This is a genomic window from Chitinophaga ginsengisoli (assembly GCF_003014595.1).
In the GTDB taxonomy this organism is placed as follows: Bacteria; Bacteroidota; Bacteroidia; order Chitinophagales; family Chitinophagaceae; genus Chitinophaga; species Chitinophaga ginsengisoli.
Window position 1 is genome coordinate 57672 of record NZ_PYGK01000022.1, and the last position, 43951, is coordinate 101622.

Below are 43951 nucleotides of genomic sequence, written 5' to 3' on the forward strand. Positions count from 1 at the left end.
GCCAATACAAACAATTCCGTTTTTGATTTAAAGACGCTGCAGCAATACTTTAATGGCCCTTCTTATCCCCTGCAACTGGATATAGCCTTTCCGGTGTTTGGATGGTATGCCTGGTTCAGAGGGAATGAATTTAAAGGCATTGTTCATGATGAGCCCTCACTTATGGATGACACCATTACATTTACCCGACTGGATACTCATCGTTACCGGGTAATGACAGATACTGTGCAGGGCAACTATTATTACCGATCGGGCGACATATTACGCAGGGAATATCCCGACTCCAATATGCTCAGTAAGGCTATTGAACTTGTAAAGGAAAAAGTGCCCAACTACCATCGCATTGCATTCTATCACTGGAATCAGTCTTCAATAGAGACATATGAAAAAGTTATTCAAAAGACTTTTGCTACTCGTTAACACGTTATTGTTATTAGTCTTTCCATATATGAACACCCGGAGCTGCGGTCCGGAACTTTCTCCTGCAGATATGCGCTTTGCATTATTTCAGCCAGACCTCTCAGGACGTAATAATCTGGCGCCTTTGTATTATCGCATGCCAGAAAACGGGTACTTTATTTCTGATCCACAAAAAACAGATTACTTCCGCAACTGCCGGGAATGGCAAAAAATGACAGGGAAGGCTGTCACATTGAAGGACATCTACACGATACAGTATGATGTATTTCCGGATGATTTTCTGTATGCCTATCGTCATGCTGATTGGAAACAACTGGAAGATAATTCATTTGTGCAGTGGTTACGGAAGCCGGCGCATAAAAAGGAGCTGGACTATATGGCCTTTGCCAAACAGGTAGAGTTCAGCCAGCTTGGCAACCCTGATCCCTGGCGGATTGGCTCCCTTCCCGAAAACACGGCCCCACTCATCAATACGGCAGTTCGTAATTGCGATAGCATCAAATCTCTCTTTCTGCAGCAACGCTATGCCTTCCAGCTTGTAAAGCTGTATTTCTATAACAGGAAAAATGATACCACTGCCATTCGCCGTTTGATCAGTTGTTATGATACTTATCTGAAAAACAATTCAAGTATAGTATCAGATTGGGCCCTGTACTATTATGGGTTTATACAGCGAGATCCCAACCTGTACCTGAAATATATGCTGGAAAGCTTTGACAGGTGTGAGGAGAAAAAAGGGCCTGTGTTTGGCGATGTGACCCGGCGGCAGCTGGATGAATTTTCAGCTGCAACATCAGATAGACATACTGTGGCACTTGTTCATGTATTAAAGGCATTGAAACAACCCGGCAGATCATTGCCAACATTACAGCAATTGTACAGTATTGAACCCAACTGCTCATACCTGCCTTTGCTGATATGCAGGGAGGTCAATAAACTGGAAGACTGGATATCCACTCCTGAAATACTCGGCTTCAATTCATCTGTAAGAGAAAATCTCTTTTTTGCATCAAGGAACTACGAAACCAATTCGGATGATCATAAGCCCGATACTGGCTATGCATACTATGCAGCCAAAAATATGGCAAGCGACCGGCAATATCTACGCGCTTTCACAGGCTTCCTTACCGGTATGCTGGAAAAGAAAAGTATTAACGAAGATATGATCCGCTTAGCGGTTGCACATCTTTATAACATGGATGGACGTTATGCTGATGCCACCTATCAACTTGGTAAATTAAGTCCTTTAAAAGACACGCTGTATCAAAGACAAGCCATTGTTGAGAAACTGGTCGCTGCTTTTTATAATCAGGATATTACTGATGTCCGTGTAAAACAATACCTGTCCAAGCAGTTCCAGGCGCTTGAACAATTGGGCTATGAACTGAGAGGCGACCAGGCTAATATAGAGAACTGGAGAAGTGAAAACAAAGATATGCGTGCAGCATTATTGCTGATGCTCAGCCAACGTTATAAGCAGGCAGGAGATATCGTAACAGCAGGACTATTATTTCAGAAGGCCAATCTGCCCATAAACGAATATACCGGTGGATATTATGAGGAAGAGAGCCCCGCTGTAAGTTATCCCAGGATCGCTTATTTTGATAAATACGGGTCGCCGGATGATGTGGAGAAGCTGATACGATTCAAACATCAATCCCGGAAAACACCATTCGAAAAAATGATTGTACCGGCAGTATGGGCACCGGATGATTTCTATCGCGATGTAAAAGGAACATTACTTATTCGTCAGCAACGTTTCAAGGAAGCAGCTATGGAGATGGAAAAAATAGCTGACGATTTCTGGGAAAAGAACTGGGAGTATAAAGGTTACCTGACACGCATGTATATTGGAAGTCCGGGCATACTTGTGCCAGGTGAAGACCGCCGGAGACATTATCCTATAACAAGCAAAAAGGCAATACTGAGAGATATCCTGGCATTACAGGATAGCCTGTCACAGGCCAGCACAATGGATGCAAAAGCGCGCTTCCATTATCTGCTGGGGAATGCCTATTTCAATATATCCTATTATGGCAGGGAATGGATGATGAGCGCTTACGGACAGTCATACAGAGAAGAATCAGCAGAGACATTTGATAATTACAGTTGGGCGTGGTTTTCTTTTTACCCAAATGAAAACATTTATAAAAGTGATTATTACCAATGCTCACATGCATTCGACATGTATCAAAAAGCATTACGGTTAAGCGCCGGCAACAAAGAATTACACGCGAAGATATTGCTGATGCTTAATGTCTGTGATAAATCCAGGTATACATTCTTCACTGAGAAAGCAAAATATCGTAAAGGTATTGATGACTACTGGCGGAATACGGCGCCCTACAGCTTCCCTTATCTGAAACTATTAAAAGAGAAAGATGCAGATACAAAAGTATATACGGATAGCTATACTGAATGCCCGGATGTAGCAGCATTTAAAGGGCATTAGCGGCATTGCCTGCGGGAAATATTCAAATATTTATACACACCACTCAACTAAATGATTACCAAATAGTAACAAAAGGTTTTGCAGTTTATTTCATTACCGTTCTTCCGAATCTTTTTTGCAATTCAGAAAATTGTTATAACCTTTGTATGGTAATTCAATTTACAATGGACACTGATTCCTATATGCGTGCTAATAAGCACTTTTTACACTTCACCATTCTTAACACTTCTCCCCCCGGAATTTAGTTTTACGAGCGACGGAAAGTTTTTAACAGGGCTTTAGTCTGCACACGTTTTTACTACAGCTACAACTGTAAAAGCAACGCTATGCAGATTGTACGGCTTTGTACAATCTATTCGCGTATGCATATATATGCGGCCACAACATCCTATTATCTATATCATACAAATACAGCACAATTATGCAAACTCCTGAAGTAATCAGATGGCTGATGATTATCGGCCTGCCCGTACTATGCCTTATTCTCTACAAGTTCATCCTTCGTGTCTTCTTTGGTCTGGTTATCGTACCGGAAGATAAGATCGGTCTTGTAACAAAGAAATTCGTTCTTGTCGGTAAACAATCACTACCGGAAGGCCGTATCATTGCCACCAATGGCGAAGCGGGTTTCCAGGCGCAAACCCTGGCTCCCGGTGTTTACTTCGGGAAATGGTTCTGGCAGTATGAAGTGACCTTCCAGTCATTTACAATTATCCCTACCGGTAAGATCGGTCTTGTACTGGCAAAAGACGGTACAGAACTGCAATCGGGTGCCATTATGGCCCGCCGCGTGGATTGTGATGCATACCAGAATGCGGAATCATTCCTTAACAACGGCGGACAAAAAGGGCGGCAGACCGCTATCATGACACCAGGTTCTTATCGTATCAACACCTTCCTGTTTGAAGTAGAGATCACTGATATGACCACTGTACCTGATAATGCGGTAGGTATCGTTACCACACTGGAAGGCCAGGCTATCGAAACGGGCCAGATCGCGGGTAAGATCATCACAAACCACAACAACTTCCAGGATGCAGACGCATTCCTCGCTAACGGCGGGTATAAAGGGCTGCAGGAACAGGTGATCCTCTCCGGTTCTTACTTCCTGAACCCATGGTTTGCCAAAGTGGAAATGCGGCAGATGACGGAAATTCCGATCAGCCATGTGGGCGTTGTAATCTCTTATGTAGGTAGCGACGGTGAAGACCTCAGCGGTGTAGAGTTCAAACATGGTAACATCGTTGCCAAAAACCACAAGGGTGTATGGGCCGACCCACTGGGACCGGGTAAATATCCTATCAACCCTTACATCATGAAAGTGGAATATGTACCTACGACCAACCTGGTGCTGAACTGGGCCTCCGCACGGAGCGAAGCGCACCAGCTGGACAAGAACCTGTCTACCATTACCGTACGTAGTAAGGATGGTTTTACCTTCAACCTGGACGTAGCGCAGATCATTCATATTCCATCTACCGAGGCGCCTAAAGTAATTGCCCGTTTCGGTAATATGAGCAACCTGGTTACACAGGTACTGGAACCTACCATCGGTAACTACTTCCGTAACTCCGCGCAGGACGCAGAAGTGATCGACTTCCTGAAGAGCCGTAAGGAAAGACAGGAATCTGCCAAAGAGCATATCGGTAGAGTACTGGAACAATACAACGTATTCGGTGTGGATACCCTGATCGGTGATATCGTACCTCCTGAAAGCCTGATGAAGACACTGACAGACCGTAAGCTGGCGGAAGAACAGAAGGTAACCTACGATACACAGATGCGTGCACAGGAAACCAGGCAGGCACTCGAAAAAGAAACAGCGATCGCTGAAATCCAGAAAGAGATCGTTAAGGCCGACCAGGGTGTACTGATCGCAGAAAGGATCGCTGATGCTGCCGTTAAAAAGGCTACCGGTGATGCCAACAGCGTACGTCTGCAGGCCAATGCGGAAGCCGACAGAATGAAACTGCTGGCAAGTGGTGAGGCCGAAAAAGTACGTGTACTGGCGAAAGCAGAAGCGGAAAGAACAGAGCTGATCGCAAAAGCTGATGCTGAAAAGATCTCCCTGACAGGTAACGCGGAAGCAGAAAAGATCCTCGCTATCGGTAAATCCAGCGCCGAGTCTTATAAACTGGCAGTAGAGGCAATGGGTGGCAACAACTTTACCCAGTTGAAAGTAATGGAAGCCATCGGTGAGCAGCATATCAAGATCATGCCTGACATCCTCATCGGGGGCGGAGACAGCACCAACGGCTCTATCAGCGGCTTACTGGGACTGAAGCTCCTGGAGCAACTGGGCAACAAAGAGGAGGGATCCAAAGAAGAGAATAAATAACACTTTCATCCATTTTACATACAAAGAAAGGGCTGTCCGCTGTAAGTGGACGGCCCTTTTTCTTATGTCTGTTTAGACAGATAGTATCAGTCTGTCTTCAGCACGTAGCTTGTATTTCTTCCTCCGGAAGATGTTTTTTCCAACATGCCTTTATCAACGAGATCCTGAATATCACGCAAGGCGGTATCCTGTGAGCACTTGGTGATCTTTGCCCATTTTGAGGAAGTAAGGTTGCCTTCAAAGCCGTCAAATAATTTATTTATCATCAGACGCTGACGTTCATTCAATGCAACAGCAATATGCTTGTCCCAATACCGGCCCTTTTTCAATACTGCCGATAGTATCTCTTCTGTAGCAATGAGGGTTCGTTCCAGACAGTCAATAAACCATTCCAGCCATCTTGTAATGTCAAGACTTCCCTTCTGCGTCCTTTCCACTATTTTATAATACGCATTTCTTTCTCTTTTGATCTGCGCAGACATACTGTAAAAGCGGAGACTTGTCTGGTCTGCACGGGCCAGCTGCATATCTGCAACAGCACGGGCAATACGCCCGTTGCCATCCGCAAAGGGATGGATCGTCAAAAACCACAGGTGTGCAACAGCTGCTTTCAGCACAGGATCAATATTGATATTCTCATTAAACCAATCCAGAAAAGTCTGTATTTCTTTGGCTATTGTATCGGCATGGGGCGCCTGAAAATGTATCTGTTCCTTTCCTGCAGCACCGGAAACCACCTGCATAGGACCTTTGGAGTCATCACGCCAGCCTGCTACTGTAATTTTATACATACCACTTCTTCCGGTCGGAAACATGGCAGCATGCCAGTCAAATAAACGCTCTTCCGTGAGTGGCAGATCATACCGCAACGTAGCATCCAGCATCATCTCTACTACGCCCTCTATATGCCTGTCGGACGGAATAAGTCCGGGAATGTCCATTCCCAGCTTACGAGCAACCGAGGAACGTACCTGTTCGGGATTCAGAAGTTCCCCTTCTATTTCATTTGTCTTTACAATATCCAACGTCAGGATAGCCAGCATAGCCTCTTCCTGCAAAGGGAACCCTAATGCCTCCATATGTCCCATAATCCGTCCCTGCCTGTGGCGTACGGCACCCAATTTCACAGCAAGCACTTCCTGCTCCCAGTGAAAATGTGGCCAGTCCTTATGTTCATATATGTAGGTGATCATTCTCCGCAAATTATGCGGTGAATATACGCCTAATTCAACTGAAGACAGCTTTATTCTCCGCATAATCTGCGGAGAATAAGCCATATAATCTCCGCAAAACCCATCCAGCTAAAATTCTTTATGAAATTCCTCCCACTACTTGTTATTTTTACTGATACAGCTATTAAACAAATGATTGTCAATTAACTTAACATAATAGAATCTTATCAACAGGTCCAATGAGAACGAAAAACATCGCTATTCCCCGGAGTTATCTTATGGTTTTCACCATGATACTCGGGTTAGGCTCACCAGCCCTGGGGCAGGTCAAAAAAGGAAATACCAGCACGGTCCTCTACAAAAACGCTTCAGCACCGGTTGACGCCCGGGTAAAAGACCTGCTGAAACGCATGACGCTGGAGGAAAAAGTAGGGCAATTGTGTACCCTGCTGGGATGGGATATGTACGATAAGAAAGGTGATTCCGTGGGTGTCAGCGAAGCATTTAAGACAGTGATCTCCAAACGTTATATCGGTAGCTTCTGGGCTACTTTAAGGGCCGATCCCTGGACAAAGAAAACATTGGTAACCGGTTTAACGCCGAAATTGTCAGCAAAGGCAACCAATGCCCTCCAGAAATATATGATGGAAAATACCCGCCTGGGTATCCCGCTTTTGCTGGCAGAAGAATGTCCGCATGGACACATGGCTATTGGAACTACTGTCTTTTCTACATCCATCGGTCAGGCCAGCACCTGGGACCCGGCCCTGATCCAGGAGATGGCGGCTACTATCGCGAAAGAAGCCCGTTTACAGGGTGCACATATTGGTTACGGCCCTGTATTGGACCTCGTGCGTGAGCCCCGCTGGTCCAGGCTGGAAGAAACCTATGGAGAAGATCCTTACCTGATCAGCCAGATGGGTATCTCGATGGTAAAAGGTTTCCAGGGTAATAATATCAATTCCGGCAGCAATGTGATCTCAACATTGAAACATTTCACAGCATATGGTTCTCCTGAAGGCGGCCATAACGGAGGTATCGCATTGACCGGTCTGAGAGACCTGTATTCATCTTACCTGCCTCCCTTCCAGGCAGCTATCAAGGCGGGTGCCTTGTCTATTATGGCGTCTTACAATTCTATTGATGGGGTACCATGCAGCTCCAACAGCTTCCTGCTGAAAGATGTACTGGTGAAACAATGGGGCTTCAGAGGCTTCACGGTGTCTGACCTGGGTGGTATTCCCGGTGTACGCTCCAACCACCACGTGGCCGCTACTATGGAAGAAGCAGCAACACTGTCTATCAATGCCGGCCTGGATGCAGACCTGGGAGGTGAAGCCTACGGCGACGCTTTAATGAAAGCAGTGAATGAGAAGAAAGTAACCATGGCTACCCTCGATACCGCTGTGGCACATGTACTCAGACTGAAATTCGCCATGGGATTATTCGAGCATCCTTACGTTGATGCAGATGTAGCAGAAAAATCAGTGGGTACAGCTGAAAATAAAGCATTGGCCAAACGCGTAGCAGCTGAATCCATCGTACTGATGAAGAATGAAAACGGATTATTGCCCTTAAATAAGGCCATTAAGCACCTGGCTGTGATCGGACCTAATGCTGATAACATTTACAACCAGCTGGGCGATTATACCGCTCCGCAGTCCCAGGAAAAGATAGTGACCGTACTGGAAGGTATTAAAGCTAAAGTATCTCCTGATACAAAGGTAACCTATGTAAAAGGCTGTGCTATCCGCGATACCGCTCATTCCAGCATCAATGAAGCTGTTGCCGCCGCCCAGCAGGCGGATGCGGTAGTGATAGTATTGGGTGGTTCCAGCGCACGCGATTTCGAAACTTCTTACCAGAGCACAGGCGCTGCAGAGGTGAAGTCAGCAGAAGTGGCCGTAAGTGATATGGAAAGCGGAGAAGGATATGACAGGGTAAGCCTTGACCTGATGGGTTTACAATCCCGTTTGCTGGAACGTATCATGGCTACCGGCAAACCAGTCGTGCTGGTACTGATTGAAGGCCGTCCGCTGAATATCAACTGGGCTGCCCAACACGTACCTGCTATTGTGAATGCATGGTATCCTGGCCAGGAAGGTGGCAATGCTGTTGCTGATGTACTCTTTGGCGACTACAATCCTGCCGGCCGTTTACCTGTTTCCATTCCTAAGTCTGTAGGGCAATTGCCAGTGTATTATAACTACAAAAGTGCATCAAGGCATGACTATGTGGAAATGGATGCAAAACCTTTGTACAGCTTCGGCCATGGCTTAAGCTATTCTACTTTCGACTATCAGGACCTGAAAGCGAATGTACAGGCAACAGGCAATAACCTGAAAGTGTCTGTTACCTTCACCCTGAAGAATACCAGCAAGGTAGCAGGCGATGAAGTAGCGCAGTTGTACATCCGTGATGATGCCAGCTCTGTTGTTACCGCAGTAAAACAACTGAAGAAATTCAAACGTATACATCTGGCGGCAGGCGAACAACAGGCTGTTACTTTTGAACTCTTACCTGAAGATCTGAAATTGCTGAATGTCGATATGAAATGGGTAGTAGAACCAGGTACCTTTAGCGTAATGGTGGGTGCTTCCTCTGAAGATATCCGTTTAAAAGGCAGCTTCGAAGTAAAGCAACAGGTATTGTGTAAATATTGATCTGTCGTAAATAACAATAATAAAAATAGCCATCGCATTTGTACGCGATGGCTATTTTTATACTATGAATATTGCTAGGTTATACTAAGATTCATCGGCAGCAATTGCTTCTCTGGAATACCGATTATAAATGTCGCACCGTTATCGATCTCGCTTGTTGCTGTAATAAATCCATTGTGTTGCTCCATGATCTTCTTGCAGATAGACAATCCGATACCTGTACCTTCTATTTCATGATAACTGTGCAGTCTCTTGAACACAACGAAAATATCTTCCACGTACTGGCTTTCGAAACCAATACCATTATCTGTCACAAAGATCTTGTAATACCTACCATTGTCTCTTTCACTCATATACTGATGATCCGGCGCAGTCACCATCTCCGCATAAATATGCACTTCCGGCGGCACTTCCTTTTTCCGGAATTTCAATGCATTACTGATAAGATTATAGAATACCTGTCGCATTAACGTAGGGATCACCTGTAAGGAAGGCAAGGTCTCGATCTGAATCCGGGCATTCGTTTGCTGTATTTTGATCTCCAGCTCTGTCAGCGCTTCTTTCACAAGCTCATTCAGATCACACTGCATAAAGTCGCCTCCCTGTATGGAATGACGGGAAAACCGTAACAGATCGCTCACCAGCTGCTGCATACGGATAGTTGCATTTGTGATCTTCTGTACATATCTATCTACTTCCCCTTCACCACTTTTCTTTTGCAGGATCATATCGCTGAAGACCCTGATCTTACGTAAAGGTTCCTGCAGGTCATGAGACGCTATGTAGGCAAACCTGTCCAGCTCTTCGTTCACTGCCTTCAGGTGTATGTTATTCTGCAACAGCTGCTGGTTCAGTTCGCGTACCCTGATTTCAGAAGCCTCCCTCTCCACTATTTCCCGTTGCAGGGAAGCATTTGCCAGCAGTAGTTTCTGCTCCTGTGCTATGAGAGACTGCGTTTTACGGTATAGCTCTACGAACAGTCCCACCTTTATACGCAACAGCTCAGGATTAATAGGTTTATAGATAAAATCTACCGCACCTACCCTATATCCCTTAAAAATGGCCTCTTCTTCATGGCTGTGTGCTGTAATAAAGATGATCGGAATCTCTTTCAGTTTATCCCGTTGATAAATAAGTGCAGCCGTTTCAAAACCGTTCATTTCAGGCATCTGCACATCCATTAGTATCAATGAGAAATCGAATTCCTTCAACAGGATCTTCAGTGCAGCCCTTCCCGAGCTGGCTTTTATGATCGTATAGCTTTCCCTTTCCAGGATGGATTCTATAGACAATAAATTATCCGGCCGGTCATCAACAACCAATATTTTAATTAAGCCTTGGTCCTGCAAAATTGTTCGATTTTCAAATGAATACTTTAAATCTATCGGTATAGCCATACACGCATCAGCGACAGCAATTGATCGATTTTTAATGGTTTGGTAATATAATCAGATGCCCCCGCTTCCAGGCATTTCTCCCTATCGCCTTTCATGGCTTTTGCCGTTACAGCAATAATGGGCAATGCACTGTTTTTATGCTCCCTTCTGATCTTTTGCATCGTTTCATAGCCATCCATTTCAGGCATCATAATATCCATCAACACAATATCAATATCACTGTTCTCACTAAGAATGTTCATTGCCTCCTTACCACTTTCCGCCGTAATCGTATTAATATGGAATCTTTCAAATGCAGTGGTCAATGCAAAGAGATTACGTACATCATCATCTACTACCAGTACATTCTTATGGATCAGTACATCTTTCTGGGAACGGAGATCTTCGATCAGTTTTCTCTTTTCCGGTAACAGGGACTGGTGATTAATGTGCAGCTGCATCACCGTTTCTTCCAGTAACAGGTCAAGGGAATTAACGCCTTTCAGCAGTATTTTATTTGCATACTGTTTTAGTTTTGATTTTTCACTAGTGGAAAAATCCTTCGCCGAATATACGATCACCGGAGTTGAATTATGCCGGTTCACAGTATTCATGTTAGCCACGAACTCCGCCCCGTCAATATCCGGCAGCATATAATCTGCAATGATACAATCATATACTGTATTATTCACCCGTTCGATCGCAGCTTTTCCATTTTCTACAAATTCCATTTCTATCAGATCGCCATTATCCAGTATCCTGGCTATCTGTGACGCATCCGGCTCATTATCTTCAACGACCAACACTTTTTTCGTTTTCCGGCTGTCGTGTTCCATGATGTTCGCAAACAATACATTTAATGATTCTGCTTTCAGTGGCTTCAGGCTAAAGCTTCTGGCGCCACGGTGCATCGCCAGTAAACGGTTTTCTTCTCCGGAAATCAGGTGAATAGGAATGTGCCGTAGATTAATATCATTCTTAAAGAGATCCAATACTCTCCATCCGCTTGCATCCGGCAGTTTTACATCCAGTGTCACGGCAATCGGATTATATTTATTTGTCAGGTCGAACACATCTCCGAAACTGGTGGCGACCACTACCTTGAGCCCCATCTCATGTGCTTTCTCCAGCATGATCTTGGCGAAGCGTACATCATCTTCCACGATCAGCACTACTTTATCCGTATCGATAATGTGTGTCCGGTCATCCCCTATTTCATTGATGATCTCATTCAGTCCTTCCAGGTCCTTTGTTTCAGGCAGTTTCACGCCTGGTATAGATTGTATGAGAGTAGTCTCATATCCCTCCGGTAACTGGTATTGTCCTACTGTCAGGCTGCTTTGTTTTTCCCTTCTGATAGTAGCAGGATTATATTGCAGCGGCAGGAACAGTGTAAAAGTACTACCCCGGCCCACTTCACTCACCAGTTCAATGGAACCACCCAGCAGGTCTGCCAGACCGCGGCTGATGGACAGTCCAAGACCGGTACCGCCATATTTACGGCTGGTAGAACCTTCCGCTTGCTGGAAGGCTTCGAAGATGATATTCTGCTTATCTTTCGAAATACCTATTCCCGTATCCCTGATCTCGAAGGCCACCACTTTGTCCGCACTTTCCAGGCTTTCATTGATCATACGCCAGCTACGTTTCGCTTCATAGATACGGAGTCTCACTTCTCCTTTTTCTGTGAATTTAAACGCATTGGAAAGCAGGTTTTTCAGGATCTGGTTCAGACGCTGTACATCCGTTTCCAGGGATGCCGGTAACTGGTCATCCATATCAATACGGAAGCGTAGACTCTTACTTTCTGATACGTGTTTAAAGGTAGTCTCCACAAAAGACACCACCTCGCTGAAACGTACCTTGATAAAGTCTGTGGAAATATAACCGGATTCGATCTTCGACAGGTCGAGGATATCATTGATCAGCTGAATGAGGTCATCACCACAACTATGAATCGTTTTAGCGTAACGCACCTGTTTTTCATTCAGATTACCATCATGGTTCTCGTACAGCTGTTGCGCAAGGATCAGCAGGGAGTTCAACGGCGTACGTAACTCGTGCGACATATTAGCCAGGAACTCTGATTTATACTTGGAAGTAAGCTGCAACTGTTCTGCTTTTTCTTCCAGTGATTTCCTTGCTTCTTCCACCTCCTTGTTCTTCTCTTCTACTTCCTCTTTCTGTTTCACCAGCAGGTGGGCTTTGTCCTGCAGCTCTTCGTTCGTACGCCTTAATTCATCTGCCAGTGACTGGGATTGTTCCAGCAGGTCTTCCGTTCTGGAGTTCGCTTCGATCGTATTCAATACGATACCGATACTTTCCGTCAGCTGACTGAGGAAGTCCAGGTGTGTCTGGCTGAACATATCGAAGGAGGCTAGTTCTATCACCGCCTTGATCTGTGTTTCAAACAGTACAGGCAGCACGATCAGGTTCACCGGTGTAGCTTCTCCCAGGCCGGAGCTGATCTTGATATAATTGGAAGGTACGTTGGTCAGCAGAATACGTTCTTTCTCCACGGCACATTGTCCTACAAGACCCTGGCCGAGTGCAAATTCACGGGAGATGCCTACCTCACTACCATAAGCGTATGCTGCAAATAATTTCAGTTTTGGATTTTCCAGGTTCTCTTCCTGTTCCAGGATGTAGAACATCCCTTTCTGTGCGTTCACCACCTGCGCCAGCTCCGAAAGGATACGGCGGGTTACCGTGTTCAGGTCTTTCTGCCCCTGCAGCATCTGTGTGAACTTGGCCAGGTTGGATTTCAGCCAGTCCTGTTCCTGGTTACGCAGGGTTGTCTGTTTCAGGTTGGCGATCATCTGGTTAATGGTATCCTTCAGTTCTTCCACCTCACCTTTCGCTTCCACACGGATCATCTGGGTAAGATCACCTTTCGTTACCGCCGATGCCACCGCAGAGATAGCACGTACCTGGGTAGTGAGGTTTTCTGCCAGCTGGTTCACGTTTTCAGTCAGGTTCTTCCAGATACCGGAAGCGCCAGGCACACTTGCCTGACCACCCAGTCGTCCTTCCACACCCACCTCACGGGCCACCGTTGTTACCTGGTCAGCAAACAACGCCAGCGTATCGATCATTTCATTGATAGTCTCTGTCAACTGGGCCACCTCACCACGGGATACAATAGACAACTTCTGTTTCAGGTTACCGGTAGCCACGGCAGTTACCACTTTAGCGATACCACGCACCTGGTTGGTCAGGTTGGATGCCATCATGTTCACAGAGTCTGTCAGGTCCTTCCAGGTACCTCCCACACCCTGTACTTCTGCCTGACCACCCAGCTTACCCTCCGTACCCACCTCACGGGCCACACGGGTCACCTCGAAGGCGAAGGAGTTCAGCTGGTCCACCATGGTATTGATGGTATTTTTCAGATCGAGGATTTCACCTTTTACGTCTATCGTTACTTTCTTGGACAGGTCACCGGAGGCCACCGCTTTCGTTACCTCAGCAATGTTACGCACCTGCGAAGTCAGGTTACCGGTCATCTGGTTTACGGAGTCCGTCAGGTCTTTCCAGGTACCAGCAACACCCGGTACGAATGCCTGACCACCCAGTTTACCATCGGTACCCACCTCACGGGCTACACGCGTTACCTCGGAGGCGAATGCACGCAGCTGGTCCACCATCGTATTCAGCGTTTCTTTCAGCTGCAGGATCTCTCCACGTACGTCCACCGTAATCTTACGGGACATATCCCCATTTGCCACCGCAATGGCCACATCGGCAATGTTACGTACCTGGGCCGTCAGGTTACCCGCCATCTGGTTTACAGAGTCGGTCAGGTCTTTCCAGGTACCTCCTACGCCCGGCACGAATGCCTGACCACCCAGTTTACCGTCGGTACCTACCTCACGCGCCACACGCGTTACCTCAGAGGCGAATGCGCGCAGCTGTTCCACCATGGTATTGATGGTATTCTTCAGTTCAAGGATCTCTCCTTTAACGTCTACTTCAATTTTACGGGACAAGTCACCGTTTGCCACTGCTGTAGTTACCTCAGCGATGTTACGTACCTGCGATGTCAGGTTGGACGCCATGATATTCACGGAGTCCGTCAAGTCTTTCCACAAACCTTCCACACCAGGTACATCTGCCTGTCCGCCGAGCTTACCTTCAGAACCCACCTCACGTGCCACACGGAACACCTCCGAACCGAATGAGTTTAGCTGGTCCACCATCGTGTTGATCGTATTCTTCAGCTCCAGGATCTCTCCCTTTACGTCCACGGTGATCTTACGTGACAGGTCACCTTTCGCTACTGCTGTCGTCACCTCAGCGATGTTACGCACCTGTGCCGTCAGGTTAGATCCCATCTGGTTTACAGATTCTGTCAGGTCTTTCCAGGTACCACCCACACCCTGCACTTTCGCCTGACCACCTAGCTTACCTTCTGTACCTACCTCCAGGGCCACACGGGTCACCTCAGAGGCGAAGGAGTTCAGCTGGTCCACCATCGTGTTGATCGTCTTTTTCAGCTCCAGGATCTCTCCCTCTACGTTCACCGTGATCTTTTTGGACAGGTCACCATTTGCCACCGCCGTCGTTACCTCAGCGATGTTACGCACCTGGGCCGTCAGGTTGGACCCCATCTGATTCACAGAATCCGTCAGGTCTTTCCAGGTACCACCCACACCCTGCACTTTCGCCTGACCACCCAGCTTACCTTCCGTACCTACCTCCAGGGCCACACGGGTCACCTCAGAAGCGAAGGAGTTCAGCTGATCCACCATCGTATTGATCGTATTTTTCAGTTCGAGGATTTCTCCCTTCACATCCACGGTGATCTTACGCGACAGGTCACCTTTCGCCACCGCCGTTGTTACGTCTGCGATGTTACGCACCTGTGCTGTCAGGTTGCCCGCCATCTGGTTTACGGAGTCTGTCAGGTCTTTCCACACACCACCAACGCCTTTTACTGTTGCCTGGCCTCCCAGTTTACCTTCCGACCCCACCTCACGCGCCACACGCGTTACCTCAACAGAGAAGGAGTTCAGCTGGTCCACCATCGTGTTCATGGTGTTTTTCAGCTCCAGGATCTCCCCGCGCACATCCACGGTGATCTTACGCGACAGGTCACCTCTCGCTACCGCCGTTGTTACTTCTGCGATGTTACGCACCTGACCTGTCAGGTTGGACGCCATCTGGTTCACGGAGTCTGTCAGGTCCTTCCAGGTACCTGCTACCCCTTTTACCTCTGCCTGGCCACCAAGCTTACCATCCGTACCCACCTCACGCGCCACACGCGTTACCTCAGATGAGAAGGAATTCAACTGGTCCACCATGGTGTTGATCGTATCTTTCAGTTCAAGGATCTCTCCCTGTACGTCTACTGTAATTTTCTTGGAGAGGTCACCCTTCGCCACCGCTGTAGTCACATCAGCGATATTACGCACCTGTGCCGTTAGGTTACCCGCCATCTGGTTTACAGAGTCGGTCAGGTCTTTCCACACCCCTGCCACATCTTTTACTTTTGCCTGTCCGCCCAGCTTACCTTCGGAACCTACCTCACGGGCCACACGCGTTACCTCGCGGGAGAAGAGGTTCAGCTGTTTCACCATCCCGTTCACTTCAGTGGCAATACGTGCAAATTCACCCTGCAGTATGTGGTCCTCTATCTGTAACGGCATTTCCTGCGAAAGATTTCCTTTCGCCACAGAGCTGATCACATGTGCTATTTCGATAGTAGGATGTACGAGATCCGAGATCAATGTATTAATGGAGAGTACCGCGGTATCCCAGGATCCTTTCGCCGTACGGGGCATCACCACCCGGTGGTTCAGACGTCCCATTTTCCCAATGGTGTTCCGGGCCAGGGTCAATTCTTCTACCAACGTTTCGTTCAGGGAAATGATCTCATTGACGGTATCACAGATCTTACCACTTAACCCAATGCTGTCTGCCGGCATCCTGGCTGAGAAATTGCCACTTCTGACCTCCGACAAAATTTGTAACAGCTGGCGCAAATCTAATTCATCAGCCACTGGTGCCTGAACCTGTTTCGTTTGTTTTTTGCTCTTTGTTGTGGAAGTTTGTGGACTTTTTTCCACAACCTTTTCGGACAAGGCCGCATTATCGGGACTTTTTCTCCGCGTGTTCATGATACAAGGTGTTAGCTGATGCTATGTATACAAATCAATTTTTCTCTAAGTTGTGTTTACAGTTCTAAGGGAACTTAGTTCTATACCATATAGATGCTATGTAATATGTGGTTTGAAGTAAGTACTTTTGTTTCCATAAAAACAACTTAACAAATGCAACTTTTAGGCCATTCGAAGAGGCTGATCCTGTTGGCAGAAGATGATATTGATGACCAGGAGCTGCTAGAAAATGCGATTGAAGAAATAGACCCCAGCTGGCAACTGGTATGCATTCCCAACGGCAGAAAATTTGTCAAATACCTGGACAGTATCGGAGAAGAGGAATTACCAGCGCTCATGATCCTGGATTATAACATTCCGGAACTGACGGGTGTAGAAGTTGTCAAAGAACTAAACGATCAGGGACGTTTCAGCGATATTCCGAAAATTATCTGGAGCACTTCTACTTCACCTATATTCAAAGCTAAAAGCATCGAACTGGGGGTTAAGGACTATATTACCAAACCCAGCGACCTGGCCTCTTTCCGGACAACTGCAGCCTATATGCTTTCTTTTGTCAAACAATGAACGGCGGATAAAATGTAGATTGCACCAACGATGGTGAATCTTTCCTTTTACAAAGAACAATATCAATCCCTGGATGCCGACACAAGGATCATCGTTGACGTACTATCCGTCTATCTTTATCCATTGGAGCGGTATACGTTTATTGACGCGGTGAACCGCGTCAGGGAAATGCCACAGGACAGGATTATCGACATACTGGAACTGCTGAAAGAAAAAGGCCTGGGGAGTTACAACCTGGCCGGTAACTATTCACTGATACCAGAACTGGGCTTTCTCCTGTTTCCAGATAATATCCGCCAGCCGCAGTACCTCCGCCTGCTCGATCACGCCAAACCATACTCTTTTTATAGTACCAGTGCACGCCTGCAGGAACTGCAGCAGCTGCTGACAGCTTTCTTTACAGGAGAAAAATCCTTATTGCTGCCCCCGGTAAGAAAGATCTCTTTTGAGCTGCAGGAATATTTTCCCTACCTGTGCTATCTGCTATACTATTCTGAGTATAAAGATTTACTCCGTTTGTTTGATACAGATAGTATCATAAAAATATACACGGCAGCTGTAAGACAGCATTTGCTGGCGATGGCCCCCCTGGATGCATTACATGCGTTCGGCCTACAGACGGCCGCATTTATCAGAGTGGAAGCGTCTGCGCTTGCCCATGCTGAAGTGGCATTACAGGAAGGTTATATCAAGGAAGACATTCAAGGCACCGATGCACTCTACGCAGGTGCCGTAATACAGCTATATGAAGGCCTGCCGGACAAAGCCCTGGTATTATTTGAACAGGGCATCAAACAACAGCGGCTGCAGGATAAAAAGAACAGTATCCCCGTGTCTCCGCTTTTTGCCTTTTTGTATGCCTATACCTTAACGGTATTACCGGAGGAAAAAACATACACTGTCATCAATAAAATCCTGACGGCTTATGACAAAAAGCTGTTCCAGGATATCACACCAGCTATCAGTCTGTTACAGTTCCACAACGGCAGGAAAGAACGGGCAGAACATATGTTACAGATCCTGCTGGAAACAACTTCCCGGCAACAGGATAAACATCTACTCAGTTATCTTTCACTGGTATGCCTGCAGGCTTTCTATCCTAAAAGCAAGCTGCTGAAAACATATGCTCCTTTCATTAAGGAGGTGCTTTACAAGGGCATACATCATCATTACCGCCTGCTGACGTATGAACTGCTATATCTTTTCCGGGAGCAGGCGTACCTGGGCACAGAAAAAACCTTCCGTGATCTGGCTGTTTTCCTGGGTAAACAGCCCATCTTCTCCCGTATGCAAGCCGTACCTGAATGGGAACGGCTATTGAATACGCTGATCCTGTCCGACGTCAATAAACCGCTAAAAGAAAAGACACCGGCCCTTACCCGCCTGGTCTATCTGATAGACCTAAGCAGATCAGAGATAGTGCCGGTTATACAAACGCACCAGGGAGATGCCGGCTGGAGCCGTGGCAGACCTACAGACCTGAAAAAGCTCAAGGAAGGACAGCTGGAAAACATGACAGACCATGATATGCGGATAGCAGGTACCATCCTGAAAGAAAGCTATCATACCTATGGTACAGAGTCTTATATTTTTGGAGAAAGGGTCTGGCAGGAAATAACCGGACATCCCTATCTTTTTTTACTGGAAGATCCCACCGTTCCTGTAGAAGTGATCAAGGCGCAGCCGGAACTGATCGTAAATGGAACTGGCAAAGGATATATATTCAGCACCAACATCAGCGATTATACACGCGAAATAGTACTGATAAAAGAGACACCTACCCGTGTAAGAGTGATCAGACTGACGCAGCAGCAACGGTCTGTCTTCCAGACATTAAAACAGATCGGTACCGTACCTGCAGAGGGTAAGGAGAAGTTGTTACAGGCCCTGCGGAATATCGGTGCACATATTACCGTTCATTCCAATTTAGACGACACCGCCACTTTAAATATAAAGCAACGCGCCGCTGATGCACGTATACGGGTACAATTGCAACCCACCGGGGATGCGCTTAAAGCCTCCTTCTTCGTAAAGCCATTTGCAGTTGATCCTCCTTATTGTAAACCGGGTGAGGGCGCCCGTCATCTCATTGGGGTTACCAATGGGGAAAGATGTCAGGCCATCAGGGACCTGGAGGCAGAGAAAAGCAATCTGGCAAAATTGATGATCCTGATACAGGAATCTGTCGCACAGGAAGTCGTGGATGATACCATTTTCTTTGATGATCCGCTGGACTGCCTGCAGCTGCTCGAAGTAATATACCGGCACCCTGAACTGGCGGTAGCGGAATGGCCGGAAGGACAGAAACTGAAAGTCAGGGGAGTGGCGCATCAGACACAATTACGTGTAACGATCCGTAAAGTGGATGGAAAATGGTTTACCTGCAACGGAGAACTCAAAATAGATGAAGACACTGTCTTGTCTTTAAAGGAGCTACTGGATGCAGTGAAGCTGAACCCTACGCGGTTCATCACCTTACGCAACGGGGAGTTCCTTTCCCTTACCACAAAACTGCACAGGCAACTCAATGAACTGGCCAGCATTGCACTGGCCGAACATGAGCAGATACATATCCGGCCGCTGGCTGCCCATATGCTGGATGAATTGCTGGAAGGTGCCGGCGAAGTAGATACTGATGAACACTGGAAGGCTTTACGTGCCAGGCAGGCAAGTGCTGAAGATATTCATCCCGAGGTACCGGCTACCCTACAAACGCAATTACGCCCTTACCAGGAAGAAGGCTTCCGCTGGATGGTACGGTTGGCAGGCTGGGGCGCAGGGGCTTGCCTGGCGGATGATATGGGGCTCGGTAAGACCATACAGGCTATCACCATGTTACTATACCGGGCCAGCGAAGGACCAGCACTGGTAGTATGTCCGGCTTCGGTACTGCCTAACTGGGCGAATGAACTATACAGGTTTGCGCCTTCCCTGCAGGTAAAACAGATCACCAATGGCAGCAGGTCGGCAGTGCTGAAAACAGCCGGACCTTTTGATATCGTCCTTATCACCTACGGCATATTGCAATCAGAAGATAAACTACTGGCAGGCGTTCATTGGAACACCATTGTACTCGATGAGGCCCATACCATTAAAAACTACCAGACTAAAACCTCCAGGGCAGCCATGGCATTACAGGCCGGCTTCAAACTGATCCTGACGGGGACCCCGGTACAGAATCACCTGACGGAAATATGGAACCTGTTCAACTTTATTAATCCCGGACTGCTCGGCAATCTCCAACACTTCAACAAACAATTTGCCACACCAGTCGTCTATAATGCGGAAAGCAGTGTCACCAAACATCTCAGGAAATTAATCGGCCCCTTCATGTTACGCCGCACCAAAACGGCGGTACTGGATGAACTGCCGGAGAAAACTGAGATCGTTAAAATGGTGTCTCTCTCGCCGGATGAAGCGGCATTCTATGAGGCTATGCGCCGGAATGCGGTAGAGAATATCAAAAAATATAGCCAGGAAAAGAATAGCAAACAACATCTGAACACGCTGACGGAAATAGGCAAACTACGAATGGCGGCATGTAATGCCCGGATGATAGATCCGGAGATAGATATACACTCGTCCAAACTGACCGTGTTCCTGGAGATAGTGAAGGAACTGATCGACAACAACCATCGCGCGCTGGTGTTCAGTCAGTATGTGCGTCACCTGGAACTGGTACGGCAGGCACTTGATGAATTGTGTATATCCTATTGTTATCTGGATGGTAGTACGCCTATCCCTACAAGAGAAAAAGTAGTGCAGCAATTCCAGTCAGGAGAAGGATCACTATTCCTGATTAGCCTGAAAGCGGGAGGAACTGGACTAAATCTAACCGCAGCTGACTATGTGATACATCTTGATCCCTGGTGGAACCCCGCTGTTGAAGAACAGGCATCTGACAGGGCTTACCGCATTGGCCAGACAAGGCCCGTTACTATTTACCGGCTGGTAGCAAAACATACCATCGAAGAAAAGATCATTGCCCTGCATCATAGTAAAAGAGACCTGGCCGACAGGCTGCTGGAAGGAAGTGATATCAGCGGGAAATTATCAACTGAAGAATTGCTTTCGTTGATTGCGAAGGGGTAATAACGACGTTAAACAAACGAATAGGATCAACGATAGAAATACCTGATAGATTTTTAATAATTTATCGATCAAAAAATGCGGAATTTTTATTCCACAACGCTATTTTTTGCATTTTAATATTAAATATTTCAAAAAGAGAAGAAATAATTTCCTGATATCAAAATTTGATTATCTTTAGCGTATACTATCCTATGAAACACCTTTTTACTTCGGCTCGAATCCCGCTATGGCGTGCAGTTTGAGCCGAAGCTTGAAAATCTTAAAGATAATTTTTACTATCCTATGAATTACCTGCCTTTGTTTTAAAAAGGCGTCAGAAAACCTTAATAATCCCAACCCCATATTGTTATTATCACTACTTTCAGGACCGGCTGGTATCCTGTTGTGATTTTTTGTTCCCCGCTGCGAATAATAAGGTAAAATATCTTATTCGTGACCTTAATTATAACCTTATATGACCTCTTCAAAAGAAGATAATGTCTTCCTATCGGTAATAGAACAGCATAAAGGAATTATCTATAAAATAGCGAACTCCTATTGCAAAAATACTGAGGACAGGAAAGACCTTATCCAGGAGATCGTCTTCCAGTTATGGCGATCGTTCGGCAGGTACAATGATCAGTATAAATACTCCACCTGGCTATACAGAATAGCCCTGAATGTGGCCATCTCCTTTTACCGCAAAGACAGCAAAAGAACGGACCGTACCTCCGGACTGACAGCTGATATCATAATAGTTGCGGAAGAAAAAGAAGACACCGGGCCACAGCTGCACCTCCTTCAACGTTTCATTAGCGAATTACCGGAACTGGACAGGGCGATCATGATCCTTTACCTGGAAGAAAAAAGCTACAGGGAAATGGCGGATATCCTTGGACTCACGGAAACAAATATTGCAACGAAGATCAACCGCATCAAAAACAAACTGAAAACAAAATTCTCCACTATTCATAATTAATTAACATGGACGATATCACACTAAAAGAAATGTGGGCTGGTTATGATAAGAAGCTGGAAAAATCACTCGCACTTAATTACCGTCTCATTACTGAAATACAAACGCAAAAAGCCCGGACTGCCTTACGCCCATTGAAAGCAATCAAGATCATTGCAGTCGTGTTAGGGATCCTATGGTCATTATTGCTGTCTGTACTTGTATGCCTGGCCTTATCCGCCATGACGTATTACCGGCACTTCTTTGTCATCTCTGCGCTGGCTGTTATTATTATCACAGTAGCTGCCATCATTGTTTATATCAAACAGATCGTACTTATTCAACAGATCGACAATAGTATGCATGTGATGGAAACACAGCGTAAACTTGCATCGCTTCAATCTTCCACTATCAATATTACCCGGATACTATTTCTCTCGGCACCATTTTACACTACCTTTTACATTAACAAAAGTATGTTCGAACATGGGACCATCGGGCTTTGGGTATTGCAGCTGACTGTTACCACTGTATTCACGATAATGTCCATCTGGATATACCGTAATACCCGGATGGAGAATGCTGATAAACGCTGGTTTAAGTTTATATTTGGCAGCAGTGAATGGACCTCCGTTACAAAGGCGATGAATTTCCTGAAAGAGATCGACGCTTACGAAAAAGAATAAATCTGCAACATGTCAAAGAAAGTAACTTTTGATGCTGTAATAGAACAATTCGGCGGTATGAATGCCGGTTATGTTGTGTTCCCCTATGATGTACTGGAATTGTATGGTGTAAAAGGTCAGGTGAAGGTAAAGGCATTAATAGATGGCAAGGTTACCTATAGAGGTAGCCTGTCGAAAATGGGTACTCCTTTTCATGCACTTGGCATTACCCAGGCCATCCGGAAAGAGTTGGGAAAAGAATTGGGAGATACGATCCACATTGTATTGGAGCAGGATACGGAACCACGGGAGGTGATATTACCCGAAGAAGTAGCCGCCCTTTTCTCTAAACATCCCAAAGCAAGGGCTTTCTTTGATAAGCTGTCTTATACTGACAGGAAGGAATATGTTGTATGGATCACCTCCGCTAAAAGAGAAGAAACCAAACAAAACAGGCTCAACCTTTTGATTGAAAAACTGGAAAATGGCAGAAAGTTAAACGACAAGTAAATATTCAGCTGATTTATTAACTTGTAGCAGTTACTGTATGCCAAAGAGAAAATGAGTGAAGTGCCAAGACCTGATAAATCTATTCCCAGAGACCAGGAATTACAGATAAAATTTGCATTACATGCTGCCGGGATCGGCATATGGGATGTAGATATACTTAACCGTCAAATCGTGCTGGATGACCGGTGCAGAGTACTTTTCTGCCTGGATGAGAAGGAAGAGCCTACCTATGAATCTGTCATGGGACATATCCATCCCTCCGATCAACCGGCTATCATAGAAGCGGTAAAACAGGCTTTACAACCCGATGCAGACCATCTGTTCAATATTCGCTTCAGATGTATTACTGAAGACAATAAAAATGTGTTGTGGCTGAATGTTAAAGGACAGGCATACTTTAGTGTTGAAGGGATAGCTACCCGTCTTTCAGGTATCAGCCAGGATATTACGGCCGAAGTAACCGCTAACGCAAAAGCCCAGGCAGCAGAAAGAATGGCTGCGCTTGCCGTTGATGCATCTGATGCAGGTATCTTCGCAATAGACCTCATCAATAATACCATCGACTTTTCTCCCAATTTATATTACATCCTGACCGGCAACAGGGATACGGTCATTAAAGACCGCGATGTATTGATCAGCCATGTGCATCCCGACGACAAAATAATAAGAGAACAGGCCTATGAAGAAGCCGAAAACACCGGCACGCTTCATTATGAGGCCCGCTTCATCTGGGATGACGGTTCCATCCATTGGGGGAAGTTGCGCGGTAAATATGAATACGATATAAACGGTACACCTGTTTCTTTCTCCGGCATCTGCCTGGACATTACTGCTCAGAAAGAACAGGACAGACTGTTAAAAGAAGTAGAACAACGTTTTTCTCTCTCGTTTAATAATGCCGCTATTGGAATGGCCTTCCTTGACGGACAAGGCAGATTCCGGATGCTGAACAAGGCATTCGCGGTATTATTAGGATATCATGCAGAAGAGCTCACCGGCAAATCCTATCTCGACATTATACATACAGATTACCGGAAGGAGAACAACCAGCTTTTCGAAGAGCTCCTGCAGGGGAAACGGGACGTCTTTAACCAAATAAAACGTTACCGGCGGAAAGATGGTAGCAACCGTTGGGTACAGGTAAATATAGCTGGCATCAATGATCAGAATAACAGTAAAGAGAATATACTGGTGATCTCCTTCGATATCAGTAATGAGGTGGCCGCCAGAAAGGAACAGCAAAAGTTGCTGACGCTGGTGGAAAACAGCGGTGACCTCATTGCTGTTGCCAACATGGATGGCACTATAACTTATATGAACGATGCCGGTATGAAGCTGCTTGGAATAGGTAATAAACTATCTGCCCTCACCCGCAATATCAGGGATATATTCACACTGGAACACCTGTTAGAACTGGAAAGGGAGGTCCTGCCCGCTGTTGTCAATACAGGCAAATGGATGGGAAGACAATATTATACCCATCAGGGAACAGGTGAACAGATCCCTTTTCATACCAATGCGTTCAGACTCGATAGTCCCATGAGTGGCGAACCTATCGCGGTTGCCTGTGTGGCACGTGACCTCAGAGCGGAACTGGATGTACAACAGGCCTTGCTTGAAAGTGAAGCCCGTTTCCGTTCATTGGTAGAAGAAGCGCCCGTGGCGACAGCTCTCTTCGTAGGCCCTCGGTTTATTATAGAAGTAGCTAATGAACCCATGATCCGATTCTGGGGCAAAGGGTATGCTGTATTGGGCAAACCATTGGGAATAGCTGTACCTGAATTGAATGATCAACCCTTCATGAAGATACTGGACAACGTATATTCCTCCGGTATCCCCCATCATGAAAAAGAAGCCAGGTCAGTGCTGGTCATTAATGGTAAACCAGAGATCTTCTACTTCAATTTCACCTATAAGCCACTGCTGAATGCCGCAGGAGAAGTGTATGCTGTTGTGGATATGACCATCGACGTTACAGAACAGGTGCTGGCACGAAATAAACTACTCGTATATCAAAATACACTGGAACTGGAAGTGGCAGAAAGAACGGAAGAACTGGCCGCCTCCAATGAAGAACTGGCCGCAATGAACGAAGAGTTGCAGGATGCCAACCTTAACCTCGTACGCTCCAACCTGGAACTGGAACAATATGCATACGTAGCCAGCCACGACCTGCAGGAACCATTGCGAAAGATCCGTATCTATGCCGACCTCTTGAATCACCAGGAAGATCTTCCTCTCCATCATAAACGCTTAGTGGAAAAGATCAACCAGTCCTCCGAGAGAATGTCCATGCTCATCAAAGATCTGCTGGAATTTTCACGCCTGCTGGAAAAAGGGAACATGATGCGGGAAATAGATCTTACGATTATGCTGCAAAGTGTGATCAGCGATTTTGAATTGGTCATAGAGGAAAAGCAGGCGGAAATCGTTATAGGACCATTACCGGTTATACAAGGCATTCCCCTGCAGATCAACCAGCTATTTTATAACCTGATGAGCAATGCGCTGAAGTTTACGCAGCCAGACGTTCGTCCGGTGATTGAAATTATATCCCGGCCCATTTCAGGAGAACTGGCCGGTATCTATCTGGGCAAGCCAGATCGTCATAAACAATACTTTGATATTTCCTTTAGCGACAATGGTATTGGCTTTGATCAGAAATATGCAGACCAGATCTTTGAAGTCTTTAAACGCCTGCATAACCGTTCCGAATATCCCGGTTCTGGTATAGGGTTATCACTATGCAGACGTATCATGGCCAACCATGCCGGACATCTGCATGTAGAATCTTCGCCAGGTAAAGGCGCGACCTTCCACATTATCATAGCAGGCGTGTAACAGCTACTAACATTTGACGATTTATAAATGAAAGTTCCGGCCCACCGTAGGCAGACCGGAACTACTATTATATAACTTTGATTAACGGGAAGTATTGCTTACTACGATCTTCTCCTTCTGGATCACCTGTTTATTGTCCCTCACGGTAACAATGTACACGCCATCCGGCAGGGAAGAAATGTTCAGGTTGTTGTAATTCCCTTTTATCCGCTGGGACAGTCTTCTTACACCAGCAATACTGTATACATCTACAGTATACACTTTGTCACCTGCAGGCAAAGAAAGGTTCAGCGTATTGCTGGCAGGGTTAGGCCAGATATTCAATACTGATTTTTCCTTCACCGGAGCTACTGCCGTTGTATTGATATTGAGTGGCTGCGGATAAGTGAACGGAAAATCTATCTGCGCCTGTTTAAACTGCATCTCCACATCTTTTGACCAACCAAAAGCAGTATCTGCCTGCGCCTCAAGACTGAATTGTGCTGCGCCGCTCCAGAAGTGTATAAATTCTCCCAGGTTCAGGTTACGGGTATATTCACCATTATGCTGCGGAAAATATTGCGCCAGCAGGTCAAAATAACGGTTTAATGCCGCACTGGAATCTGCCCTGTCATAGATCGGGAAGAACCAGTCACGGAACCAATGTGTTCCAGGTTTAGGGAAACTTTCCTCTTTCACCACAAAATCATTGTAAGCCTGCTGAGCATCTCCTGTCCATCCAAGGCGTTTCATGACGTCATAGATGAATATTTCCGCCCATTTGCTGTCACCCCATATAGGGAATGAAGGTGAGTTATGAATGCCTTTGCTGCCGCCTTCCACGATATGACCTACTTCATGAATGGAAGCATGCAGGTTCCAGCCTTCCCTGGTTTCCCAGCTTCCACCCAGGTCGCCGGAGTTCTTATAGTCATGATCGGCATCAAATACTACTGACGGATGTCCGCCGGAATATCCTGCTTTGCTATGGAAGATCATATTCACTTTAGGATCGCTGAAAGAACCATAGTTTTGTTTTACATACTCCCATACATCTGTGAAGTCCTGGTTCATCCAGGTAGCAGAACGACTTACAGCGTCGTCAAACCAGATATTTACGCTGCTGTTGCTATATACCCGCGACAATAATTCCGTATGACCAGCCCAGTGTTCCTGCCACGTTGCAGGTACAACATCAGTCAGGGTAGTATTACGGCCTGCTATCCATGCAGATACACCATTTGCATTTTCAGCTCTCACCCTGTAGTAATAAGTGGTCAAGGGCGCCAGGTCCAGCGAGAAATAGCGGCTGGTATTCGCAGCCAGTACAAACGCATCATCCCAGTTCAGTGTATCTGTAGTTCTTTCCAGGCGATAGCTGGTTTCTGTTGCAGCATTGTCCTGCCAGTTCAGGAGGATCTGATTACTGGAAACCGTCTGTGTTGTAAATCCGCTCGGAGCGGCAGGAGCGGAGGTATCTACGGCACCAGCGCCTGCACCAAATATTTCCAGTTCCGCCAGTTGTGTAATACCAGCACCGTTATTAGCCGTAATATTTAAACGGTAATATTGATAGGAAGTGGTGTTAGGCACTACATAAGTACGTTTCTTAAATCTTGTCGTGAACAGCTGATTAGTCTGTACCTGCAGATCCGTCCAGGTAGTACCATTGTTAGAACCCTGGAATATCCAGTTCTTCGGGTCCCTGTCTGCCGCATCATTTGCGGCAGTAATGCTGTACTTTGTAGCAACAGCACCACCCGGTAAGTAATAACGGATCCAGGTCACAGGCGCCCATGCCAGGTATTTGCTGTAAGTATTGTTATCTACCACTTTCGCCAATCCTTCCACACCCGTAGTATTGTACTGATCTGTTACCACAGCATCTGTAAAGTTGGTGATATCAGTACCGGTAGGCACATCAGCGGTTGTCACAACAGCAGAAGTATCTGCAACAGATACACCGGTAGCGTTTACCGCTCTTACCCGGTAGATGAAGCTGGTGCCGATGCTCAGCGACGAATCTGTATAAGAGGTCACATTAGCACCTACGGTTGCACGTGGCAGGAAGGTGATGGCGTCCAGCGAACTTTCAATACGGTAACCTGTTTCATTGGTCGCATTGTCAGACCAGCTGAGGCTTGCCTTATAACCTGGCTGCAATGTAGCGGTCAATCCGCTCGGCCCGGAAGCGGGTCCGCCTAAAGTACCTGTCAGCTCCCATTCAGAGAACTGGATAGCACCTGCACCGTTATTAGCAGTAATATTTAACCGGTAATAGAGATAAGGCGTTGTGTTGGTAAATGAATACGTTTTCACCTGGAAACGTGCAGTAAAAGCCTGACCTGTCCGGGTATCCAGTGTAGTCCATGTTTTACCATCATCAGAGGCCTGTAGGTTCCAGTCTTTCGGGTCCCTGGTATCAAAATCATTTGCAGAAGTGATAGAATACTGGTTAACGATCGCCGATCTGGCGGCTTCAAACTGTATCCAGATCGCTGTTTTGTCAATGTAATACTTCGTATTGACATTGTTATCTATCACCTTAGGATAGTTCTCTGCTGCATTCGAGTTGGAATACTGTACCGTCAGTACGCCGGCGGCAGATGTTATGTCAGTCTGTGCGAGGGCCGGCACAGTACTGCATAGCAGGGTTACATACAAAGACAACTTTGTAAAATTACGCATACGCATAGTAATTGGTCATTTAAGGTTTGTGAATAAAGGCGCTATTGATTGTTATTAAACATAGGTTCAACGTGAAGTTTTCGCGTGGTCTGACATTGGTTGATACTGAGAGCTCACAAAACGGGTTACACACGTACGATATACGATCATACTAATATAGCAAGCAATTGCAGGCAAAGCTGTCAATGGATATCAAACGGAATGTTAACAGAAGTTAAAGGATCATTTAATCCTGATACCGAAAACATCTTTCAATGCCTTCTTTGCAGCATGATAACCGCACATACCGTGAATACCTCCTCCCGGAGGTGTGGAAGAAGAACATACATAAATACCTTTGGCAGGCGTAGTATAAGGAGACCATCGCATGGCTGGTCGTGTATACAATTGCGTGATATCGAGAATACCACCGTTAATATCTCCACCGATATAATTGGGGTTATAGGTTTCCATGTCGGTTGTATTCATCACGTGCCTGCCAATAATGAGGTCTTTAAAACCCGGCGCAAAACGTTCCACCTGGTTCTCAATAGCTGCCGTCATATCTTTCGTAGACCCATTGGGAACATGACAGTAAGCCCATGCAGTATGCTTGCCTTTCGGCGCACGTGTATTATCAAAGACACTTGTTTGTACAAACAAGGTATACGGTTGATCAGGATGATGTCCATCTGCTGTACGTTGTTCGTTCGCAGCAATTTCTTCAATGGTATTGCCGAGATGAATAGTACCGGCTTCCCTGCAGGCGGCAGCTGTAAATGGAGTCGGCCCATCCAGCGCCCAGTCTACCTTGAACACTCCCATGCCGTAACGGTAACGTTGCAACTGCCATTTGTAAAAAGAGGAAAATCTATCTCCCGTGATCTTTAGTAGCTGACGTGGTGTTACATCCAGCAACACGGCTCTTGAAGGTGGTAATTCTTTCAACGCATTCACATAGGTACCCGTTACAATCTCACCCCCCAGCGAAACAAAATAATTCCCTAAAGCAGTCGCTAACGCGTTTGCACCGCCACGTGGGGTCGGCCATCCACCCGCATGGCTGTTCAGCGTCAGTACGAGTCCGATAGCCGCTGTGGCAATATTCGTCAATGGCTGAATAGCATGTGCCGCCACACCGCCAAACAATCCACGGGCTTCTTTTGTCTTGAAACGTTTAGCCAGGTGCATGGCTGATGGTAAGGCTTTCAGTCCGAATTTTGCCAGTGTCAGCGGATGTTTTGGAAACTGTAATGGCCCCAGTATATCTTCTGTCAGTCCCTTAAAATCTTTCAGTAAGGGCTTGAACAGATTCGTATAAGTATGGCTGTCAGCGCCGAGTAATTGAGCCGTTCTTTCCAGCGAAGGATATAAAGCAGCCGCGGTACCTCCATCAAAAGGATGTGCTGCATCTACAGCAGGATAGAGATACGACAATCCAAATTGCTCAAGCGGTAACTGACTAAAGAAGGGAGAGGTGACCGCCATAGGATGGATCGTGGAACAGATATCATGCATAAACCCCGGCAATGTCAGCTCCTTTGAACGCAGGCCTCCTCCGATCTCATTCCGTCCTTCTATCAGCAATACAGCAAGTCCCTGCTGTTGCATTGCAATAGCTGCTGCCAATCCATTAGGTCCTGATCCGATAACGATGGCGTCGTATTCGTTTTTATGCATTGCGTTCATTTGAAAATCAGGGACCATGATTCAGGGGTTAACGCCCCTCCCGGGGTATCACCGGGTCATTAACCCGGGGGGGTACCACCCGATTGATCCCGGGGTTGTCACCCCGCGCTACAAACAACATGGCTCCTGACGGAGCCTATCGGTGTTTTGTTTACAACCATAGCATCCTGGTCCCTGATTGAATATGTTAATACTGCCCCGCTTCCAGTTTGCTGGGCGATAGCAGGTATTGCTTATCTACTTTGTCTAAAATTACGTAAATCGAATCTTTATTCTGTGTTAAGCCATGAAGAATAATCCGCGTGTCACTGGGTCTTTCGTAGTACAAAACAAACGGGGCATCTTTCTTCTTACTTGTATTCGGACGATCAGTAGCATTGCGCCGCGGCCGTTCGCGGCCCTGGTTAGAAGCGCTTCTGTTCTTATCCCGCAGGGACAGCGCTTGTTTTACGGTGTCAGCTTCGTAGTAAAAGAACCTCCTGCCACCTGCTACACCTGCCAGTTCGAAGTTACGATCTATATCATTCTTCGGGGAACCACCACCGTTGCTGAGGTCCAGCCACACTGGTTTATTCACCTGGTAAGTGATAGTGGACCATTTCTCAAAGGTTACATTCTGCCAACGTATGGAGTCCAGCGGTGAATAAGGGATCACCTTATTATTCAACCGGAATTCCGTCACATTGTAATATCCACGTGTACCAGCCAATCCTTTTTCGACAGGTTGCTTATAAGGATCATACAGATAGTTCCACATCTGCAGGTAAAATAGTATAAATACAAACAACAGAAAAGTACCGGCTTTCAATGCCCAACGTCCATACTTCTGCCATGCTTTCGTGAAGGAAGGATAATAATGTACAGGCACTGTATAACGCTCCAATACCAGCAGGTTGTAGATCTTCGGTACATCATACGCCAGCACAAAGGCACCCAGCAATACAAAGTATGCGGCGTACACATGTACACCTCCATCATAGGCAAGATTCACAAAGGTGATATTAGCCAGTGCTCCTGCCAGCAGCACAGCTCCGATAGCAGCTGTACCACGGAAGAACAACAGCATACCTGCCCCTACTTCCACAATGCCTGCAAACACCTGGTACCAGGGCACAATACCGATCGATAACCAGTAGATCTTCTGTGCGGTAAAATCGCCGAAATTGGTATGCAGATTAGAGATAGATGGATACGGCATCTGTACAGGGAATAACTTGGTATAACCAAACCCGATGATACCTATACCGGCACGGTACCGCACAATTACGCGCAGCCAGTAATACAGCAGATTGTACTCCAGTCTTTTACGATCAAACAAACTCCAGATCACAGCTCCTATAACGGCAATACCCAGTGCAGCTGCCCAACTGGTGTAACTGGCAATTCCCCACCGACCACTCTCCGAATCCACATTCCAGAGATTAGGTTGGAACCGCGCAATATCATATACATCGCGATACTTCAGATGTATCCAGTCCATCGTGAAAAGATGAGTATACCAATTCCAGCTGGTGGGAATACTCATGATCACAAAAAAGATAAAGGCAATGCGGAATGCCCACTTTTGATATGCATTCCAGGGCTTACCCTGTACAGCGGCAGCCTGACTGGTAGTATCCGGTATTATCGGTGCTGCCTGCGTGATGACAGGTGAATTAGCTATATCAGACATAACGTTGATTTTAAAGTTTAAGCGGTTTACGGCGACCTTCAATCAATGGGTATTGCTTGTTGATCTTGTCCAGCACGACATATACAGAATCATGTTTTTCATTGACACCGGACAAAATAATACGGCTGTTGTCGGGTCGCGTATAATGCAGCTCCAGTTTTTCCTGCTGATGGTATTTATTCTTATTCTGCAGGAACAATACCTGGCGGGATGCATCGATACCATAGCTATAGTAATGCCTGCTCTGAGAACCTGCCAGCTCATAATTCTTCTCTTCATCTTTCGGATAGATCTCCTCCGTATTAGCCAGATCGGGGTGTACATAGCGATTGGAACGGATACTGAGCGTAGCCCATTTCTCGAACACCACATCTTTCCAACGCACGGTATCTGTTAGTGAATAGGGTAGCTCCTGGTTATTGATCCGGAACGCTGATACATTGTAGATACCTGCTGCATTGGTCAGTCCGGGTGCTTCCGGATACTGATATCCATTATGCTGATAGCTGGCATAGGTCTTATACCCATACAGGCCTACGAAGAAAAAGATGAACAGGGTCTTCAATACGATCCTTGCACTGCGGTGCCACGGCTTCGCGAAATAAGGCCGTACAGTATTAGGGGCGGTAGGCTGTTCCAGCGTCAGCAGATTAATGATGCGTATTGCATCATATGCCAACAGGAATAAGGCCAGTATCACCAGGTAAAAACTATATGCATATTCGCCGCCCTCATAAGCGAGATTAGACATGAATACATTGCCGGTAAATGTGATGATGATGCCAGCGCCAATAGTGGCGGTTCTTCTGCTGAACAGCAGTAGCCCTGCCACTGTTTCTACCAGTCCCAGGAAGGTCTCCATAGAAGGCACCACACCTGTGCTCATAGCAAAGATCTTCCAGTCCGACAGATCGCCGTACTGTGTATTCAACTGACTGATGGAAGGATATGGCAATTGCTGTGGGAACAATTTCAGCAGCCCATAAGCTATGACGCCGATCGCCAGCCGGTAGCGAACAATGACGCGCAACCAGTAATACAACTGGTTGTACTCCTGGCGTTGCCTATCGAGATAAGTCCAGACCAGTGTGCCGATCAGGGCAATGAAAGCAATAATTCCCCAGTCTGCAAAGCCGCCGAAAGGACTATCAGATGGCAGAAATTTAGGAGTATACCTGGCGAGATAAAAAATATCCCTGAAGCTCAGTGCTCCCCAGTGAATGTGGAATAAGGTACTGAAATACTTCACATCCAGCGGAATACACTGGATGATGAAATAGATGAAAAAGAAGCGGAAGAGGATCTTCCAGGATGCTTTCCACTTTTGCGGTGGTAATAAGTTTGCCGGATGTGTCATACCTGCAATGTTTATGTTGTGAAATATCAATAACCGGGATTAGGATCTAAAGCGCCATCTGCACTCAGTTCCACAGCTGGAATAGGCATCACGTATCTGCGTGCGTCTGTCACACCCAGCACTGTGGCAGCACGGTTGGTTCTCACCAGGTCGTACCAGCGATGAGGCTCAAAGGCAAACTCCAGCCTTCTCTCATTTTCAATGGCCAGCAGGATATCTCCCTGAGAAGTAGCAGTACTGGCTGTCAGCCCCGCCCTGTCTCGCACCGCATCAAGATCTTCCAATGCACCTTCCAGCTCGCCTAATTGCGTCCTAGCCTCTGCACGGATGAGATACTGTTCTGCAATACGTAGTACATAAGCAGGATCGGTAGCAGGACTACGGTAATAGAAGTTGCCATACCACAGTCCCTGGTTCGTAATGGCCACGGCCGCCTTACGGTTACCGCCAATCGCCGGATCATTGATCAGCGCAATAAAGGCGTCGTTAGGCGCCCATTGGCGTGTACCGCCATTGGCAGGGGGCTGCCAGTAACCACGGTGCGCATTCACATTGTTGGCGCTATAGGATATTTCGAAAATCGATTCGTTTGTAGCCACCACATTGTTGGCAAAGAAGGCGCTATATGGCTTTATAAGGCCGTATTTGGCGTCTTGTATCAGTTTTGAGGAATAAGCCTCGGCCTGCTCCCAATTCTGCCTGTAGAGGTAAAAACGGGCCATTAATGCCCATACCGTTTTCCGGGTGGCACGATAACGGTTAGTGGTTTCCGGCAACAGCGGTTCTGCCGTCTGCAGATCACTCAGTACCTGTGCATAGGTCTGCTCCAGGGAACTCCGTTTAAGACCCCTGGTATCGGTGATGTTGGTAGTGGCCTTCAGTACCAGCTGTACGCCGCCCCAGGTACGGGCCAGGTCAAAATAAGCCAGTGCACGTACGAAATAGGCTTCACCTATTAAAGCATTCTTTTCATCCTGCGTAAAGGTCGCATCTATCACGCCGGGTACTTTATCGATGACCTGGTTGGCCCTGTTGATGGTCGAGTAGATGCCTGCCCAGACAGTGGCCACATTGGTATTATCGGCTTTTACATTATGTGAAATGAACTGCTGTATCACCGACTGCGATCCCGTCCACTGGATATTGTCACCAGATAAATAACCAATGGTCTGAAAGAGAGAACCATAATAGGCATCATCCCCCAACTCACGATATACGCCTCTTACCGCGGTTTGTGCGGAAGCTTCATCAACAATGGTCGCATCATCCGAAACGGAATCGCGGGGCTGCACGTCCAGGAAGTCTTTGCAGGACGTGAACAAGAATACAAGTGGTAATATGCGGATAAGTAATTTCATGATCTTCTTCATTAAATGTTTCCTATAATGTCACGTTCAAACCAAACTGCAGGGTGCGCGACTGTGGCGGCGTACCCAGGTCAATACCCTGTACGGTCTGCGTGGCTGTCACGTTTGCTTCGGGATCAGGGCCTGTATATTTTGTGAGCAGCCACAGGTTATTCCCGGCAAAATAGAAACGTAAGGCCTCGACATGCCAGCGGCTGGTCAGCGATTTAGGTAGTGTATAACCTACCGTCAACGCCTGTAAGCGCAGGAAAGAACCATTCTCAATAAAACGGCTGTTCTGTTCCAGTGTATAGTTGTTGCCTACCTTCGTCAGGCGGGGTACATCTGTGATATCCCCTTCTTTCTGCCAGCGTTTCAGCTGACTGGCAAACAGTACCCTGTTCGCATCGCGGGTACCACCACCTTCTCCAAAGAAGCGGTTCAGGTTTAATACCTTGTTGCCATACTGGAAGTTGAACTGCACAGCTGCATCAAATGATTTCCAGGAAAAACTGTTATTGATACCACCAAAGAATTTGGGCAAAGCATTGCCTACGATCTGCCTGTCAGCAACCGTGATACTACCATCTCCATTCACATCCTGGAATACCGCATTACCCGTTTTAGGATCTACATACAGTTGTTTGTACATCCAGAAGGAATACATAGAGTATCCCTGCTGCATCCTGATCCAGTCGCGGTTGTACTGTGTGATCGGTACCGGCAGTTTTTCCACCTTGTTCACATTACCGGAAATGGTAAAGGACGTATTCCAGGTGAACGCACCACGTTTGATATTCTCAGAACGGATAGCTACTTCGTATCCTTTGTTGCTGATCTCACCGGCATTGGAGTAATAAGTGGTATAACCGGTATTGGAAGGCACTGGTAATTGCAACAGTACATCAGTGGTTTTCTTGGAATAAACATTCACTTCGACTGATACACGACCATCCAGGAAACCCGCATCAAGTCCCAGGTTGGCCTGTGTGGTCTTCTCCCAGCGCAGGTCAGGATTCGCGAGCTGTAAAGGAGCGGTCGCCGCTTTATCTCCACCGCTTTCTGCATCAGGATAACCATTAACGCCTGTCCATAAGCCACGGGCAGCATAATTATCGATACCACTCTGGTTACCGGTCACGCCATAACTAGCCCTTAATTTCAGGTCACTGAGGAACTGTACATCTTTCAGGAACTGCTCTTGTTTCAGGCGCCATGCTGCACCAACGGCAGGGAAATATCCCCAGCGGTGATTACTGCCGAAGCGGGAAGAGCCATCGGCACGAACGCTTAGTTCCAGGTAGTACTTACTATCGTAGTTGTAATCAACACGGGAAAAGAAAGAGGCGAGTGTACCCCGCGTCCAGGTCTGCCCGGCAGTACGGGTGGATGCGGAAGAAATATCTTTATAAGCATTATTCGGGAAACCTGTTCCCTGAGCAAAAGTCCTTGCCAGTGTATTCTGCTGGATCGTATTACCTACTACGGCGCCAAATGTATGTCCGCGGCCAAGCTTCTTCCGGTAAGACAATGTCTGCTCATTGATCCAGGTACTGTTCTGCGTAATGGAAGATGTAGCTAAGCCATTGGTTGGCGCAGCGCCTAATTGTGTTTTATCATTCCAGTATTCTGATTCATCATAGTTGTTATAATCCACGCTCCAGCTGGTGCGGAACTTCAGGTCACGCAGTATCTCCGCCTCCGCATATACGTTGCCGATATACCTCAAACTGATAGTATGCACATCGTAGTTATTCAGCAATACCTGCAGGTTGTCAAAACCGGCCCAGCGGGCAGGAGTGCCATCAGCATTGGTTTCCGGCAGATAGGTAGGTGTATGTAATGCCGACTGCAGCAGTCCTCCCTGCGGACCATCACCCGCACGCGCCTGATTCCTGTAGGAACGGGTAATACCATTGCTCACACCTATCTGCACCCTGTCATTGATCTTATGGTCAACATTCAGTTTCAGACTGGCCCTTTCAAAGAATACAGGACGGATATTGGCTTCCTGTTTTGTATAACCGGCGCCTATGTAGAATTTCGTCTTTTCAGAACCTCCATTCAGCGACAGGTCATAGTTTGCCAGCTGACCGGTACGGAAAAGCTCACCCAATCTGTCATATGTTTTCTGCTCTTCCGGCAGTCCGCGCCCTCCTTCTGCAACAGGGCGGAATGGGCGGTTGGCAAAGGTCTGGTTCAGCGCGGGATTATCTTTACCTGTATTGATCCAGTATTCATTGATCAGGGTAGCATGTTCAGGCCCGGTTGTCAGGTCCCATAATTTCGGTGCTTTTGCAAAACCATGCGATACATTCACATTGACCTTGGTGCGCTCTCCGTAATTACCCCGTTTGGTGGTAACGATCACGACACCGTTCGCACCACGTGAACCATAGATGGCAGTGGCGCTGGCATCTTTCAGTACTTCGATGCTGGCAATATCTGCCGGATTGATATCTGCAATAGGAGAGGTAGCACGACCGCCGGTACTCACCGTCTGCAGGCTGGTATTATTTACAAACACACCGTCTACTACATACAAAGGATCATTGCCTGCATTGATGGAAGTAGTACCACGTACACGTACAAAGACACCATCTCCGGGTACACCTGTATTGGAGTTGATCTGCAGCCCTGCGGCCTTACCTTGTAACTGGGCATCAAAGCCCGCCACAGGTACATTCCTCGTTTCCGCAGCGTTGATGGTTGATACAGAACTGGTCAGGTTACGGCGTTCCTGTGTACCATAACCAACTACCACCACCTCGCTGAGTTTCTTATCGTCTGTTTCCAGTTGTATGTTGAGATGAGCGTTTGCACCTACCTTTACCTCCTGCGGTTTATAACCGAGATAGCTAAAAACAAGCACGGCATCTGCCGGTGCATTTAATTCAAAAGAGCCATCTATACGTGTCAGGGCGCCACGTTTTGAGCCTTTCACGCTTACACTTACCCCCGGCAATTGCTGGCCGTTGCTATCGGTTACTTTTCCTTTTACGGGAACATCTGCCAGGAGCCTGCCGGCAACAACATGTTTATTGGAAGCTGGCAATACTGCCCCCATTATTTCTGCGCTTCCCAGTACAGCGGGAATGAGCAGGAAACCTGCATTTCTCGCAAGCCGGCGTATGACAAGCGTCTGTCGATAATCAAAGAATGACATATAGTTGGTTGATTTTTATACTGATGATGCTATTTCCATTTCTCAGGACTATACACTACCTGCCCGTCCCGTTTGATCAGCCATGCAGTAACAGGATTAAGATGATAACCTGTCCCTAGGCCGCGGGCAGCGAACAATTCCTGCAGTGCTGGCTGTACATAGCCCGTTTCGTCAATAGCGCGGCTCATAATAGCGGTAGTGTCCCCATTCCATTGCCATAAGTATCTGAAGTAAGTATGCGCCTTGTCTAATACAGGTTCCTGCAGGCGTGCGGCGTTCCAGGTTTTTCCAGCATCTGTACTTATTTCCACTTTCTGGACTTTACCGCGTCCGCTCCAGGCCAATCCTCTTATTTCCACCCATCCTTTTTGAAGTTGTGCAGGGTAGGCCGGATAAGTGATAATAGAGCGGGCATCCATCGTAAAACTGAACTGCCGGATCTTACCATCTTTTACAGGTTCTGTGTATTTGGAAGTTTCTTCTCTTGTCATAAAAGGCCCGTCTGACAATTCAATGCGGCGTATCCATTTCACACTGGTGTTGCCTTCCCACCCCGGTAGCAGCAGTCTTGCCGGATAACCCTGCTGGGGGCGAATTGCCTCCCCATTTTGTGCATAAACAATCATAGCATCTTCCCAGCCCTTACTGACGGGAATGCTTCGTGTCATCACAGCTGCGTCCGAACCTTCTGCCAGGAACCAGGTAGCCTTTGGATGAATGCCTACTTCCCTGAACAGGGTAGATAACATCACCCCGGTCCATTCGCTCTGGCTGGTCAGTCCGCAGATATCTTGTGGTGTAATATTTTCTTTATCAGGCTTTCTGAAATTGCCGGAACACTCTATAAAGCAGATCCTCGACACAGAAGGAAAGCGCTTCAGATCTGCCAGGGAAAAGACAGTCGGCTTGTCTACCATACCATGTATCATCAATTCATAGCTATTGGGATCAATAGCAGGCACACCCGCATGATGGCGTTCAAAATGCAGATCAGAAGGCGTGATCATGCCGTAGAGATCCTGTAATGGCGTCTGAGAAGAAGTGAGGGAAGGCTTTCTCTGCGGATGTTCAAATGGAGATCTTGTACCCAGTACACCAGGCAGCGGTCCCACCTGTCTGGTAGGATCAAAAGCCGCTTCGGGAATACCTGTCTGCACCATTTTGCCGAAAGATGACTTTACCAGTACCACAGCGGCTGTGGCAGCACCTCCCAGCAAAAGGCGACGACGCGTCATCTTTTGACTCATATTAAGTTCTGTTTCGAATTACAGTTTTGTACGACACATATGGTTATTCATATGGTCCGTCCCCTCCTTTTCTGCTGTCTGTGACATAATATTTCCTGGCCGGCATGACAACGGCAGGTAAGGTTTTCGCATTCATGACAGCATTTGCGCCGATCAGTTTATTGGCATATAACAGCCAGGCTGTGACGCTGTAGACTTCGTTATCTGATAGTGAGCCCGGTGCATTAAAAGGCATTGCACGACGCACGTAATCAAAGATGGTAGTGGCATATGGCCAGTAATTGCCAATAGCCTTTATGCGTTTTGGCGCCTTATCAAAAGGCGGTGCATCTACGGTATCAGGCGCTACAAGTATATTGTATGGCCCTTCTACACCTGTGGCGCCATGACAGGCTGCACATTTTGCAGCATAGATCAATGCACCATTTTGCACAGTACCACTTCCCGCAGGTAATCCTTTACCATCCGGATGAATAGCAATAGCTATCGCTGCTATTTCTTTCTCCGTAGCTGGCCGGCCATATCCGAAATGTTCCGGCATAGCGGTATTGCGGCGTTCACAGGCAATCATAAGGGTACCTGCAACGCAGGCCCAAAAAGGCATTCGTAGCTTAAACATCAGATAACTGAGACTTGGATCGTTGGTTGATTATAAATGCGCAGAGTGTAACCTTACCGGTTACTTGCATTAGTCTCTTGGTGGGAGCACAATGATAATCGATGCAAATATATGCAGTTCATTTTTAAAAGTCTACTATTTATGTAGACTTTTATATGAATGGTAATATTGAGCCAATATAGTAGGTATATGAAGAGCAGATTCTAGTGTTCCATCATATCCAGTATGTCTGTCCAGATGATACGGGCTATCTGTTCACTTTCAATAGTTTTAACCCGTTCGTCCGTAGTAATCATACGATCTTCCTGCCAGTCTATCTCTTCAGGCATAAAATCCCTTAGAATATTTCCGCTGGTGATAACTTCGTATGTTGTTTCCTCTGCAACATCGTCCACGGTGATCGCAAGCTGGTACGATCTACCTTCGATATAAACTGTTATTGTACGCCTTTCCATAACAAACAATTAAATCAATTAAAAAGGGGTCCAACTATGGTTTGTTCCATAGCAGGTTAAGTCCGAGAGAATCTGTTGAATATGTTACTGGCTGCTGACGGCCGGGGGCACGCTAAAGTTGTCACTGTTCACTGTCTGACCTGCTTTTGATCCCTCTACACTTCTCTTCATTGCTTTTTGACCCTTGCTCGAATACGTCTTCATAATCTCACATTTAAATGGGTTAGTAATAAGCTGACACACTAAATAGAACAAATTATTTGCCAGTATGTTTTTAATAGTAAAATGTGGAATAATTCTCCCCAACTCCAAAGACCAGCAGGTCTCTACGGGGTAAAAATTGCGCTTTCTGTACAGATCCCGGTAGACTAATGTGCCTGTGAGCCCGGCAGAAAAGTTTTAAAATACTTGAAAATCAGTATATTCATCTGAAAAAACTCATCATTATGGCAGAAATAAGGGGGCAAACCCGGCTATATTGGTAGGATGGGGCATATTTCGATCTGTAAAAAAATGGAAGTATCTTATTGGCAGGAAAAGTTCACGGATTCCTGTTCACGTACAATGACTATAATGGCTAAAAACAAAAATGCACCGCAAATTGGCAGTGCACTTCGTTGATATATTCTATTGCATTCATCCGGATTTTTTATCAGCATCCTATACCGCCTGTGAAATTGTTTCTTTCAAATTAAAGGCCGGTACTATTCACTTTTACATCGCTGATATTATAACTATCTTTTCTGATAGTGACATTAATGGATTAACAACCTACAAGCCGCACAGAATGTACAGCCTGTAGTTTGTTTCTTCTAAAGGTGGCTGAGTACTATTTCGTGGTAATTAGCACAAAGATCCCGCAGGACTTGTCTGTAGTTAAAAAATCCGGCAGTCGATAATTCAGCATTGCCTGCCGGAGAACCGAAGTTAGCAAAGCGGTTGCAGAAAAGTTGTAAATGGAAAGCAAACGAAGTGTAAACAATCTTAAACAAATTGTGAATGAAAATTAAATTTCCAATATTTAAATATGAGTAGAAAATCAAGGAGTTTACTGAAACTGCCGGCTGAAAGAATATATTTGTTCTTCAGGAATTTTTCGATGAAGCATCCCTTTAAGATCTACATAACTACATCTGTTATTTGCTTTCTTGTATTGGCACTCGTTCAGTTTATTCTGGTCTATAATACCTATGATCTGCTTAACAGGCGTTTCTACTATGAGAAAAAAAGTAAGATCAATGAAGAATACAGCAAGGCTATTACCAATGATAAGTTATATCCGGGGGGCCAGGCCATCGTAGACAGCATCCTGGTGCCTCAGCTCAGAACACTGGAACAACTCTACAACACAGACACCACAAAATTCCAGGTTTACTCACAACAGCTACTCAATAAAATATTCCACCAACTCATCAAAGGACAGACGGTCGACAGCCTGATGCGGCAGATCCGTGAACACGAGCATATCACCGACTCACTACGGTATGCACTGAACATTTCCAAGATCGATATTATGACCGGCAACAGGAAGTATATTAATATCTATGACAGCCGGAAGAAATATAAACTGATAGACGATTCACTGCAATGGTCTGACGGTATCCGCCTTTATGGCGATCTGAAGAATCCTGATGAACGAAGCCAGGTAGCAAGACTGAATGTCAGCAATGCCATGCCTTATACTTACGCCATGGCATTCAGCTTCCACGCAGAACCTACCAACCGCCGGCAGATGGTTTTCCGGCAAATGCGCCTGATGCTAACTATGTCACTCCTGTCCATGTTTGCCATTATTTTACTATTTTTCATCACCATGCGGAACTGGATAAAGCAGAAACGACTCTCTGATGTTAAAACTGATTTTATCAATAACATTACGCATGAATTTCATACACCATTGTCAGCCATTATGGTCGCCAACAAAAACATCCAGAATGAAAAGATCCTGGATAACAAGATGGCTATCAGATCGCTGTCAGATGTGATAGAACGGCAATCTCACCGGTTGAAACTGCTGTTCGGACAAGTACTGGATCTTGCCACAGTCGATAAATTATTCGTGCAGAAAAAGCCACATCACCTGAATATGCTGGTGAGTGAAATTCTGACCGACTTCAGCATCAAGTTTTCCTCTTCTAATGTGCTGGTTGATTTTACACCTGCAGAGGAAGACCTGGTAGTCAACCTGGATAGTTTTCATTTTACTACCTTAATGCTGAATATACTGGACAATGCAGTGAAGTATAATCTTCAGCCGCTCAAAGACCTGATGGTACATATCCGCAATGACAAGGAGAGTATTTACATTACGGTCTCAGATACAGGTATCGGCATGTCAAGAGATACGCTCAAACATATCTTTGAGAAATTTTACAGACATCAGAAAGATCTGACGCAGAACACAAAAGGATTGGGACTAGGACTGCACTATGTGAAACAGTGCATAGATGCACATCAATGGAAATTAAAAGTAGACAGTGAAGTAGGAAAAGGGACTACATTTGTAATAGTTATCCCTGTATAAAATATTTTTTAGTAATTAATGTAAACAGGTCGGCTGCTTCAAATTAAAATTGAGAGCTATGAGACATCGTATTTTATTGGTAGAGGATGAATCAGATCTGGGTAATGTAGTAAAACAGTACCTGGAACTGATGGATTTTGACGTAAACTGGCAACAAAGCGGCAGTGATGCGTTGGAAGATTTTAAACGGGCGCCGGAACGCTATCATATAGTGCTGATCGATGTTAATCTTCCCGGCATGAACGGATTCGAACTGGCCGAACATGTAGTCAGGATCAATAACCAGGTCCCTTTTCTATTCCTCACGGCGCGCGGTGAAAAAACAGATCGTCTGAATGGTCTCAAAATCGGGGCAGACGATTATGTGGTAAAACCCTTCGATGTGGATGAACTGGTGTTGCGCATCCGGAACATCATCAAACGTAAACAACCTGTGGTGGCGCCGGATGTTGTAAAAGCCAATAATGTCATCACTATAGGCAACACCCAGCTATTCGTTGATTCCCTGAAACTGGTTACAGAACAGGGAGATGAAATCGTGCTGACACCAAGGGAATGCGACCTGCTGGTGTTATTCTTTCACAATGTAAACCGCGTGATCAAACGCGAAGAGATCCTTACCAAAGTCTGGGGCTCTAACGACTATTTCGTTGGTCGAAGCCTTGATGTATTCATTTCCAGGTTCAGAAAATATTTCCAGCAGAATCCTGGTATCAGTATCAAGAACGTGTACGGGATCGGATTTGTGTTCAATGTGAAATTTTACGATATATAGTGCTAACTTAAATTTAGAATACCCCTTTCTGCCTTTTCCCGGGGCAAATTACTGCACTTAAATTCCGCTTTTATACCGCTTTAATACCGCTAATCCTGCGTTGATCTTACGTTCATGAACGTAGGATCAACGCAGGATTAGCGGTATTAAAGCGGTATAAAGACGGTAAAAAAGCTCATTTCAGAGACACCGAAACCGGGGTGTTGATTCGGTAGAGGTTCGGTCGAGGTAGCCTCATCCTCCCTTAATCTTCCGTTCCGGAACGGAAGATTAAGGGAGGATGAGGCTACCTCGACCGAACCTCTA

The 43951-nt window shown here is 46.3% G+C and carries 24 protein-coding genes (1 of these 24 running past the window's edge); 12 read left to right on the plus strand and 12 right to left on the minus strand.

Annotated elements, in window-relative coordinates:
* The 3 genes from CLV42_RS31690 to CLV42_RS31700 form a co-directional block, all read left to right on the plus strand.
* Positions 1 to 420, plus strand: the 3' portion of a protein-coding gene (locus tag CLV42_RS31690; protein ID WP_106605961.1) for a hypothetical protein. The gene continues 729 nt to the left of window position 1, outside the view; only the last 420 of its 1149 coding nucleotides appear in the window; its start codon lies beyond the left edge, outside the window; the stop codon is at positions 418 to 420.
* Positions 383 to 2872 carry a hypothetical protein gene (locus CLV42_RS31695; protein ID WP_146154538.1) on the plus strand — a complete coding sequence of 830 codons (2490 nt, stop codon included), beginning with the start codon at positions 383 to 385 and terminating at the stop codon, positions 2870 to 2872. Before CLV42_RS31690 ends, CLV42_RS31695 begins: the two co-directional genes overlap by 38 nt.
* 421 nt (positions 2873 to 3293) lie before the next feature.
* Entirely contained in the window at positions 3294 to 5210 is a 1917-nt protein-coding gene (locus CLV42_RS31700) for an SPFH domain-containing protein (protein ID WP_106605963.1), read from the plus strand.
* 86 nt (positions 5211 to 5296) lie between these two features.
* Here CLV42_RS31700 and CLV42_RS31705 read toward each other — a convergent pair whose 3' ends face one another.
* Positions 5297 to 6403 (minus strand): Fic family protein, encoded by a 1107-nt coding sequence (locus tag CLV42_RS31705; RefSeq protein WP_106605964.1) that lies wholly within the window; start codon positions 6401 to 6403, stop codon positions 5297 to 5299.
* 218 nt (positions 6404 to 6621) lie between these two features.
* On the opposite strand from CLV42_RS31705, the gene CLV42_RS31710 reads away from it, so the two are divergent.
* Positions 6622 to 9045 carry a glycoside hydrolase family 3 N-terminal domain-containing protein gene (locus tag CLV42_RS31710; RefSeq protein ID WP_106605965.1) on the plus strand — a complete coding sequence of 808 codons (2424 nt, stop codon included), beginning with the start codon at positions 6622 to 6624 and terminating at the stop codon, positions 9043 to 9045.
* Between the two features lie 74 nt (positions 9046 to 9119).
* Here the strand turns inward: CLV42_RS31710 and CLV42_RS31715 are convergent, their stop codons facing one another.
* Positions 9120 to 10394 (minus strand): sensor histidine kinase, encoded by a 1275-nt coding sequence (locus CLV42_RS31715; protein ID WP_106605985.1) that lies wholly within the window; start codon positions 10392 to 10394, stop codon positions 9120 to 9122.
* Between the two features lie 32 nt (positions 10395 to 10426).
* Positions 10427 to 16540, minus strand: coding sequence for a HAMP domain-containing protein (locus tag CLV42_RS31720; protein WP_211303569.1), 6114 nt, complete (start codon positions 16538 to 16540; stop codon positions 10427 to 10429).
* A 153-nt stretch (positions 16541 to 16693) separates the two neighbouring features.
* On the opposite strand from CLV42_RS31720, the gene CLV42_RS31725 reads away from it, so the two are divergent.
* The 6 genes from CLV42_RS31725 to CLV42_RS31750 all read left to right on the plus strand — a co-directional run bounded on the left by CLV42_RS31725 (position 16694) and on the right by CLV42_RS31750 (position 26149).
* Positions 16694 to 17107: a response regulator gene (locus tag CLV42_RS31725; RefSeq protein ID WP_106605966.1), complete on the plus strand. Its 414-nt coding sequence runs from the start codon at positions 16694 to 16696 to the stop codon at positions 17105 to 17107.
* Positions 17108 to 17137: 30 nt separating this feature from the next.
* Positions 17138 to 21199: a DEAD/DEAH box helicase gene (locus CLV42_RS31730; RefSeq protein WP_106605967.1), complete on the plus strand. Its 4062-nt coding sequence runs from the start codon at positions 17138 to 17140 to the stop codon at positions 21197 to 21199.
* A gap of 454 nt (positions 21200 to 21653) precedes the next feature.
* Positions 21654 to 22157, plus strand: coding sequence for an RNA polymerase sigma factor (locus CLV42_RS31735; protein WP_106605968.1), 504 nt, complete (start codon positions 21654 to 21656; stop codon positions 22155 to 22157).
* A gap of 5 nt (positions 22158 to 22162) precedes the next feature.
* Positions 22163 to 22819, plus strand: coding sequence for a hypothetical protein (locus CLV42_RS31740; RefSeq protein WP_106605969.1), 657 nt, complete (start codon positions 22163 to 22165; stop codon positions 22817 to 22819).
* Positions 22820 to 22828: 9 nt separating this feature from the next.
* The gene (locus CLV42_RS31745; RefSeq protein ID WP_106605970.1) at positions 22829 to 23308 is read left to right on the plus strand and encodes a YdeI/OmpD-associated family protein; all 480 of its coding nucleotides are present in this window, start codon (positions 22829 to 22831) and stop codon (positions 23306 to 23308) included.
* Positions 23309 to 23359: 51 nt separating this feature from the next.
* A complete protein-coding gene (locus tag CLV42_RS31750) occupies positions 23360 to 26149 on the plus strand; it encodes a PAS domain S-box protein (RefSeq protein WP_106605971.1) in 2790 nt (929 codons plus the stop codon).
* Between the two features lie 81 nt (positions 26150 to 26230).
* Here the strand turns inward: CLV42_RS31750 and CLV42_RS31755 are convergent, their stop codons facing one another.
* From CLV42_RS31755 to CLV42_RS31795, 9 genes are all read right to left on the minus strand, one after another.
* Positions 26231 to 28816, minus strand: a complete 2586-nt coding sequence (locus CLV42_RS31755; protein WP_146154539.1) for a fibronectin type III domain-containing protein — start codon at positions 28814 to 28816, stop codon at positions 26231 to 26233.
* Between the two features lie 222 nt (positions 28817 to 29038).
* Entirely contained in the window at positions 29039 to 30475 is a 1437-nt protein-coding gene (locus tag CLV42_RS31760) for a phytoene desaturase family protein (RefSeq protein ID WP_106605973.1), read from the minus strand.
* 196 nt (positions 30476 to 30671) lie between these two features.
* Positions 30672 to 32156 carry a hypothetical protein gene (locus CLV42_RS31765; protein WP_106605974.1) on the minus strand — a complete coding sequence of 495 codons (1485 nt, stop codon included), beginning with the start codon at positions 32154 to 32156 and terminating at the stop codon, positions 30672 to 30674.
* A gap of 10 nt (positions 32157 to 32166) precedes the next feature.
* On the minus strand, positions 32167 to 33513 hold the full coding sequence (locus CLV42_RS31770; protein WP_106605975.1) for a hypothetical protein: 1347 nt from the start codon (positions 33511 to 33513) through the stop codon (positions 32167 to 32169).
* Between the two features lie 26 nt (positions 33514 to 33539).
* Positions 33540 to 34871, minus strand: coding sequence for a RagB/SusD family nutrient uptake outer membrane protein (locus tag CLV42_RS31775; protein WP_245901790.1), 1332 nt, complete (start codon positions 34869 to 34871; stop codon positions 33540 to 33542).
* A 22-nt stretch (positions 34872 to 34893) separates the two neighbouring features.
* Entirely contained in the window at positions 34894 to 38025 is a 3132-nt protein-coding gene (locus CLV42_RS31780) for a SusC/RagA family TonB-linked outer membrane protein (protein ID WP_106605977.1), read from the minus strand.
* Positions 38026 to 38054: 29 nt separating this feature from the next.
* Positions 38055 to 39272 carry a sulfite dehydrogenase gene (gene soxC / locus CLV42_RS31785; RefSeq protein WP_106605978.1) on the minus strand — a complete coding sequence of 406 codons (1218 nt, stop codon included), beginning with the start codon at positions 39270 to 39272 and terminating at the stop codon, positions 38055 to 38057.
* Positions 39273 to 39315: 43 nt separating this feature from the next.
* On the minus strand, positions 39316 to 39891 hold the full coding sequence (locus tag CLV42_RS31790; protein WP_245901791.1) for a c-type cytochrome: 576 nt from the start codon (positions 39889 to 39891) through the stop codon (positions 39316 to 39318).
* 203 nt (positions 39892 to 40094) lie between these two features.
* Positions 40095 to 40346 carry a hypothetical protein gene (locus CLV42_RS31795; RefSeq protein ID WP_106605980.1) on the minus strand — a complete coding sequence of 84 codons (252 nt, stop codon included), beginning with the start codon at positions 40344 to 40346 and terminating at the stop codon, positions 40095 to 40097.
* A 1027-nt stretch (positions 40347 to 41373) separates the two neighbouring features.
* On the opposite strand from CLV42_RS31795, the gene CLV42_RS31805 reads away from it, so the two are divergent.
* Together CLV42_RS31805 and CLV42_RS31810 are read left to right on the plus strand one after the other, a co-directional pair.
* On the plus strand, positions 41374 to 42870 hold the full coding sequence (locus tag CLV42_RS31805; RefSeq protein WP_106605982.1) for a sensor histidine kinase: 1497 nt from the start codon (positions 41374 to 41376) through the stop codon (positions 42868 to 42870).
* A gap of 58 nt (positions 42871 to 42928) precedes the next feature.
* Entirely contained in the window at positions 42929 to 43645 is a 717-nt protein-coding gene (locus tag CLV42_RS31810) for a response regulator transcription factor (RefSeq protein WP_106605983.1), read from the plus strand.
* The last annotated feature ends 306 nt before the right edge of the window (positions 43646 to 43951 follow it).

Bases quoted from the DNA above. Each gene is read 5' to 3' on its own strand.
- CLV42_RS31695 (WP_146154538.1), top strand. From the start codon at position 383: ATGAAAAAGTTATTCAAAAGACTTTTGCTACTCGTTAACACGTTATTG.
- CLV42_RS31700 (WP_106605963.1), top strand. From the start codon at position 3,294: ATGCAAACTCCTGAAGTAATCAGATGGCTGATGATTATCGGCCTGCCC.
- CLV42_RS31705 (WP_106605964.1), bottom strand. From the start codon at position 6,403: ATGATCACCTACATATATGAACATAAGGACTGGCCACATTTTCACTGG.
- CLV42_RS31710 (WP_106605965.1), top strand. From the start codon at position 6,622: ATGAGAACGAAAAACATCGCTATTCCCCGGAGTTATCTTATGGTTTTC.
- CLV42_RS31720 (WP_211303569.1), bottom strand. From the start codon at position 16,540: ATGAACACGCGGAGAAAAAGTCCCGATAATGCGGCCTTGTCCGAAAAG.
- CLV42_RS31725 (WP_106605966.1), top strand. From the start codon at position 16,694: ATGCAACTTTTAGGCCATTCGAAGAGGCTGATCCTGTTGGCAGAAGAT.
- CLV42_RS31730 (WP_106605967.1), top strand. From the start codon at position 17,138: ATGGTGAATCTTTCCTTTTACAAAGAACAATATCAATCCCTGGATGCC.
- CLV42_RS31735 (WP_106605968.1), top strand. From the start codon at position 21,654: ATGACCTCTTCAAAAGAAGATAATGTCTTCCTATCGGTAATAGAACAG.
- CLV42_RS31740 (WP_106605969.1), top strand. From the start codon at position 22,163: ATGGACGATATCACACTAAAAGAAATGTGGGCTGGTTATGATAAGAAG.
- CLV42_RS31745 (WP_106605970.1), top strand. From the start codon at position 22,829: ATGTCAAAGAAAGTAACTTTTGATGCTGTAATAGAACAATTCGGCGGT.
- CLV42_RS31750 (WP_106605971.1), top strand. From the start codon at position 23,360: ATGAGTGAAGTGCCAAGACCTGATAAATCTATTCCCAGAGACCAGGAA.
- CLV42_RS31755 (WP_146154539.1), bottom strand. From the start codon at position 28,816: ATGCGTAATTTTACAAAGTTGTCTTTGTATGTAACCCTGCTATGCAGT.
- CLV42_RS31760 (WP_106605973.1), bottom strand. From the start codon at position 30,475: ATGCATAAAAACGAATACGACGCCATCGTTATCGGATCAGGACCTAAT.
- CLV42_RS31765 (WP_106605974.1), bottom strand. From the start codon at position 32,156: ATGTCTGATATAGCTAATTCACCTGTCATCACGCAGGCAGCACCGATA.
- CLV42_RS31770 (WP_106605975.1), bottom strand. From the start codon at position 33,513: ATGACACATCCGGCAAACTTATTACCACCGCAAAAGTGGAAAGCATCC.
- CLV42_RS31775 (WP_245901790.1), bottom strand. From the start codon at position 34,871: ATGAAATTACTTATCCGCATATTACCACTTGTATTCTTGTTCACGTCC.
- CLV42_RS31780 (WP_106605977.1), bottom strand. From the start codon at position 38,025: ATGTCATTCTTTGATTATCGACAGACGCTTGTCATACGCCGGCTTGCG.
- soxC (WP_106605978.1), bottom strand. From the start codon at position 39,272: ATGAGTCAAAAGATGACGCGTCGTCGCCTTTTGCTGGGAGGTGCTGCC.
- CLV42_RS31790 (WP_245901791.1), bottom strand. From the start codon at position 39,891: ATGTTTAAGCTACGAATGCCTTTTTGGGCCTGCGTTGCAGGTACCCTT.
- CLV42_RS31795 (WP_106605980.1), bottom strand. From the start codon at position 40,346: ATGGAAAGGCGTACAATAACAGTTTATATCGAAGGTAGATCGTACCAG.
- CLV42_RS31805 (WP_106605982.1), top strand. From the start codon at position 41,374: ATGAGTAGAAAATCAAGGAGTTTACTGAAACTGCCGGCTGAAAGAATA.
- CLV42_RS31810 (WP_106605983.1), top strand. From the start codon at position 42,929: ATGAGACATCGTATTTTATTGGTAGAGGATGAATCAGATCTGGGTAAT.